Consider the following 57,671-nt stretch of genomic DNA (forward strand, 5'->3'; position numbering starts at 1 on the left):
TCTCATCTGTACGAAGGGGAACAAAATGCGTTCCTGCCTGAATTGTCACACCGGCATTTATCACCTTTCCATTTTCATCCACTTCATCACCCTTGATCTCAGCAGTGGAAACTGCATCCTCAGTTTTCCAGCTGAACTTATATTCATCAGAGATCTGAACCGGCATTCCGTCATCTCCGACCTCATACGAGGTATAGCAGGTGTAGGTTCCAAAGGCATCTCCGACTGAGCCAAAGTGCATGTTGTACGGATTGGAATACAATGGCTCAGTTTCTGTGCCCTTCTCATAATCAAAGTTCTCAAAATAGTGATAGTGCTGTTTTCCAACATACTTAACATCGCCGCCTGTGATGTCAAAAACAAGGAGCTCGCAGTAATCATTATCAGTAGGATTGATGTAATAAACGTACTCCTTACCATCCATCGTTGTTATCTTATAGGTTTCAAAATGATAATCACTTGGAACATTAAAGCCTGTATCTGCCTTTGCTGATTTTCCATTTAAAACCAGTCCAAAGGACTCAGCATAAATCCAGTCATCATACTCTTCCATGCCGGCTAATGGTGTGTACCTGAAGTGTAAATAATCTATATCAGAATCATTTCCTTCTTTTACAAACATAAGGTTTCCATTCTGACAGTCAGGTGCATTAGTGTCAGGTATGAATTTATCCTTTATAGTCCCGGGATACTCAGTGTAGCCAATAACTATATCCTGCATTCCATCCGCATAGGAAGCGAGCTCATATACATTAAAAATAATATGCAGACCATCATGGGCAAAGTACCATTTATATCCCAACTCAAAAATATTGTTTTCTGAATCATTTATGGGATTAAATTTATAATCCTTAAGATTCTCATCAAGGGACACAAACTGATTATCATACTCCTGAATCTCAAGGAGCTTCTTTTTAATAATCTCATCCAGTTCTTCCTTAGTCACATCAATGACATCTGATATATCAAGAAGTTCACCTGTCTGAGCATCATAGTTTGTACCGCCAGCGCCATACATTCCATGGGCTCCGCCCATATAATTGTCATCCCAGTCATATATACTTACAACCTTATTGTCTGCTCTTTTCACTGTGATATCACAGTGATCATAATATGGACCAAAAAAACTGTAGCCTTCTTTAGCAGAAGTTTCATATTGTTCTTTTGCATCCTTTATTGTTTCTTCAACACAATCTTCAGTAATTTTAAATGATTTTTCTGCAGCATCATTTATATTCTTATAAAGAGCGGGATATTTTGCTGCTGATTCTTCATCTACATAGATAAAGGCAAAATCTCCTTCATATAAAACACCGTTGGAGTAATCCTTTGAATCCTCATTTGATTCATCGAATTTTGCATCTCCGTCGTATTTCTGCGAAAAGGATTTTCTGGTAATTCTGAACGAAGGGGCTTCCCATTTGTAAGATACCCTGGATTCAACAGTTTCACCAGTCTCTTCCTCGGAATCTGTAGCTTCCCCGGTGCTTTCAGACGGCTCCTCTGTCGCATCTGCTACAGTATCCTCTTTTGCTTCCTTTACATTGTCAGCTTCTGAAGTTTTGTTCTTATCGATTATAGATAAAAAATCATCCCCTGTATCAGCCTGCGCATCGGTTGTTCCGTTTTCTTTACCTGTTTCTCCCAGCTTGTCTGCCAAACCGCAGCCTGAAATCATGGATGCTGTCATTGCAGTACAAAGCAAATATGTAACTATTCTTTTATTCATTTCCATTCCGCTCCCATATAGTACAACACTTTTTCCCTTTTTCTTTTGACTTATATAAAGCCTTATCCGCCATCTTCAAATTATCAGCCAGGGACAATCTCGAATCAATCTTGCATATACCACAGCTAAATGTAATTGGCATCTTTGTATCCTTATGCTTTAAGTTTTCCAAAGCCCCATTCAAAATGCTTAACGCAATTTCAGGTTCTTCATATATCTCGCCTACAAATTCGTCGCCGCCCCATCTGCACAATTCTCCATCATCACCTACGGAATCCTTGAGCTCATTGGCCATGGTCTTTAGCACAGTATTTCCATATAAATGTCCAAAGGTATCGTTGAAGCTTTTAAAATCATCAACATCAAGAATAAACAAAGAACCAGCCGTTTCTTTTACATGTTTTTTCAGCTTGGCATTATGTCTTTTATCAAACCTCTCCTTAAAGAGCTTGTTATTAAATAGTCCGGTAAATTCATCAGTATTTTCAGCAATCGAATTTAAGTCACGTATTTTTTTCAGGAAAGTGAAGCTGACCAGAATATAGAGAACAATGATAATAATCAAAAATGTCACTCTCATATAAGATCGTTTCAGCAATTCACTTATCTCATCCGAAATGTCTTTCTGCACAATGATATTCCATTTCAGATCCTCGTTCTTTTGGACAGAGGTTATCTTATTCCCATTAGTCCAAACATGACCATTACTACCAACATCCATCAAAACATCTTCTTTAGATATACCAAGCTCATTGGCAGCGTCTTCTGCAGTCTTGTATACCCCGGAGCTCCCGGTAAAGGAATTATGCGCATTGCCGGTATTAACAATACAAACATTTATATCAAAAGATTCTATTATTTCATTGACAGAAGACTCAAAATCATCGATTTTCTGCCCCACTCCAACTACACCTGCAATATCACCGGCTTCATTAAGTACCAGGCAATTCACAAATAGTGTTACGCTAAAATCATTTACCTCGTCATGGTCAATCTGTATATCATATTCCTGATTCAGATCAAGGAAATTGAAATACCATATATCAAAATCGTCATCCTTTGATATAACCTTATTAAGGCCGCCATCATAGTAATAATTATAGGTTTTGTTCGACACAAAGAACACAACATCATAGTTATATTTTTCTTTGTATTCATTCAGGTATCCATACAACTGCTTTGCATGTTCGGAATTTACATCTGAGGTCTCTTTATTACACCATTCCTTTAAAAATATATCATTTGCCATCATCTGAGATGCAACTCTTTGCTCAGAAGAAATGCTTGTGATACGGGATTTGATGTCTATAGATGTCAGACCAACATCGTTTTGCGCCTGATTTCTGGCCGTTTCTTTATAAAAAGAAAATTCATTAAACTGAATACCGGCAAACACAACCACAATCAGTATGATTATAACTATATTCGCTATTGCGGTATAATTCTTTTTCTTCATATTGACAGTCCTTTTTTAATTTTCATCGACTACCAGCTGTAATTATATCATTCAGATTTTCACTGCTCAATTATTCCGAGTAAATACGCTGCCACTCCCAGAAACCAGTGCACTATCCACACTCCAGGTAAAACTGGTGTGTCTCATCATTTCGATAAAAAGAAACACACCAAGCGCATCCTCAGCCTGAACCATATAAGCGATTGAGAATGGTCTTCCCAAAGATTCCCATAATGCATAAAACAAGAGCCATGCACATATTCCACTCATTAAGATAGCCAGTAGTGCAGAGGCATCATGGAATTTTTGTTCCATCTTTTTGGCTAATTCTTCAGGATCGGTGATGTCATCTTTTATCTTATGTTTTTCAGCTATATGAAAAGGATCAACATGCTTATGTTCCATATTTCCCAAAGCAAATCCTCCTATGTTCCCATACTTACATTTTAATTATCCTATATAGCGCTTAAATGCTGCTAAACTGTGTATTAAATTTGGGTTAAGTCCTATATTTTCATAAATAAAAAAGAGTTATGGCGAGACAATACCATACCTCTTTTTCATATAATACGAATAATAATTTTGAACGAGAATTATAACTTTCCACCGGAAGTAGCAATACCTTCAATGAACTGCTTCTGGAAGAATACATAGATAACTATCATAGGGAGACATGCGATAAGTGCTGCAGCCATAAGCTCGGGATAGTTTGAAGAGAACTGTCCCTGCATCTTGGAAAGTGCACTTGCAAGTGTAGTCTTGTTTGTATCAGGACAAACGATCATGGGCCACATGAGGTCTTTATATGCGAACACTGCTGTAAAGATACCAAGAGCGACCATTGATGATCTGGTAAGTGGAGCCATGATAAACAGGAAGGTCTGTCCAATGTTACATCCATCAAGTCTTGCTGCTTCTTCCAGTTCCTTGGGAAGTCCCATATAGGCCTGCCTTAAAAGGAAGGTTCCGAAGGCTGATACAAGTCCGGGGAACAGAAGTCCCAGCATTGAGTTAGTCCATCCAAGCTTACTTACCATTACATACTGAGGGATGATGAAAATCTGTGAAGGAATCATCATCTGGAAAAGAACAAGACCAAACATGAAGTCCTTTCCAAAGAAGTTCAGTCTTGCAAATGCGTAGCCGGCAAGTGTAGCTGTAAGCACCGCAAAGAGAACTCTCAGTACTATCATCATAATTGTGTTGTAGTAGAGCTTTACAAAATTAACGTTTTTCATAACCTCTTTGAAGTTATCCATCCTGAATTTGGAAGGAAAGATTACGAAGGGGTCCATCTGTGTAGACTCTCCTACTGTCTTAAATGCTGTGAGGGCCATCCACAAAAAAGGCACCAGCATTATGAAAGACATTATCGCAAGTATTATATATATCAAAATCTTATTTCTATTTCGTTCCATTTTTTTACACCTTTTTCCTTAGTTGTAGTGAACCCATTTCTTCTGTCCTATCATCTGCAAAACAGTAAGGAGCAATATTACCATCAGCAGAACAACCACAACAGTGGATCCATATCCTTTATTGCTCTGTGTAAATGAATACTTATAGAACAGGCATACCAAAGACTGTGTCTTTTTAAGTGCCGGATTGTTATTATCGATTACCATGTAAATAACATCGAATACCTGCATCGCAGCAATTACTCTTGTAACAAGTACAAAGAAAATTGTGGGTGAAATGAGCGGTACTGTGATGTTAAAGAACTGCTGTACTCCTGAAGCTCCGTCGATTGATGCAGCTTCATAAAAATCCTTTGGAACCTCCTGAAGTCCTGCCAGAAAAAGAACCATGTTATATCCAATAATGGACCATATACCAATAACAGCGATTGAATAAATTGCGATGTTAGGATTTGAAATCCAGTTTGTTTTTCCGGGTAAAATATGGTTCAAAAGACCGAACTCAGAATTGTAAAGCCATCTCCAAACCATAGCTATTGCTGCAGGAGCAGCTACCATAGGTAAGAAGAAAATTGTTCTGAATGTGCCCTTTCCTTTAATTTTTCCATTAAGGAAAACAGCGAGCACAAGTGAAATTGCTATCGAAATCGGAACCTCTACTATTGCATATTTTATTGTATTCCAGAGAGCCTGCCACACTTCTGTGTCGGCAAATACCTTAGCATAGTTGTTGAATCCGACAAATATGTTTCCTTTTCCAAAATCACCAGTCTTGAAAAAACTCTGATATATTGTAGAAAAGATCGGGAAAATATTTAAAATAATAAGACCTGCCATAGTCGGAAGTATGAAAGCCCATCCCCAAATAAACTCACTTTTTTCTCTTGATGTCATTTTGCTTCTTGCCATAATTTATATCTCTCCCTATAAAGAGTAGGAGAAATTGCTTCCTCCTACTCTTGTAAAACTGTTTAATTACTCTTCACTAAGAGTCTGGTTCATGCTGTCGCAAATTTCTTTGCAGACATCTTCAACACTCTTCTCACCTGTCCAAGCTTCCTTAAGCTTCTCAGTCTGCATGTCTTCCCAAACTGTTGTGTACTTTGAGTAAGGTCTGAATACGAGGTCTGCCTCAAGCATCTTCATGTGGCCGTTAAGATCGAACTTATCTGTGCAGTTAACCCAGAGATCTGAGCATCCTTCATAAGCTGACATTGTTACACCAAGCTCTGCCTGTTTCTCCTGCATTTCCTTGGAACCAAGCCACTCGATAAGGCTCCATGCTGCATCGGGGTTCTTTGTGTTAGCTGAAGCTGCCCATCCAAGACCGTTGTAGATAGAAACTCTCTTGCCTGTCTCTGCATCCTTAGGAAGAACTGCTACGTCACAGTTCTCAGCTGTGTATTCGTTGTCCTTGAATGCTGCTACCATCCATGAACCCTGTGTTACCATTGCAACCTTGCCTGACTCGAAAAGAACGTCTGCGCCAGACTCAGAAATTGTGTTAAGGTCAGGGCAGGAACCAGCCTGTACCATGTCTACGAAAAGCTGAATAGCCTTGATTGTGCCGGGCTTATCATAGCCTGAAGCCTTCTTGTCATCGCTTATGATCTCTCCGCCCATGGAGTATACTGCATTATAGAATGAATCCTGGTTGTTTGAAGGTGCAATTGCATATCCCCAGTGATCATCGTTTGTGAGCTTAGCTGCTGCTTCTGAGAAGTCATCCCATGTCCATGTGTCATCGGGATAAGCAACGCCCATCTCATCAAAGATTGTCTTGTTGTACCAAAGAGCGATTGTATCGATATCCTTTGGAACTGCGTACTGCTTTCCATTCAGCTGATAAAGATCTACGATACCCTGATAGTAGTTAGCCATATCAATCTTATCGCTTCCAGAAATCTTATCTGTAAGGTCCATAAGCATATCGTTTTCCATATACTTCTGAGCCTGATTGGAATGCATCCAGAATACGTCGGGCATCTCGCCGCCTGAAGCGCCTGCCTCAAGGAGTGTCCAGTAATCATCCCAGCCTACAACCTGAATTGTAGCCTTAACACCTGACTCTGCTGACCACTCGTCGATGATCTGCTGAAGTCCGGGTCTCTGGTTCTCATCCCAGATAGTAACTGTGAGCTCGCCTTCAACACTGCCCTTCATCTCTGTAGGAGCCTCTTCTGTAGACTCAGCTGTATCAGCAGCTGCCTCTGTTGTCTCTGTGCTCTCTGCTGTAGCCGGCTCTGCGCCTCCAGTTGAACCTGAGCCTCCGCAGGCTGCCAGTGACATTGCCATTACGCAGCTCATAAGTAATGCTGCAAGTTTTTTTGCTTTCATAATTATCCTCCCTTTATTATGTGCAATTTTTGGTGTTTCTCAAAAACTATAGTAATAATACTAGTATTATGATTTTATTTATATGGAATAATAATAACTTTTCATGTCATTTTGTGACATTCTTTTTCAAGATATACATACTTGATGTGAAATCGCCATCTGCGAAGAACCATTCCTTATCTCCATCAGGCACCTGTATTCCGCCCTCCATAAGGATATCTCCGTACAATTCCTTCTTCTCATCCACTGTATAAACAGCATTGGGATCAAGTCCCTTAAGTCGTATTCTTACTATTCCCTCATTAGGGCTCTTGAGGTTTTTATATACCGCAACAAGCGCTGTGGACTTATCCTTTGAAACAACCATCCATGCAGAAATATTCTTCTTAAAGGGTGATTCTAATCTGTAGAGATCACCATACTGCAGAAGCTCACGGTATTCCTTCATGAACTTTATCTGCTCTTTTACCTCCACAAAATCAGCCTCTGAAATCTCATTAAGATCAAGCTCATATCCGAAGGTACCAAAGCAAGCGATGTTCGCTCTGTCACCTATTGCAATTGCTCTTCCTGTCTGAAGGTTCGGAGATGCTGATACGTGTGCACCTACCATTGATAACGGATAACCGTAGCTGGTACCGTACTGAATCTTTATTCTCTCATGGGCATCTGTGTCATCAGAGCACCATGCCTGAGGCGCATAGTACAGGATTCCCGCATCAAATCTTGATCCGCCGCTTGCACAGGATTCAAAGAGAATGTCAGGGAATGCCTTTATCAGTCTCTCATAGAGGCTGTAAACACCCAGGATATATCTGTGATATACCATACCCTGAACGCCTGCAGCTGCTCCCTGGCTGTAGCACTCCGTGATTGAGCGGTTCATGTCCCACTTGATATAGCTTATATTTGCATCTGCAAACACTGCATAGAGCTGGTCAAAAATGTTATCAACAACCTCTTTCTTGGAGAAATCAAGAACCATCTGATGTCTTCCAAGGGATCTTACTCTGTCAGGAGCAGCCAGCACCCAGTCAGGATGTGCTCTGTAAAGATCTGAATCCTCATTTACCATCTCGGGCTCGATCCATATACCGAATTTAAGCCCAAGGTCATTTACCTTTTTAGCAAGCCCTTTGACACCTTCCGGCAGCTTTTTGGTGTTAACAAACCAGTCACCAAGACCTGCGTAGTCATCATTTCTTTTACCGAACCATCCGTCGTCGAGAACAAAGAGCTCAACTCCTGCTTCCTTGCCCTTCTTAGCGATTTTCAGGATCTTTTCTTCATCAAAATCCATCTCTGTTGCTTCCCAGTTATTGAGAAGAATAGGTCTGGGTGTATTCTTATATTTTCCTCTTACAATGTTGTTGTTCATGAAGCCGTGAATACTCTGACTGAGGGCATTTAATCCGCTATTTGAGTAGCTGATTATAACCTCGGGAGTCTCAAAGCTTTCGTCCTTCGCAAGAGGCCACTCGAACCATCTGGGATTGATTCCCATAAGGATTCTGAGCTTTCCGTAAGTATCTGCTTCACTCTGTGCAACAAAGTTACCACTGTATACAAAATTGAGACCAATTGCCTCTCCCATGAACTCGTCAGTGTTTTTTCTCTTAACAATGACGAAGGGATTGTAGTTTGCACTGGAGTGTCCGCGCATACTCTCTATCTGGGTTGTTCCGTTTGAAAGGCTTCTCTCTACAGGGTATCTCTCTCTTCCCCATGTACCTTCAAACTGCATCCAGTTATACTCTACATCCGGAAGATCAAGACAGAGGCTGAGAGCCTTTGTGAGCACAACTTCCTCATCTCCTGCGTTTTTGATAGATGCGTGACGGCAGATTACAGGGTACTTTTCCCATACTGTGTAAAAAAGTGTAACCTCAACCTTTGCAACCTCATCGACGCACAGGATTTCAAGGGTTGTAGCCTCATCATCCGTGTTGGTATAGGATGCCGGAAGTCCATTTAGCGGCTTTTTGCCATTGTAAATACTGTGACTCTTATAGATGAGATTAGTAACCCTTGAGCCGTTCTTCTGCTTTATCTCATAGGCAGGAGTTCTGAAATCACCATTGCCAAATGCAGGATATTCAAGCATTGAGAGCTCTTTGGTATAATTCTCATCCTCTTTTAAATTGCAGCAAAGAGGCCTTACTCCCTTTGTCTGAGTGTATGTTATCTTCTGATTTTCATTTATTTTTCTCCCAAAATACAACTGTCCAAGCTCACCGTCAGGGCAAACGCCCATACAGTAGCTCACCTGAGAATTGAACAAATGAAACTGCTTTTCTTTTTCATGAAATATAATTCCCATCTTGCCTCCCACTTTGCTTATTTTTTATAATGTTAAGTGAATACGTACATCATTATATTTGTGGTACGGCTTCATGTTTATGTCTAAATATCATTTATTTATGTCAGTATGTGACATTATGAGCAGCAAAAAATTTCACTTTTTTATATAAGGGGATTTCAAATCATGATAGTTACAGGCGTTGATAAGGTTAAATTCGTTGATTATACAAAGTCCAATGACTTCTATTTATTTGAGGTAGGAAAATATAAATGCGGACCCGGATACAGCTATGGTCCTATCGTAAGAACAAGAACCATTTTTCATTATGTTCTGTCAGGAAAAGGTCACCTCGTAATAGGCGACAAGAGATTCGACATACATGAGCATCAGGGCTTCCTTATCCCTGCAAGGGTCAAGGCTTACTATGAGGCAGACACCGAGGAGCCCTGGGAATACGCCTGGATTCACGTGGACGGTCCAAGAACCCTGGAGCTCTTTGCAAGTGCAGGTATCACCTTGGAAAATCCTATATACAACCCTGTATCAGATTCCTCCATGGTCTATGAATGTATTGCAGAAATCTTCCGCAATAGTGACAGGGAGTGTTTTTGCTATGCAAAGGTTTATGAATTTTTTGATTATCTGATCGCCACCTCGGAAAATCAGGTAAAGAATGACGTAGACCCACGCCTTGCTTACGTAAAAAGCGCTATCAGCTTTATTCGTCTCAAATATTCTGAGCCCATAGGCGTAGAAGAAATTGCGGCAGCCTGCGGACTTAACAGAAGCTACCTGACAAGACTCTTTAAGCATGCAACAGGCTACACTCCGCAGGCATATCTTGCCAGCTACCGCATAAAAAAGGCTTCTGAGCTGCTACTGGAAACATCAGAGACCATAAACTCAATAGCGTTTCTGGTCGGTTACTCTGATTCCTTCACCTTCTCAAAAGCCTTTAAAAGATATCGTAATGAATCACCAAGTGACTATAGAAAAAAACTTGGCAAGGGTTAGTACTAACTTATAAAAACAGCAAAACTTAGCGGTTATAATCTATTCTCTTATCTATTTCATTTACACAATCATAGATAAGCTCACCATTGCGTGATGCGAGGATAAGCTTATCATGGTCAAGCTCATTAACAAGATATAAGTAAACATCCATATCATGAAGCTTATACGCCTGATAATATTGGTCACATGCTTCACACATACTATCATCCATATGACTCCACAACTCTTTATAAGTAGGATCCGTCTCCACAATCTTAAGCATGTCATCCATGCCGTCATACCACATGGTAATTATGATACAATCATCTTTTTCCTCAAGCTCATAGCCACCTTCAACCGGAGATGATGAATCCAAAGCTGCTTTTGTGTGCTCTATAAGTTCTTCCCTTGTCATACTCGCCGGATCCACGCCGGAGAGTCCGGAAAGGTCTTCTGTTTCTTCAGTAACGGTTCCTGTCTTTGGTACTGAATCACTCCCATTAACAGATCCTGATGTTGCATAAGCTTTGGTTGCAGGTACAAGCATTACCGACATCATCAATGCAATAACTGAGGTAGCAATAAATTTCTTAATAATCATAAAAAAGTCCTCCTTTAATTATTACTTTCTTCTATTCCTCTCTTTTACAAGAATATTTATATTCTTTTTTTCAATGTCATTTAGAAGTCCATCCTGAATCTTATCGAATTCTGCGGGCTCATACATTCCCACATACCATGATGTACTATTAAAATAGTTCTGCAGCTCTTTGTCCTTAAAACGTCTGCCATGTCTTGCATAGATCTCATTTAAAGCAATCCTGAGTTCATAGTCTGACAATATCTGTGCATCAAACTCTGATATCAGGTTCGTTGACGAATACGGAAAAACAAATTCATAAGCGGCATTATATCCCTGGTTTTGCTGTATTGAATTATAGTAGCCACTGTTGTAACCATCGTTATAGCCATCACTATAGCCATTGTTGTAGTTGTTATTGTACTGATTATTGGCAGGACCATTCTGTGTATTATTAGGGTCGTAATAGTAAGAATTCGGAGTATATGTGCAGACATGTGTCTGACCGCCACTACTTATCCTTACGGTGTTCTTATCATCGGAAACCGCTATAAGCATTTGCGTCGTTACATCACCACTATTCTCAGGCCATGCCATATAGCATCCATGCCCTACGGGAGTAAGAGTGCAGGTCATATAGACTTCACCGGTCTGCATATACGCAATTTGTACTTTCTGTGTGCCGCCGGTATTGGTTAGCTTAAAAATCCAGATATTACCATTACCTTCATAAGCTCCTTCATAGGGATCAACATCCCAGGTTCTCTGAGTTCTCGTGCTGTCCCATGCTCCATTTTCTCCACAGTAAAAGCCGTCAGAGGAATAATTATTCTTTACAATACAGCCGTCGTATCCTACAAAAAACAGCATATCCTGATCCAAAACCCAACAGTTTCTGACAATCTGGTTTGTGCTGTCTCTATACATCCACACACCATCACTGTTTTTCTCCCAGGTGCCACCACTCATCGCATACCTTCGCGGACTGTCAGTGCCATTTTCGCCACGGCTGTTAATTTCCATCACAGTAGCCGCATCCTGTTTTCCGGTGTGAGCACTGGTAGGAAGAATGCCCGATATCAATACCATTCCCGTCATAAAAAATGAAGCAATAATCTTTCCGTAGTGTCTCATGGTGACCTCCCTTCCGATACAGATAGATTTTTTTCTTCAGAAACAGAAATCTATAGATTATTGCGTGCATTTCCACTTTTGCACGCAAGAAGTCATAATCCTAATCCTCATCCACATATGAATCAGTATATTTATTTCTTATCGCTTCTATTTCGTCATAATGTTCAACAAACACATCAACAATCTCAGGCGCAAACTGCCCACCTCTCTGATTTTCTATCTCAGCCTTTGCTTCCTCCGGTTGCCATGGTTCCTTATAGGAGCGGGCACTTGTAAGGGCATCATAGACATCAGCAACGGATACTATCCTTGCATATATAGAAATTTCTTCTCCTTTAAGCCCTCTTGGATACCCCATTCCATCCCATCTCTCCTGATTTAGCCTCTGAAATAGTTGCGAAATCCCTGATAATATCCGTCTGGTTATCCTGGAATTTACGCATATATGTAATTTTATCTTCCTGCTCCTGCGACAAGGTAATATTCAACTTTGAAAAGCCTGCAGCTGCAAGCACGGACATTATCACAAGAGCATCAATCCATATGATAGGAATCGTAATTCCATACGCTCCAAGCTCCGGTACAAACAGATAGGCTACATAACAGGCATCCATGGTTATGAAAAGCGAAAGGTTATAATAAAATACCGGTTTCCAACTGACTGCATCCTTGTGTCCAAAAATATAGTCCATCTCTTTATGATGAATAAGCCCCAGCACAACCTGCTCACCTATATAAACGATCAGGTATGACAAAGGAGAAAACGAAATAATCTGTGCAAATCTGTCCTGAAGTATAAACTCCATGTACACCGTTCCTATAATAAGACGATCTTCATGCAGGAGTTTAGCGCATATAAAGCTTGGAATTATGTATATAAAAAGATCAATAATTATCTTTACCAATGCATATACTGCATTGAAAGTGACCTGATCAGATATTATTGGTTTAAGTATTAAATATCTGATCGGCACAACCAAAAGAATCTCGGAAGCAATGGATATAACTGTGCAGGATAAAAAGAAAAAAGCCGCAAAGCACAACAGCTTGCTTATACCCTCACGCTTTTTTAGTGAAAAACGTGTGCATATGCAGGCAAAGAACAGTGCGACTATCAGTCTTGGCCAGTAATAAGTGATTATCTCATGCACGTCCTACCTCCGGTGGACTATAATCAAAAGTTTTTTATAAAAAAAGGCATAGAGCCCCCTTACCCCATGCCTTTTTCTAATATTCATTCTCTCATATAATTCTAAAAACTACGTAAATCGCGCTTTAAGAATTTCTTAAGATTGTGTTCGATACAAACTCATTAATTTAGTGTTATACTCTTCGCCGGGTGCTGCCTTAAAATGCGGTAGCGGTCAGTCCTTTGCCGGAGTTATCCGAGAACTTCCGATCCCGGAGGTGATCATTATGGAAAATATGTGGGAAAGGCTCGAAAGAGATAGGTGTTTGAATTAATACTTGAAATCACAGGTATTGTAGTCACAATTATCGGGATCATTGTGACCATCATCAGTATCTGTGTTACACTACTTAAAGATAAACATCAAAAATGACCGCACAGCTCGGGATAGTTGACGGTCATTTTTTTGATTAACAACTATAAACGGGACTGACCGCTATCGGCAGTACCTTTAATAAAATAATAACATATCTATAACATATTTCAACGCGTATAGTAAAAATCCCTCCATTATTCAACCCACTTTGCGCTCGCCAGAACGAAGTAGTACACCAGGCTCGAAAGAACCTCGCTAAGTAAAGATGAAGTTCTGCTCTCGCTGGCGCTCGCCAGAACGAAGTAGTACACTAAGCTCGAAAAAACCTCGCTAAGTGATTACTTCAGTCGCTGAAATCTCGGTCCATATTTATTTTGTAATCATATTGAGGATACAGTACTTTTAATTCGGAAATCACATCTTCATGTAGCTTTTGTTTATCCTTTACCTTGAAGGAAACTACCATATCAAACGCTACTATATTTTTGATCTCGTCAAGATAAAATCCGTGAATCTGCTTTATATTTTCATGCTTGTTTATTATGCTTCTTACTATCTCATTCCTAAGTTTTCCTGCAGCTGAGCTGTCTGAGTTCTGGGAATAGATACTTATTCCCTCGATTGCAACTCCATGCTTCTCATATACTTTTGAAGCTATCTCTCTCTGCAGCTGGTCGAGTCTGTAAATAGTGATGTTTTCAGGAACCTCTATATGCACTGACCCGATATATCTGTCCGGTCCGTAGTTGTGAAGAAGAAGGTCATAAGCTCCCTGAACCTCAGGAAATGATGCGATCGTCTTCTTTATCTCACTGGAAAGCTCAAGATCAACTCTCTCACCAAGAATAAGTGATAAGTTATCGCGGAGCATTTCTAGGCCGGCCTTAATGATCACAAGTGAAATAATTGCGCCAAGCCAGGCTTCAAGACTTACATGTGTAAATATAAAAATAATTGCAGCAACAAGGGTGGATGCTGAAATAACAGAATCCAGCTTTGCATCTTCACCGGAAGCCACCAGTGATTCTGAATTAACTTTCTCTCCTACCTTTTTTACATAGGTTCCAAGAACAATCTTCACTACAATTGCAACCGCAACGATAATAAGGGATGCCGTCTGGTAATTGGGAAGTTCAGGATTGATAATCTTTTTTATTGATTCAACAAGCGAAGTTATACCTGCGTAGAGAACGATCACAGAAATCAGTGCTGCACTAAGATACTCGATACGTCCATATCCCAGCGGATGCTTCTTATCCGGCTCTTTTCCCGCAAGCTTGGTTCCAATGATCGTGATTACGGAAGATAATGCGTCACTTAAGTTATTTACCGCATCAAGTACAATCGCAATTGAGCCTGATAATATGCCCACAGCTGCCTTGAAGCCAGCAAGAAGCATGTTAGTGATTATTCCAATAATACTTGTTTTTATAATGGTGGTATTTCTATCCATGATGTTAATCCCCTTTGATGTAAAATAGATTTATATAAGGATTATACACATTTGTATCTGTTGTGTGAAATTGTTTTTGTCGCTTATAATTGGAATATGAATACAAAAGAATTGCTAGAAAAAATCAGAAACAACACAAAAGAAGACATGATTCCACCAAAGAGCTCAGCTGTGATAATTCCACTGGTTGAGATATCCGGTGAGATTCATGTTTTATTTGAAGTGCGCTCCCCTGCCCTTAAATTCCAACCTGGAGAGGTATGCTTTCCAGGAGGCAGAATCGAAGCTGGCGAAGCGCCAATGGATGCTGCTCTTAGGGAGATTAGCGAGGAGCTTCTTATCGATTCCGGTAAAACAGAAATAATAAGCTCTCTAGCACCACTGTTTGGCCCTACGGGTTCACTGGTTTACCCCTATGTCGCTCTTTTGCATGATTACAAAATGACATATTCTACTGATGAGGTAGCAAAAGTATTTACCTATCCTATCTCATTTTTTAAGGAGCATCCTGCTAATCGATATCCTATGCAGAAACCAACAATTCCTCCGGACAATTTCCCATTTCAGAAAGTGACCGGAGGAACTGATACTTACAATTGGCATGTACAAAAATATGATATGTGGATATATGAAGATACCGATCCTGTTGTCTGGGGCTTTACAGGAAGGCTTCTCCACGCATTTTTAGAGCTTATCTGATAATATCCGACTCTGAACCAATATTATTTACGCAGTCATAGATAACTTCACCATTTTTGCAGTATATAAGAGCCGTACCGGGATTCTTGTCATCAACAACGCAGATGCTAAAATCCATACCAAATTTCTGATAATACGGTGCATATACCTCTGTAACCTGCCTCATTGTATCAACTACATAGTTCCAGCTGTCTATGTACTGACTATCTTCCTTGGCAATTTTTGCAAACTCTCCAACGTCTTCGAATGCAACCTCTGCAAGTGCATAATCATCTCCTGTTGTAAATTTCACCTCTGCATTCTCATCACTCTTCATCAGTCCTTCGGTGAATTTAATGAGTTCCTCCTTGGTAAAGGAATCCAACGCGTCCGCGCCCTCAGTGATAATCTCCTCTTCAGTTAATTCTCCGGCTATAGGCTCTGTTACACTCTGAGTGCTGCCTTCAATAGCATATACCTTAACAGCAGGTGCCATAACCAGTGACATCATAATAGCTAAAACTGAAGTCGCTACTAATTTCTTGCTAATTGTCATAAATGTTTACCTCCTTCTCCTAAAAAAGGCACAGAGATACATCCCCATGCCTTAAATTTTCAATATCATCTGCCTACCTTTTCTATATCTGATTCGCCGTCGTTTACTATGTCATATATCTTCTGTCCATTGCAGGAATAGATCAGGACCTTATCACGGTCTGAGTCATCAACTGCATAGAGATGAACATTCATATCAAATTTCTTATATAAGTCATAGTAAACTCCTGTGACGTCGCTTATGCCATCAACCACGTTATCCCATGACTCTTTATACGCGCTGTTGTTCTTTGCCAGCTCAGCAAATTGGGCAACATCATTAAAGCTGACCTCGATTGAAATATAGTCTTCTCCAACGTTAAATACGCAATCGGTACTGCCATCACCCTTCATCTGCTCTTCGGTAAACTTGATGAGCTCCTCGCGATTCATATTTTCGGCTATAGCTCTGGGGCTAAGCTCTACATCCTCTTCAGTAGTCTCTGCATCTATCTCAATAGCAGCTTTTTTAGTATCTCCACTTACGCTTCCTTCTATAGCGTATGCCTTAACAGAAGGAGCAAATACAAACGACATCATAATTCCAATTATTGAAGCAGCAACAAATCTCTTATTTATAGCCATAGAAAACCCTCCATAAATAACTCTTCTTCAACACCTTAATTATATGAATCGCTGTTGTTACATACTATAAACACCATATAAAATCCCACTGACAATGATTTTATATATCAAAAAAATGCACGAATCCTGAAATTAAAATTCAAAAATCCCAAGATCCGTGCACTATTGATCGCAATATGGTATTTAATCCTATTCTCTCTGGATTATGCCGCCGCCAAGGACAATATCACCGTCATATAAAACAGCTGACTGTCCCGCTGTAATAGCTCGCTGAGGCTCGTCAAAAAGTATACGCGCCACTCCCCCTTCCTCTGCAGGAAGTGTAACCGTAGCAGGCTGCTCTTTATGTTTATATCGTATCTTAGCGCTGCATCTGATATCACCCTCAGGCATCTTACCGGTTATCCAGTGGAAGTCCTTCACGATAACCTCTCTCTCAAAAAGGTCCTCATTATCTGACAGAACCACCTTGTTATTCTTTATATCAAGCTTGGTAACATAGAGCCTTCTGTCAGCCGGAACGCCCAGTCCGCGGCGCTGACCGATGGTGTAGTTGATTATTCCGTTGTGATGTCCAAGAACATTGCCATCCTTATCAACAATATCGCCGCCGGGATATTCCTTACCCCTGTAACGTTTTATCATGCCGGCATAATCACCATCCGGAACAAAGCAGATATCCTGAGAGTCGCTCTTATGAGAGGTCACAAATTCATTATTCTCTGCAATCTGTCTCGCTTCCGTCTTAGTAAATTCACCAAGCGGGAAAACGGTATGGGACAGTTGTTCCTCTGTAAGGTCATATAAAACGTAGCTCTGATCCTTGTTAAGGTCAGCGGCTTTTTTCAGATAAAAATGTCCGTCCTTCTCTTCAATTCTCGCATAATGACCTGTGACGATATATTCACAGTCAAGCTCCTTAGCCTTTTTATAGAGAATATCAAACTTAAGATACTTGTTGCATCTGATGCAGGGATTGGGTGTCTCTCCTCTCTCATAGCTGCATACAAAGGGCTCTATTACATTATCTATGAATTCCTTTTCATAATGAAAAATATGATAGGGTATCCCAATCTTCTCAGTGACTGCCCTGGCATCGTCAGTGTCCTTCTTGCTGCAGCAGGTTCCGAAAAGATCCTCACCTATCATATCGTTCTCATATAAGCGCATTGTACAGCCTATGCAGGAAAAGCCTCTCTCCTTCATAAGTTCTGCCGCAACGCTGCTGTCTACGCCACCACTCATGGCGATAAGTGCTGTCTTACTCATATTTCCTCATTTCCAAAATAGCCGTCTCAAAGTACCGACATATAACCAGAGGTCAGATGAATTTCTGTACTGCCTTCTGGAATTCCTCAACTGCAGTCATGTCACCGTCCTCAAGGGCATGCACAATGCAATGTGACATGTGCTCGTTGATTATCTCTTTGCCAAGGCTTTTAAGGGCTGAATTAACTGCAGAGAGCTGCATAAGTACATCTGCGCAATCCTCATCCTCTTCGATCATGGCCTTTACATGGTTAAGATGGCCGATCGCCTTGCTGAGTCTGTTTAATTGTTTTTTCTTCTCCTCCGGGGAGTGATAGTGGGCGTGTTCGTGTATCACGTGTCCCTCGTGGTTGTGTGTATGTTCGTGGCTACTCATATTTTTGATACCTCAACGGAAGCTCAAGTCCGTGTGCTTCTAATAATTCCTTATCCTTAAGTATAACATCTGCGCTGTCATCTGCGACAATCTTTCCGTCATGAAGAAGAATAATCCTGTCACAGGTATCCATTATAAAATCAAGATCATGAGATGCAACTATCTTAAGGCAGGTAAGCTCGTTCAAAATCCCTATAAGATTGCGCCTGTTTCTGGGATCAAGTGCTATTGACGGCTCATCCATCAGTATTATATCAGGCTCCATTGATAAAATGGTGGCTATTGCAGAAAGCTTCTTTTCACCACCAGAGAGCTTATAATTCTGCTTTTTTCGAAGGCTCTCAATGTGAACCTTTTTTAGAGCCTCTGTCACGCGGCTCTCCACCTCTTCCTTTGTAAGGCCATAATTCCTTGGACCAAAAGCCACGTCCTCTTCAACAGTAGCCATAAAAAGCTGACTGTCGGAGTCCTGAAAGACATATCCTATATGCTCTCGTATATGATTCAGGTTAGCCTTGTTTACAGCATGTCCTGCAACCTCGAGCTTGCCTTCATAATCAAGATATAACCCCACAAGAAGCTTTAACAGGGTTGATTTACCTATTCCGTTTGCTCCTATGAGTCCTATTTTCTCGCCGTCCTTAGCATGAAGATTAATATCAAAAAGGACCTGGTGGCTCTTTTCATAAGAAAAGTTCAAATGTTCAATTGTCAGTAGTTCGCCGTGAACACCGGTATGCATAAATCCACCTCTATCACAAAGCTATTAAGTGCCTGATAATCACAAATATCAATATCCAGGTAACAGTATATACTATATCAATTGGTTTCGCCTTTATTTTTTCCTGATCAAAATCGCCCTTGAAGCCGCGAAGCAGCATACTCTCATAGACGATTCCGGCACGGTCCATACTCCTTATGAGCCACATTCCAACAAGTGTCCCCCATGCACTGTAGTGGATACCGTTCTGACGGGGAGCGCGGAGCTTATAAGCGGTAATTATCCTGTCAGCTTCCTCACCCATGATGTAAAAATATCGTTCTATCAAAAGTATGACAATAACTATTATCTTGGGTACATGGATCATCCGAAGTGCCTGACAGAGCTTTTCAATTGAAGTCGTAGCGATCAGAATATACGCTGCCAGAACGGAATAAAAGCCCTTAAGCATAAGCGTCAGCATTGATATCACACCACCTGAAACACCAATCTCTCCTATATAGAGTACGATGTCCGTATCAAAAAACGGATTCAGAATTCCAACGAAGATCACCAGTGGAAGAATAAGCCTCATTCGGTATATACCCTGCCTTATGGACAGTTCTCCCACAATAAAACCGAAAATAGGATATGCTGACATCAAAATAAGTGGTGCCATTTCATACTTCCCAAATGATACCACTGTAAAAATATACAAAACGCTAACAAGCAGCTTCCCCAGAGGATGTAGGTCATTCATCCAGTGAGAACGCTGCCATAGCTCTTGTATCTTCTGAAATTCGTGTAGCTTTTTTTCGATTGAATCCATTAAACCTCATTCACGAAGATCCTCTCTCCCACATGAGGATAATAAAGTCTCTTCGATTATTATACAGTCTGCTGATCTGCACCCTTCTTCTTGAAGAATCTGAATGCATAGCAGGCGCCAACAAGAATAGCCACTACTACAAGGGCACCAACTATTCCCGAGAAGCTGGTTCCTGCAGCAGCCTCGCTGTTTTTAAATGCATAATCAGGAAGAAGTGATGTTGCGCTCTGAATGCTGTCAGCAATCGCATAAGCTCCGCCTTTTGCCTCAAGTTCAGTGGTTCCTGCAACCTTCTCCATGGACCACTCAAGACCATCCGGGAACGCTGAAGCAAAGAGAGAAACGATACCGCCACAGATAGCAGCTGCAACTCCAAGTACGATAACAGTTGTCTTAAGTGAGAGCTTACTCTCTTTTTTCTCCTCACCTACGCCCCATAAAAGCTCAGGTCTTGCTTCATTAACAAAGATAAGCACTGCTGCTGTTATAAGGCCTTCAACAAAGCCGATAGCAAGGTGAATCGGCTGCATGGTTGCTAAAAATACTCCGAAGGGAAGCTCTGTAATACCTGATGCAAGTGTCTCAAGAGTAACTGAAAAAGCTCCAAGCTGAAGTGTCAGAACGCATCCTAATATAGAAGCAAGAAGAATTTTGCCTCTTGTAGCTCCCTTTTTCATAATGGGCTTCCATATAAGCAGCGCCCCTATAAAGCACCCGTAAAAGGCCATATTCCAAACATTACACCCAAGCGCCAGCAGTCCGCCGTCAGCAAATAGCAGACACTGGACAAGCAGTACTCCTATCATGGTAAGGAATCCGGCATAGGGGCCAAGGAGAGATGAAAGCATCATGCCTCCGCAGAGATGTCCTGATGATCCGGTTCCGGGTATTGTAAAGTTAAGCATCTGAGTAGCAAAAACAAACGCACCCATAACTCCCATTACAGGAATTTTCTTAGGATCATTCTCCTCTCTGACCTGCTTAATTGAATAAGCAGCAGCTCCTGTAGATAATACATACATTGTCCCCGCAACAGCAGGTGATACCAAAGCATCCGCCATGTGCATAATACAAATCCTCCGTATATTTGAATTGTTTAAAATTAGCTTTATCTTAGAAACTGGTAGTATCCATGTCAGTTCCAGGGATAAGTATAATCATACATAATATTACTTACAAGCCCCCCAGGGGGTTATTAAATCTTGTATATTGTATGCAAAAAATTCAGTTACTCATACAATTCAATCATATTTAAATGGTATATTTGCATTATGTGATATGTTTATGATTTTATTATATTTTGTTCAAACTTTCCTTAGAATTATAATTGTTCTTTTAGGCTTCGGACATACTTTGGACAAATATAATCGCTATTATAGACTTATCAGAAGTGAGAACTTCTGACTCCCCCAACAAAACTTTTTTCATACCAGAGCCGTCAGATTCCCCATCTGACGGCTCCTCCTCCGTTTAGGGATAAATTAGTTACTCCGGAGCCTTTGCTCCGGAGTTTTTTATTTTCTCCTTCCGGATTTTCTTCTATTGTTTGACCTGTTAGCTTTAGGTGCATTCTTATTTGTATTCTTATTCGTATGCTTGGAATTATTATTTGAAGCTTTAACCGGCGGTTTATCAGATGGTTTTCTCGGTGGGATCAAAAACTGCGGTCCAAATCCGATAAGATCCTCTCTATGCTCCCGGAGTAGTGCTTCCTTTACAAGATCATAGTTCTCAGGTCTTCTAAACTGAATAAGTGCTCTCTGCATGGCCTTCTCATGAGGGTCTCTTGCCACATAAACAGGCTCCATGGTCAGCGGATCAATTCCCGTGTAGTACATACAGGTTGATACAGTTCCAGGTGTAGGATAAAAATCCTGAACCTGCTCAGGGCTAAGTCTGTGCTTACACAGATATTCCGCAAGGGCTATAGCATCCTTAAGGGTGCTTCCCGGGTGGGATGACATAAGATAAGGTACTGCATACTGCTGCAGTCCTATCTGCTTGTTTACCTTATCGAATTTCTCAATAAAGCGGTCGTATACCTTTACCTTGGGCTTACCCATTTTTTCCAATACGTTATCTGATATATGCTCAGGAGCAACTCGAAGCTGGCCGCTTATATGGTGCTTACATAGCTCTCGTAAAAATGTGTCATCCTTATCTGCCAGCAGATAGTCAAATCTGATTCCGGAACGCACAAATACCTTCTTCACTCCGGGTAGACCACGAAGCTTCTTAAGGATACTGAGGTAGTCACTGTGATCCACCTCCATGTTTTTGCACACTTCAGGGTGGAGGCACTTTTTATTCGGGCATGCTCCAACCTTCATCTGCTTTTTGCAGGCAGGCTTCCTGAATTGGGCTGTAGGACCTCCCACGTCATGGATATAGCCCTTGAAGTCCTTCTCTTCCAGGAAAACCTTAGCCTCACGGATTATGGAATCATGACTTCTGCTCTGGATGATACGTCCCTGGTGGAAGGTCAGGGCGCAGAAATTACACTCACCAAAGCAGCCTCTGTTGGAGGTGATGGAATACTTGATCTCGTTGAAAGCAGGAATACCTCCTGCCGCATCATAAGAAGGATGCCAGGCTCTAAGATACTCTCTCTCATAAACGTCATCAAACTCCTGCTGGGTAAGAGGCCTTGAGGGCGGATTCTGTACCACATAAAGACTTCCGTCGTAGGTCTCGTAAAGTCTTTTTCCATTAAAGGGATCCGTGTTTCTATACTGAATGCTGAAGCTCTCAGCGTATTTCTTCTTATCTGTTTTAATCTCTTCGAAGGAGGGAAGCTTTATGGCATCATAGATATTCTCTTCATTTCTGGTCTTAAAGACAGTTCCATTAATGAAGGTTATATCAGCCACATCAAGCCCGGAGGCAAGAGCATCTGCTATCTCAACGATACTCACCTCTCCCATTCCATAGGATATGATATCCGCTCCGGAATCAAGAAGGATCGACCTTCTAACCTTATTAGACCAATAATCGTAATGGCCAAGTCTCCTGAGGCTCGCCTCAATTCCGCCAACGATAATGGGCTCGTGCTTATAAACCTTCCTTATGAGATTACAATAAACGATCGTCGCATAGTCAGGGCGGCGTCCCATCTCTCCGCCGGGGCTGTAGGCATCAGTCTTTCTTTTTTTCAGGGCAACCGTATAGTGGTTAACCATGGAATCCATGTTACCTGCTGATACCAGAAAACCAAGTCTGGGAGTTCCGAGAACTGTTATGCTCTTTTCATCCCTAAAATCGGGCTGACAAATAAGGCCCACGCTATAACCGTGAGCCTCAAGTGTTCTTGTAATAATGGCCGCACCAAAGCTTGAGTGGTCTACATAAGCATCACCGCAAACATAGACGAAATCAAGCTGGTCGATACCACGTTCTTTTAAGTCTTCCTTACTGAAAGGAGGAAACCAGTTCATGCCTTCTCTGCCTCATCCATTTCCTTTAAAAGCTTGGTTGCATAAACGAGCTTTACGCAAACTGTGAATATTTCCATAGCTGTGCGAAGATCTGAAAGTGAAGGATATGTGGGAGCAATTCTGATATTGCTGTCCTTAGGATCCTTCTTGTAAGGGAAGGTCGCACCTGCACCTGTCATTGTTACACCGGCCTTCTTAGCTCTGTCAACAATAGCCTTGGCACAGCCCTCGGGTGCATCAAAGCTGATGAAGTAACCACCATTAGGTCTTGTCCACTCACCAATATTGTAAGGAGCAAGGTCTCTGTCGAGAATCTCTAAAACTGCTTCAAACTTAGGTCTGATAATAGCAGCATGCTTTTTCATATGCGCCTTCATTCCTTCGAAATCGCCAAAGTATCTTACATGACGAAGCTGGTTAACCTTATCGTGTCCGATGGTCTGGTTAGTGAGCTGCGCCTTGATCTCCTCGAGGTTGTTAAGAGATGTAGCGATAGCTGCTATACCACTTCCGGGGAATGTGATCTTGGAAGTAGATGAAAACTTGTAGACCATATCAGGACTTCCGGCCTTCTTACACTCCTCAAGAATCTCGATCAGGTAATCCTGATGATCATCGTAAAGGTGGTGAATTCCGTATGCGTTATCCCAGAAAATACGGAAGTCTCTTGCAGCAGGACGAAGTCTTGCAAATCTTCTTACTGTCTCATCTGAGTATGAATAACCCTGAGGGTTGGAATACTTAGGCACGCACCAGATACCCTTGATAGCCTCGTCGCTTGATACAAGCTTCTCAACTACGTCCATATCAGGACCTGTAGGTGTCATCTCAACCGGAATCATCTCAATTCCGAAGTACTCTGTAATAGCAAAGTGCCTGTCATATCCGGGAACAGGGCAAAGGAACTTAACCTTATCAAGCTTGCACCAGGGTGTGTTGCCCATGATACCGTGAGTGTATGCTCTTGATACTGTATCGTACATAACGTTAAGAGAAGAATTACCATAGATAATAATATTCTCAGGCTTATTCTCCATCATTGCACCGATAAGCACCTTAGCCTCATGGATACCATCAAGAACACCGTAGTTACGGCAGTCAGTTCCATCCTCGCAGGACAGATCAGCCTCAGAATTAAGTGTATCCATCATTCCCATGGAAATATCAAGCTGCTCGTGGCACGGCTTACCTCTTGCCATGTTAAGAGTCAGATCCATGTCCTGGAATCTCTTGTATTCAGCACGCAAATTAGCAAGTTCTTTTTCAAGTTCCTGCTTTGTCATCTCCTTATAATCTTTAATCATAATTTAAAAGCTCCTCACTTCGATTTAAACTGCTAAAAATTATACAACATTTCTGTATCAAAAAAAATAGCCAACGCATAATTATGCGTTGGCTAAATATACATTTCAGATAATTATTTGATAGGATCAATGAGATCCCTATACCACTTAAGTGCATCGGTATATGCCTTATACACTGCATCCATCTCCAGATTCTCAAGAATCATAAGTCTGGATACTTCCTGCCATGAAGCATTTTCATATTCAAACATAAGCTGCATAATAGGCCACAGATCACCGCTTCTGCGAAGAAGAACATCCTCGATCTTCTTTGATACATGAACCAGCTTAAGGGATTGCTCCATGGTCTGGTCGAGCATTACATCGAGAAGTGAGAACAGTCCGGCAAGGAACAGCTCAGCTGCAAAGCCCTTTACCTCGTAGCACTCTGCAAGATTCTCTGCGAATTTTGCACGTACCATTGATATACGCATGATCTCACTGGGCTTATCTGAGCAGAGCTCCTTTGTAACCGCAGTGTTGATCCACCTCTTCAGCTCCTTCTGACCGAGCATTGCAGCCGCATGTCTTACGGATGTGATCTCGGAGTTGATGGTAAGGTGATTAACCATCTCAAGAAGTGAAATTACAAGAGCGGGGTCTTTTCCGATAACGTCAGCAGCATCCTGCAGATCAAAATCAGGATTGTTAACCACGTTCAAAAGCTCTATGTAGGTCACCTTCAAAGGTGCTACTGACTTTTCTGATTCTTCAACGGGTAAACGGAAGAAATTACCCTCGTAGAGATCATAAGCACCGTCAGATGCAAGTCTCTCATAATCTTCCTTGGTGTCCACACCTACAGCACAGAGCTTAATATTGGGATATGCTCTGTTGAAATAAATTCTGGCGCTGCGGATATTGATTTTCCTGTGATCCAAGAGAATATAATCACACATATCGAGAATAGGCTTATAGGTCTCAAACTGATTACCTGCAAGCTTACGGATTGCAATCTTATATCCCTGACCACGAAGATCCCATAATCTGGACAGATATGGCTCCTCCGGAAGGACGGAAGTATCAAGCAGTAACACTATGATATCCTTGGGAGCTTTGCATTGTTCTTCTATATTGGCAAAAAGTGAAATGTTGGTTATCTCAACAAATACTTCTTTTCCACCTGAAAGTACAGATGTCCCGATACTTTCAACAATATCGAGTCCAACAATATTAACAACATTATCGAGGAAACCAGTGCCCATGAGATGGGGATGCATCAGATGATTATCTCTTTGCGCAAAAACAGAATATGCGCAAACCTTCATTTCATCATCAAACAATGGAATAAGCGAAGCAAGCATTACATTACTCCTTTCGAACAGTCTCGAATATCGTAAAAATATGTCTGTTAATTTATTATATCATCACAAAATAGTATAAACAATATAACGCTTGAAGAATTTGCTCAAAGAAAAAAAACAGCCAACTAGGGCTGTTTAAAAATAATCCCGAGGATGCCGGTTCCGGTTATTTGACTCCTAGCAAACGCCAGGTGGGTTACCGCAGCCCTTTTCGCTGTCTTCCTCTCCCATAGCTTGTCTGCACATGTGCAGGGCCGGAGGCGTGACATTTGAAAATGCGATCTAGGTGTCCCGTTTAAAGTAACTGTAGGTTCAAATTAAACCGGAGTTGTCGAACATCTCAGGCGAGCTCAAGGCTCGATATAAACCACTCTCTGGTGGTTCTTTAATTACATTATAATTCATAGTATTCTGAAATCAATAGATTTTCCCTAAAAAATTCTTAATATTATATGAAGAAAAGCGCATGAAATCCACGTTTCAGGCGCTTTTTTTGTGAAATTTTATTTCGCTTATCCGTTAGTCTGTCTGCCACCTTCTCCCCATGGAAAAAGCTATGCATTTCAGGCTTTATAAGGCTTTTGTCTCTTCCTTTAACCACTCCTGAATTTCAGGCTCCTCGATAAGAGGAAGGAGTGTTTTGCAGACCAATTTATTGTACTCATTAATTGCCTTCACTTCTCTGGGCTGTAAGTACTTTTTGTCGATTGCATCACGGTCAAGAGGTACATAGGTCAGATGTCTGAACTCAAGGAACTGACCATCACTGTTCTTCTCACCATTTACGACCTCAAGGATATTCTCGATTCTGATACCGTGCTTACCCTCGATATAAACACCGGGCTCATCAGACATTATCATGCCGACCTTAAGCGCAGCCTCATCCTCTGAGGATCTGGACTTCCATCTGATGCTGTGAGGTCCCTCATGAACGTTAAGCATATAGCCTATTCCATGACCTGTTCCGCACTTGTAATCAATACCGATGTTCCAAAGGGGCTGTCTTGCAAGGATATCAAGATTTCTACCATTGCAGCCCTCAAGGAAATGTGCATTTGCAAGCTGAAGCATTCCGACAGCTGTCAGAGTGTAGTGCTTCTTCTCATCATCAGTAAGGGGTCCTAAGGTTATTGTTCTTGTTACATCTGTGGTACCGCCCATATAGGTTGCACCGGAATCTACAAGAAGGAAGCCTTCTGCTGCAAGCTCTGCGTTTGAATCCTCAGTAGCTTCATAATGCATCATTGCTGCATTATCCTTGTAAGCACTGATCGTAGGGAATGAAAGCTCGATGAATCCCGGAAGGGCTGCTCTCATACCGTCAAGATGCATTGCTGCCGTATACTCGTTTAACTTAGCACCATTTTTAATCTCATTTTTAACCCAGTAGATGAACTTAGTAAGAACTGCGCTGTCCTTGATATAAACCTCGCGGATGTTCTTAATCTCAGTCTCATTCTTGCAGGCCTTCATCATCTCAGTAGGATCATAGATATTCTTGATGCCTGCGCCTGCGGACTCTGAGTTATCCTTAACTGTCCTGTATACGGAATAGCTTACGTTTCTCTCATCGTAGAGAGTTATGCCTTCGTACTCATATTCATCAAGCCATGAAATAATGCGGTTATAAGCAACAAGTTCAATGCCGTTATTTTCACAATAAGCGCGAACCTCGTCATTAAGCTCATCAAACTGAACGAACATGCTTACAGATTTTTTTGTGATAAAAAGGTAGCTTAGGATAACGGGATTGCACTCTACGTCGTTACCTCTTAAGTTAGTGAGCCAGCAGATATCATCCAGCTTACAAAGAAGGTAGGAATTAGCTTTTTCCTTCTCCATAACCTCTCTTACCTCTGCAAGCTTTTCTGCAAAGGACTTACCACAGAGCTCATCTGAAAGAACATAAATAGGATTGCAGGGAAGCGCAGGTCTGTCTGCCCATACCTCACCGGCAAGGTCCTTATCAAACTTTATCTTGATCTGTTTTTTCTTAAGCTTGTTCTCGTAGGAAAGGCCTTCCCTTGCAGGAACCACTTTTCCATCAAAACCGAGGACCTGGCCGTTTTCCATATTATCAAAAAGATATTCCGAGATAGTCGGCACGCCCTCTTCACCCATCTTGTAAAGAGTTACCCCTGTACCCTTCATCTCTCTCTCAGCCTGAATGAAATATCTTCCATCAGTCCACATTCCTGCCCAGTCCTTAGAAACAACAAGTGTTCCGTTGGAGCCTGTAAATCCGCAGAAATACTCTCTCGCTTTAAAAAAGTCCGCTGAATACTCAGAATTGTGATAATCCGATGTAGGCATAAGATAATAATCAATGCCGTATGTGGTCATCTTTTCTCTGAGGGCAGAGAGTCTGTCCTGTATAACTTTGTTCATTAAAAATATATCCTCCCTAAGATTATCGTTTTTCCATCGGAACATAGTCATAGATATCACTTACAGCCATGTATGCAGGACGAATAATCTTACTATTATTTGCAAGCTCCTCCATTCTGTGAGCACTCCAACCAACGATACGTGCAATAGCAAACATCGGTGTGAAAAGCTCCTCAGGAAGCTCAAGCATCTTATATACAAATCCGGAATAGAAATCGACGTTAATACTTACACCCTTGTACATCTTGCGCTCGCTACTTATAACCTCAGGAGCAAGACGCTCAACCATCTCATAAAGAGCAAGCTCTTTTTCCATTCCCTTTTCCTTGGCAAGCTTAACAGTATACTCCTTAAGAAGAACTGCTCTCGGGTCAGACTTTGAATAAATAGCATGACCTACACCATAGATAAGACCGGCTTTATCAAAGGCCTCCTTGTTAAGGAGCTTACCGAGATAGACCTTAACCTCTTCCTCATCTGCCCAGTCCTTAAGCTCTTTTTCCATCTGGTCAAACATGTGAATAACCTTGATGTTGGCACCACCGTGACGGGGTCCCTTAAGAGATCCGATAGCTGCTGCAATAACAGAGTAGGTATCTGTCATTGATGAGCTCACAACGTGAGTTGTGAAGGATGAGTTGTTACCACCACCATGCTCCATATGGAGAATAAGGCAGATATCAAGAAGCCTTGCCTCAAGCTCTGTGTACTTACTGTCCGGACGAAGAAGATACAGAATGTGCTCTGCTGTTGAGAGCTCTGCCTTCGGCGGATGTATGAAAAGACTATTGCCTTCATGATAGTGGTTATAAGCCTGATAACCGTAAATAGCCAGAAGCGGGAACAGACTTATCATCTGAAGACACTGCCTTAATACATTAGGCATGGATACGTCATCAGCGTGATTATCATAAGAATATAAGGTAAGCACACTTCTTGAAAGTGTATTCATCATGTCACGGCTGGGAGCCTTCATGATGATATCTCTGACAAAGCCTGTAGGCAGAGATCTGTAGAAGCCTAAAAGCTGTGTGAAGCCCTGAAGCTCATCCTTATCCGGAAGCTTACCGAAAAGAAGCAGATATGCTGCCTCTTCGAAACCGAATTTAGATTCACTGGCAGTTCCATGAACAATATCTCTAACATTTATGCCGCGGTAAAAAAGCTCACCGTCAGCAGGAATCCTTTCCCCATTAACTTCCTTAGTAGCATTGATTGTGGAGATGTTAGTAAGTCCTGTAAGAACGCCCTTACCATTTAAATCTCGAAGACCTCTTTTTACATCGTACTTAGCAAAAAGTTCGGGATCAATTCTATCTGCGCCCTCAACAACCTTCGCGAGATCTACTAATTCCGGTGTGTTATCTGAGTAAATGTTTCTCTCGTTATCTTTGTTTCCCATACTACCTCCTGTTTATAATTTACTGTAAAAAAGCACGAACAGCGTCAGCAAGTCCATCCTTTCCTACGATCTTGGTATGTCTTACAGCTGCATCACGTATAGATGTTACAGCCTCAGGTATCTCGACCCCTGATACCTCTGAGAGCTTGTCAGCAAGTTGGAAGTCATCAAGATTTGCATCATCCTTACCAAGTGCCTGCATAACGCTTCTTGTAAACTTGTAAGGACTTGCAGTTGATGCAATAACAGTAACTGTCTTATCACCAGTTTCCTCAACATACTTTTTGTATACACTTGAAGCTACTGCTGTGTGAGTATCGATAAGATATCCTGTCTTTTCGAAGAGCTCCTTGATAGCAGCTGCTGTCTCTTCCTCTGAAGCATATCCGCCAAAGAAGCATTCAAGTGACTGCTTCATTGAATCGGTAATAGCATATTTTCCTTCCTCTGTAAGCTGCTTCATATATGAAGCATTCTTAGCTGCCTCATCGCCTGCGATGTGATAGATAAGTCTCTCAAGGTTGGATGAGATAAGAATATCCATTGAAGGTGATGTTGTGAGGATGAAATCACGATTTCTGTCATACTCACCTGTCTTGAAGAAATCATATAAAACCTTGTTTGAGTTTGAAGCGCATACAAAGGTCTTGATAGGAAGTCCCATCTTACGTGCATAGTAAGAAGCAAGGATATTACCGAAGTTACCTGTGGGAACTACTACGTTTATCTCATCGCCCTCAGCGATTCTGCCCTCCTTAAGAAGGCGTGTGTATGCGTAAACATAATATACGATCTGAGGAACAAGTCTTCCGATATTGATTGAGTTAGCGGATGAGAACTGGAAGCCCTTGGCATCAAGCTCCTTGGCAAAATCGGGATCTGTGAAGATCTTCTTAACGCCTGTCTGAGCGTCATCAAAGTTACCCTCGATACCGATAACGCAGGTGTTATCTCCCTCCTGGGTTACCATCTGCTGCTTCTGGATAGGTGATACGCCATCCTTGGGGTAGAATACGATGATTCTTGTGCCCGGAACATCTGCAAAGCCTGCAAGTGCTGCCTTACCTGTGTCACCGCTGGTAGCTGTAAGAATAACAATCTCGTTCTTGATCTGATTCTTCTTGGCAGCTGTTGTCATAAGATAAGGAAGAATTGAAAGAGCCATATCCTTAAAAGCGATTGTCTTTCCGTGGTAAAGCTCTAAGTAGAAGGCACCGTCTGCCTCTGTCATGGGAGCCATCTCCTCAGTATCAAACTTGGAGTCATAGGCATGATCAATACAATAACGAAGCTCTTCCTCGGTAAAATCAGTAAACAAAAGCTTCATAACCTGATAAGCTGTCTCGCGATAATCCATCTCCTTAAGCTCTGCAAAAGTCTTGTCAAGCTTAGGGAAGCTGTCCGGAACAAAAAGTCCTCCGTCTGACGCAAGTCCCTGCAGTATTGCCTGTGATGCAGTTACCTTTTGCTTATCTCCTCTGGTACTCGAATACATAACGTTCATGTTGCTAGGCTCCTCCATTTTCTTGTTCTGTCTTTGTTTTAGATATGATAAAATAAAAGTAATAAAAGATGACTCTACACTTATGAGTCTTAGAAATTTTTCTTATGAAAATAACTTTAATACTTTGAATAAAAAGTATACCACAAAAATGAATATAAATACAATTTTACATATGATGCTTTAGTGACTGCTGGCTTTAAGCTTATGGGGGTAAACTTAAAATGACTGGTAAAGTTACGGGGGTGTATGAAACTTGTTTGAAGGACGGAACAAAGTCCTTTAGGGCGTCAATAACATTCAGGGGTAAGCACATAGCACTTGGTTCCTTTTCCGATGCGAAGGCAGCGGGAAGGGCTTATTCTCAAGCGCAAAAAATTCTGACTGATAATTCCTATGAATTATCCTCATACAGGAAGGGGCAGTCTCTGCCATTCGAAAAGTGTGTGGTTTTAGTTAATTTCAGAGACAAGGGCCTGTACATACCAACTCCGATTTACCTGGAAAAAAAGTATTTCTTCTATTATCTGTCACCACATCACACGCTGATTTTCGATATCGATGATCTGTTTTATTATTCATCTCATAAAATAATGAAGCGTGGCTCACATCTTTTTGTGGCTGACTATGGTTCACAGATAAGTATCCTCAGCAGATACGGAATAAGAAGCTATGCTGTTGAAGGCAGAGACTACCGCTTTGCCAACGGCAATTCCAATGACCTTCGCTATGAAAATATCGAGGTACTAAACCGCTACCACGGTGTACGTCAGTACGCTGAGCGAGGCTTCCAGAAGTACAAAGCCGTCATTCATGTAAATGGCGATTTTGTTGTGGGAAAATACAATACTGAAAACGAAGCTGCCATTGCCTATAACAAGGCTGCTGATGTTCTTAAGAAAAACGGCATAGACAGAAACTATATGCTTAATTATATAGAAGATCTGACTGCTTCGGAGTATGCGGAAATTTATACAAAGATCCGTATATCGCCAAAAATAATAAAACTTACGGGAGATAACATAAAGAAGGATGCGTAACTATTGCCCTCATCCGGCGCTTCGCGCCACCTTCCCCCACTGTGGGAAGGCACAATATAATAATCCCGGCATAAATCGCCGGATGAAGATGGCGCTTATTTTTCTCCTTTTTTCTATACTTTGCGGCTGCTCTGCCCCCGCAAATGATACTTCATACGAAAAGGTGGGGTTCTTTTTTGATACCGTCGTAACCTTTACCATCTATGAAAAGGATTTTATTTCAGAGGATTCCTCATTTTTCACAAGAAGTAAGGATGCGCAGAAAAAATGCGAAGAATTTATAGATGAATGCTCGGCTGCATGCACCAGATACGACTTCCTCTTCTCTACCACCAAGGAGGGCGGCGATATTTGGAGCATCAACCATGCAGAGGGTGATCCTGTCGAGGTTGATAAGGAAACCTATGACCTAATAGAAAAAGCTCTGTACTATGCAGAGCTCTCTGATGGTGCCTTTGACCCAACTATCGGCACAGTAACTGACCTTTGGAATTTTCATGCTGACACGGACATGGCTGTTCCGGATGACAGCTCAATGTCTGAAGCACTCTCTCATGTCGACTACAAAAATGTAGTGCTCTCAAGTGAAGATGGCAGGTACAAAGTGCAGCTTCTTGATAAGGATGCCCGTCTTGACCTTGGCGGAATAGCAAAGGGCTACATTGCTGACAGATTAAAGGAGCTTTATATAGAGCGCGGTGCTACCAGCGGAATAATAAACCTTGGAGGAAATGTACTTTTAATAGGTTCAAAGCCCTCCGGCACAGGGGCTTCTATCTCCTATACAACCGGAGTTCAAAAGCCCTTTGGAGAAGCAAACGAAACAATGGTAACCCTCTCTCTTGAGGATAAATCCGTTGTCACCTCCGGTATCTATGACAGATTCTTCGAGAAGGACGGCAATATCTATCATCACCTTCTTGATTCCAGAACAGGAATGCCCGTGGAGAACAACCTTTACAGCGCCACAATAGTTTCTGATTCCTCTGCTGACGGAGATGCTCTTTCCACCATCTGCTACTGTCTTGGCCAAGAAAAAGGGATGGAGCTCATAGAGTCCATCCCTGATACATATCTTCTGTTTATAACAGATCAATATGAAGTTGTTTCCTCAGACAATTTTCCGGGACTAAAGCCTTAAAGCATGATGTTCATGTTGTTCTTTTGGGCTTCATCCTCCTGCTGCTTCTTCTGCATCTGCAGACGATAAGCGTCCAGTGTCTGATTCTTCTTAAGCTCCGTAATCTCCTGTGCAACATCAGTCTCTGCAATACTGCTCTGTGCGCTTAAGAGATTCTCTCTTGCTATAGAATTATAGCTTACATTATGCTCAAGACCATTGGTTACTGCACCAACTCCGCCTCTGGCATCACTAACGCTCTTAAGTGCATTATCAATTGAATCTACGTCGTTGACATCCAGATTATCAAGCCCCAACGACTTCATCTGTGAGGAGCTAAGCTCCTGTCCAATGCCCTTCATAAGCTGTGAATTAGCATTGGCAATATCTCCTCTTTCACCATCAGACAATGTACCGTTCTTGGCATAAAGTGCATTCTCACGCATGCTCTGCAGATAATCAGTAACTCCATCAAGGACACCATCCTTAATGTTCATCTGCCCAATATTGTCTCTGCCATTTCTTACCTGAACATTGTCTGTTCTCTGCTCCTTTTCAAGCTTCTGACTGATTGCAAGTTCAGCTGCACCGTCGGCTGCTCTCGGGAGCTTGTTTCCACTGGCGATCTTGCCATAGGAATAATCATTGCGGTAACTGTTACTTCCTATGCCTCCTATCATATGTGCGCTCCTTTCTTCCTCCATGAATAAGGATAAATCCATTTTCGCGCCGCAGCTCCTCTCCGGTCCCCACCATTAATAAGCTGCTGGGCATGCCACCTGCAGATTGATGTCATGCCTAGGATCCTTCCTAAAACATCTGCCACTCAGGACAGAATAACTTATAGTTAATTAATACAATAACATTTTCGCAATTATTTGTAAATACAATTTATTATATGATTTTTCATAAAATTACAGTCATCCAGTTGGAAGTATTAGACAACTCTTTTTATTTCTCCACCTCAGCGAGAACTGTCTGGAAAATATTCTCATCTGTCATACCTTCATCAGTCCTGAGGGCACAGGCTATCCTTGCTCTTACAGTCACACTATAGCCTTCCACCTCGGTTATCTCTTCTACCGCTTCCATAATGGACTTTGCAAGATAGCTTAATGCATCATTGGTCTTTACAAATGTAAGGATTACAAAATAGCTCTCCTTTAGTCTTCCAACAGCACAGGTCTGGCTTGTAACTGAAGTGATCTTTTTACTCATGGCTACAAGGAACTTATCGCAGATCTTCTTCCCATAGGTTTCAAGAATTCTTGCATATTTTTCATTACGGATAATTATCACTCCGTAGTTTCTGCCCTTATCAATAAATTCTCCTGCATAGTCAAGGAGACAGATCATCACAGCCCTTGCATTCATCATCTTTGTGACTTCATCTATGTTATTTGGAATAGCGATATTTTCAAGCCTGTAGAGCTCCTCGTCCTTATCCTCGAAAAATCCTACAAGTCCTACAATCTCACCATTCCTGTAAATTGGCATCTTCTGGCATCTTATATCGTGTATTACACCGTTTACAATACACTGTCCGGATGCATCTATAATACGTTCACCGTTCTCAAGGACGCGGTACTCATCATTTTTGTAAGGATCCTCATTCACATGCCATCCCATGTCCTCGTCTGTTTTCCCCAGTATCTCATCCAGAGATTTAAAGCCATAAAAATCGAGGAATGACTGGCTGGCACCCAGGAATCTTCTACTCTTGTCCTTCCAGAAGAACTTTATTGAGGAATCCCATATCATGTTCTCCCATAGCTCTGTGTAGGTGATAGCGCCGCTATCAAGCAGATATTTATCAACAAGAGAACGTGCAGATGCAGTGAGTCCGTCAAGCACTCTTGCAATCTCATCCGGCACAGATTTCCAGCATAAAAGATATTCGTTTCCACCGGTTCCCGGAACCATCATAACTATAATATTCTTGCGCTTATAGGAGCCATTGGGCTGCTTTATTCTGAACATCTTTTCTATGTAGCCCTTATTACTTTTTTCAATCCTCTCCTCAAGGCTGTCGAGTTCCATAAACTTCTGGAAATCCATTCCCTCAGGAGGATATATACTCTCTCTGGCAATTATTTTTACAGCATTCCTAAGGTCCGAATAAACATAAGACTCATTGGTAATATATTTAAATCTGCCAAGAAGCGGAAGAATTACGTTATCTCCCAGATTAATAAGATCAACCACATCAAAGAGAAGGTTAAGCACCCTTAGCTTGCCATCAAGCATATCCCTCTGATTGCTGTTCTGATCCATTGATATGTTAATGATGGAGCCCTTGATAATATAGTGTCCATCATGTTCTGCAAGACATTTAGCTCTGAATCTTAAGTAATTACCGTTATCTGTATAATAGAAGGTCTCAATATTAGAGCTTGCCTCTATAATATTTGCGAATTCCCTGTACTTTTCAATAAGCGGAGATCCCGTGTGATAAATTCGCCTGTCAATCTCTGCATAGTCAATATCATATATATGAAGAATCTGCTCCATATAGGCCCTATTCATGAAAAGTGTATGGAATTCCTTTCCATCATCTTCAATGATCTCAAGCGGAACATCCACATCCTTTACGTGGAAGCCTGCAACATCATAAAAATGACGCCACTGCCTCTCCTCAGTTTTTATGCCCTTCTCAGCCATGTGTTCAAGCATATCGTCAATACGTTCAGGTCTTCCAAAATAGAAGCCCTGTATTCTTTCGCAGCCTATGCTCTTTAAAAACTCAAGCTGTTCCTCGGTCTCCACGCCTTCAGCCAGTGTCTTTATTCCGATTTCCTTGGCCATATTTATGGTAGAGCGCATGATGGCCTTGGACTTATCTGTAAAGGATGTCAGGAAGTTCATATCGAGCTTTAGCATATCGAAATCATAATCCTTCAAAAGATTAAGGGATGAATAGCCACTTCCAAAGTCGTCCATCCATATCTCATAGCCTCTGCTTCTGAACTTATCAATGACATCATTTAAGAAGCCTTCGTCCGAAACAAAGATGCTCTCTGTAATCTCTATATGTATATAATCTCTGGGAATATCATATTTGGCGACCTCTGCTTCGACCAGGCCGAACATGTCGCATTTGAGGAAATCAAGGCGTGAAAAATTAATCGAAACAGGTATTACAGGCTTACCTTTTTTCAATAAATCATCAAGAGTTCTGCATACTGCCTTAACAATGTAGCAGTCAAGCTTATATATGAGGTCATTATCCTCAAGAGGCTTTACAAACTTATAGGGCGCAAGCATCCCCCAGTGGGGGTCATTCCACCGAGCCAGTGCCTCCATGCCGCATAGTTCATTTGTTATGGCACGAATAACAGGCTGGAAAAATACTTCTATCCAACCTTGTTCAACAGCTTCGTCTATTTTGTTAATAACATAAATATTTAAGTCATCCATAACAATTTTATTGTAACTGAATTATCGGTAAAAAGTATTGATTTTACGGAATATTACCAAAGTTTAGACTTTTTTAATATAATAAAGAAACCTCTCATATCGAGGTGTTTTTTCACCTCAATATGAGAGATATTCTTATTGCTTATCAGCCGTTATTAACACATTTTACCCAGCCGCTTTTGCTTTCACGATATAGGGCGGCATCATCACCTACAAAGCATTTTTTCTTAAGCTCGTCAGGAAGCTCATCCTTGTTAAGAATAACAAGATAATCAGAGTAGGTTCCTGCGGATGTATTGAATGTAATCTGAACAGTTGTGGCATCATCATCTTCATCATAGACATCGGAATTCATTCCTGTAACATTGTAGTTATCAGTAGGAATGATATTTTTTAGTACAGTATCAATTTCTGAACTGTCACTGCTTTCCCAATTTGAATATATCTCCTGCTTATTTACATCATCCCATCTTTCAATTTCTACCTTGATACTATTCACATCCTTATCGCCATTCCACCAGGAAGTCGGTATTTCATGAGCCTTAAGGAACTCATTAGTCCTTGTGAAGGAATCAAAAATATAGAAATTGTACTTCTGAGAATAATAAGCCTGTTTTCCTGCATCCATGACACCATACAGAGTAATGTTGGGAATCTGGGTAGCAAGATCATCAAAGGACTGACCGGAAAGCTCCTCTGAATAGATTTTCAGGAACTCATCCATCTCATCATCAGTAAGCTTCTTTCTTACTTCCCCTGTCAGAGTCTGACCCTCAAGGCTGTTTATCTCGCCTCTTGCAATACCATATACGGGGAATTTGCCCTTTCTGAATTCATCAGTATTATAAATATCCTTAAACGCTGAAAGTACTTCTTCGTTATTTATATCCAGTTCATATATTCTTCTGACTGTTTTTCCATTCTTTAAATTCCACTGTACCTGGAACTGGCGGTAACAGGTATTCTCGTCATCTTCACGATATGTATGACCATAAATTCCCTGGCCACCTGAAAAAGCATCCTTATGGAACTCCTTGGCATTTATCGCACCAAGTCTTGTAAGCTTTTCAGCCTTATCAATATCTGTAAGCTTCATATTGTAAAGAGCGTATTCCATTCCATTGGCAGTAGAACCATAGTAAAAATCTGCACTGACCACATCCCTGGTCTTACTATACGGAGCCATGATTCCTGAATAGGTAACGTCATCGCCGATTGCAACACTTGCTACCCTTGCAGGCATAGGCTGCCAGCTCTCATATCCAAAAATATCAAAGAAGAATACTGCAAAAACAATAAGTGAAATAACAGCGCTTACTATCAAAGATGCATAATGACTCAGGCACGCCTTGAAATCAAATTCATAAATGGTCTCGATCACAGCGTGAACCACTAAAACTCCGCAGATAATTCCAAATATAAACATCGGAACACTGTGAATGTCCCCGATATAATACATAACAAGTCCGGCACCCAGGCCTGCAACACATGCAATAGCAACCTTAATTACGGGTCTTGTTATACTAAATGCCATAGCCTTACCTGCTGCCTCTGCAGGTCTTCTTTTCACAAGAATCCTTGAAACGACAAATGAAAGTATTGCTATTACGAGCATCTTTAAAATTGCAGGCGCCGCATAAAAAGTATAGAAGGCTATCTCACTGTTTACATCTCCGTGTAATCTGGCTATTGCCTCACCTGCAAGCCCCATAGGTGAGCCTGTATAGCCTATATTATAATCCGAAACCTCATTCCAATAGCTTGTAAAAAACGTAGCCATAAGGAATGAAAAAATTGAATAGGCGAAAGACCCAAGGAGGTAAAACACTCCACAGCCGAGTACTGCTACTACTATGTGCCCTGTAAGAACCACTGCCAGTGTGCAGATTTCATACAGCATAATGAATGACAAAAGAATAACCAGCGCGTTTAAAGGATATAAGAGGATCGTATCAAAGGTAGCATATCCCCTTGCAAGTCCCATAATCACTGTAATTATGTTAAATACCAGATACGGTATGGCAAATACAAGTATTCCGCAGAGGTTATTTATATCAAAAAGCTTTTCCCTCTTAATAGGTAGCGAGTAGTACAGGTCAGTCTGCTTTGAATCCAGAAGATAATAATATCCCTGAAGAGCGAGGATGACCGGAAGTATAAAGGTTATGCCAATAACCATGACATTTCCCATACCACCTACATTGTTGTAAAAATGTATCCTTATATCGTCCAGAGTAGTGCGGTCAGTTGCAAGTCTTTCACTATAGCGGCCAAACATCAAAATTGCGTATACGATCTGAGCAAAGAAATTGGCAGTGATCGACATCGCTATAGTCCAGAGGCGTCTTTTAGAATTTTCCTTCAGTAAATTAACAAATAATCTTTTTAATGTCATATCCCTGTACCCCCGTTTCACTTATAAATATCTCCTCCAGAGACAGCGGCAGGATTTCCATGAAAATAGGATTCTCTGCCCTAAGTGCATCACTAATATCCTCCTCCTGACCACGGATGGTCATTGTAATAAGCTTTCCTCTGCTCTCGGATGTGAGAACCGTGAGCTGCTCCTCAATTCTCTTTCTGCTCTCCTCATCCCTGAATACGCACTGCAGCTTATGTATATCAGTCTTTGCGTCATCGAGGTTCTTGGACAGGAGGATACCTCCCTTGTGAAGGAGCCCGACCGTATCGCATATATCCTCAAGCTCTCTGAGGTTATGGGATGCTATGACGGGAGTGAATTTTCTTGAAGCCATATCTCCTATGAAAAGACTCTTAACTGCCTGTCTCATAACAGGATCAAGGCCATCGAAGGTCTCATCGCAGTACAGATATCTGGTATTGGCCGATATGCCCAGAATAATAGACAGCTGCTTTTTCATTCCCTTTGAAAAGGTCTTGATCTTTCTCTTTCTATCAAGGCCAAAATTATTCATGAGATAGTTGAAGCGCTCCATGTTGAAGCTGTCATAGACGCGATTATAGAAGGTCGCCATCTCCTGGGGTGTGGTGTTTGAAAAGAACGCAGTATCATCTGAGATGTAGAATATCTCCCTTTTCACTGCAGGGTTCTCATACACAGGTCTCCCATCAATGGTAACTGTTCCTCTATCAGGCTGCAGGATGCCTGCTGCCATTCGCAAGAATGTGCTCTTACCGGCGCCGTTCGTTCCAACGAGGCCAAAGACCTGTCCGTCCTCTATCGTAAGGTCAACACCGGCAATCGCCTGTATATCATCAAATCTTTTAGAAAGATTGGTTGCCTTAATCATACTCTTCCTCCTAAACTTTTCTTCCTACTGTGGCTTATTGGTATTTCTCGTGAACGTATTTCCCGATATCCTTCTCGGTAATCCCCACTTTGATTGCTTTATCAACAACCTTCCCGAGCTCATCCAGAATTTCCTGCTTCCTTGCAGGAAGTACTTCATCAGCTGCTGCCGCAAATCTTCCACGGCCTGCTACCGAATAGCAAAAGCCCTTCTGCTCCAGCGCATCATACGCCTTCTGAATGGTGTTGGGATTAATTGATAGATCCATAGCAAGAGATCTAACCGAAGGAAGCGCCTCATCCGCGCCTATTACGCCGCACAGTATTAGTTCTTCCAGTTTCCCTGATATTTGTTCATATAGGGGCCGCTTGTCTCTGAAGTCAATTTCGATCAGCATAATATCCCTCCTGTTTGTAGTGTACTATCATATCTAGTACACCTAGAATATTATTATAGGTGCTGACTTATGTCAACACCTATATATCAAGAAACGCGCTTTATTATTGCGATTATAGGCTCATCACAGATAGGTCTCGGGAAGTGTAACATCCTCTCTGTAAAGTACCAGCTTATCAAATACAGCTCCTGCATCGCCCGCATAGATGGTCACTGTATTAATACCCATGTGAAGGTACGCTTTCACTGAAGAGACGTGCTCATGGGCAAGAACAGATTCGCACCACTCCCTGCAGGGAAAATCCGTAAAGTAGCCTTCACCAACGCCGTGCTCTGTGCTTATCCTTCCATCATTTACGGCATATCCAAACTTAAGTCTTCCGCCCTTTACTATGGGATTAGTCATAGTAAGATGGAAATCCAGATTGTAGGTACCATCACTTTCCGCAAAGATATTGTATTTAACGAAGGGTACTTCTCCTTTAAGAATCTCATCCTCACTAAAATCAGCTACTGAAGGGAATACCTTTATGGCCGGCTTTCCACTTTTTCCAAGGAAGTCTACAGCCTTAAATTCTGCGCCGCCTGCTGCTTTCTTCTCACTAAAATTCTCAGCCTTCACTGATATGATTCCGCAGTTTTCCATTGCAATGTTATCGCTTGTATATCCATCAGGAACTACTACATTATCAGCTTCAAAGATAAGGTCGCAGTATGTAGTAGCGCCGTTATCAAACTTAACGTTAACCCTTACCTTGGCTGTAGTTTTTCCTGATATGAGAGCTCTGTCTATAGTAAAGCGCACTGTCTTTCTTCCGGGCTTATCGCTGTCATAGATAACCGCAGCATTTCTTCCATCGCTTACTTCAACTCTGCCCTCCTTCTCAGCACAGATAAGCCAGTCATTTTCATTTTCTATCTCGTATGAGTAGCTGACATCTCCTCTGCTATCAAGATCAAGAAGAACCTCTTTTGTCTCAGGTCTCGTAAAGCCAAAGCTCCTGGGAGCAGGATATCCCTGCCAGTGGTCTCCAAGATAAACGTACTTCTCACCTCTAAATGATACAGCAACCTTGGGCTCATGAAGAGGAGTCACAACGGATACAGACGGATATGTCCAGTTATAGGCATCCCAGGTTCTAAAGCCTGTATGAGCTGAGCTCATCATGTGATTCCATTTGCCGTTATTAAATGTGTGGAATTCCTCCACGTATCTCTTATCTTCGTTTATCCTCTTCCTTACTGACTCAGCGTAGTAATTTGCATACACGCAGCCCCTCTTTGCCAGTTCCTTATTCATGCCTGCTTCAACGCACATAAGAACGTTATTAAGACTGGCTGCTGCCGGATAATAGATAATGCTGTGGAAAGCCATAAGTGCCTCGTCCTTAAGCTCCGCATTAAGCTTGTCAGCAGTATCAAGTATATCCTTTGCATCAGCATGTACCCTGTCGCCCTCAAGACCGTTCACAGGATTATAGACATCCTCATTCATGGTCTCGGGAGTTCTCTGGGCGTTGAATCTCGTATAGCCCTCAATAACCTTGGTGATATCGTTTTTCTGCTCTGCACTTGCTCCTGCAAACTGCACATCGATCCAGCCGCGGACATACTCCTCTATTTTGTTGATGTTTTTCTCCCCATACTTTTCATAGTCATAGGCAAGGTCCATGAAAAATGAAAGTGGATACTCGTTCATCTTAAGATCGCCCACATTCACAATCCACATCTGCCTTACTCCTGACTCATAAGCAAGACTCATCTGCTCCCAGGTTTTGGTAAGTCTGTTGCAGTTAACCCACTCATAGCTGACAGGAGCGCCGTGATAGTCAAAGTGGTAATACATTCCAAAGCCGCCCGGATGATTTCTGGTATCATCTGTAGGAAGAGCCCTTACATGTCCGTGGTTATCATCACTAAGTAAAAAGATGACATCCTTCAGCTCATCCCAGTCCTTAAGACCCTCAGCTGTCTCATCTCCAAAGTAATAGTCCTCGACCTCCTTGTAGATCGCCAGCATTCTCGGAACCTTCTGAATATCCTCATTTACATTCTTTTTGATAAGCTCGTCCTGAACAGTTATGGCCTTCTTAATGACATCTATATTATCCTTAAGAGTTGCATCCTCGGGCATGAGCTTTGAATCAGCTTCACCTCTCATACCTATAGTGATCACATTTTCAAAATCCTTATTGCGCTTTACGCCATCCTCCCAGAACCTTGTAATTCCTTCTGTATTGGATAAAAAGCTCCAGGCGTTATCATCACTGTATTTCTTATACTGTCTCTGCCATTCAACACCTGCTCTGCAAAGAGGCTCATGGTGAGATGTTCCCATTATTACGCCCATCTTATCAGCAAGCTCTGCATTTAAAAGTCCCGGTCCATCCTCTGAAAATGAGGAGTTCCACATGGCAGGCCACATGTAATTACCCTTAAGCCTGAGAAGAAGCTCAAATATCTTCTCATAGGCTTTAGCATTAACATCCCCGAACTTCTCTGTAGCCCAGCCGCCAAATGCCGGCCACTCATCATTTATGAAAAATCCGCGGTACTTAACTGAAGGCTCCTTTGAAACTATCTCCTTATCAAAATCAAGGGCTATCTCGTTCTTCTTAACAGGAGCTACATCTCCAAAATAGATAAGAGGTGATACTCCGCACATCTTAGATAAGTGGAACATACCGTAGATAGTTCCCCTCTTATCACTTCCTGCGATCACGAGAAGCTCCTTCACATTTTGGCTATCCTCAAAGGGCGCTTCTATTACAGTAATCTTATACACCTCTCGCTTATCTCTGATATCAGAAAGGCCAAGCTTTCCCTCTTTTTCAAGTCTGTCAAGGAGAGGGCTTTTCCCTATGGTAGCCATAAGCACAAGGCTATTGTCTGATATGGCACCTTTATTTAAGCTGCTCTCCAGAGTGCCTACACTACTTACTATTTCCGGGCAAACATCTGTAACTGCCTCAACATCAGAAGCCACAGTCTCCCCTATCATCTTTATTCCTTCAAAGCTCTCATTCTCAATTATGAATGCAGCTGCTTTATCGTCTTTATACAAACTGAAACTGCTCATAAAAATACCTCCGTACTTTCCTAGTATCACACATAGAAAGTACGAAGGCTTATTCATTCTTGCTATTCTTATATATTATTTTGCGCTTCTAATATGCCGTATAAAACAATATGTTATATCGCTTTTGCTTCCATCTCCTCAAACTGCCTTGAGAACAGCTGGTGATAATAGCCGCCCACATTTTTCATAAGCTCCTTGTGGGTTCCGCGCTCGATTATCTTGCCGTCCTTTACAACAAGGATTACATCAGCATCAACTACAGTTGATAATCTGTGCGCTATCATAAATGAGGTTCTTCCCTTTATCACTACGGAAATAGCATCCTGGATCGCTTTTTCAGTAACGGTATCAATGGATGAGGTCGCCTCATCAAGAACCAGGATTCTGGGATCAGCAAGGATCGCTCTTGCAAAGGACAGAAGCTGTTTTTCTCCTGTTGAGAGCATATCTCCGCCTTCACCTACGTCACTGTCAAGGCCATTATCCATTCTCTCCACAATCTTATCTGCTGAAACCAGTTTTAATGCATCCCATATCTTATCATCAGTGGCATCGGGATTACCGTACTTTAGGTTCTCCCTTACGCTTCCTGAAAACAGGTGAGGTGTCTGCAGCACATAGCCGATATTGCTGTGGAGCCAGAGCTGTGATCTCTCCTTGGCGTTTCTGCCGTCTATCAGAACCTCTCCGCTTGTGGGCTCAAAGAATCTGCACACAAGATTAACAAGTGTGGACTTACCTGCTCCTGTCTCACCAACTATCGCAACGTTTGTGCCCTGAGGGACCTTTAAGTTAAAGTGCTCAAGCACGTACTCTTTTCCATCAGGATAATGGAAGGATACATCCTTAAACTCCACATCCCCGATAAGCTCCTCCCAGTTCTCCTTCTTGGGATTAAAGGTATCGCCGTATTTTTCAATAACCTCAGGTGAATCTGCAACATCAGATTCTGTTCCCAAAAGTCTTGTAAGTCTCTCTACGTTAACCTGAACCGCAATTAGGTCTGATATTGTTACAATAATATTCTGTATAGGCTCAAGAATTCCAAGGGCATAGGACAGGAAAATTGAAAGGGTTCCTATCTCCATAACTCCCTCCATGGTTATCTTTCCGCCTCTCCAGAGCACAAGTGCCAGGGCGCAGGATGAGAGCATTGTAACGGAGGCAGAGAACATCGCTGAAAAATGTGTTGCGTGTACCGCATTTTTCCTGTAGTTCTCCGTATCCTTCCTGAAGTCGTTCTGTATCCTGTCCTCAATAACGAGAGTCTTTATGGCTTTAGCGCCGGTTATACCCTCGTTGAAGTTACCGGTAATTGTTGAGTTCAGCTCCCTGATGTGTCTGTTTAATATGATCAGATGTCTCTGAAAATAAATAACAAGCACGATCGCGATTGGTATCAGCATCAGTATATACATAGCAAGCCTTACGTTTACTGCCAGCATGACTATCAGCACGAACAGGATATAGCTTCCGTTCCAGACTATATCCATAAGTCTCCATGCGCACATCACACCGATCTTTCCGGTATCACTCATAACCCTGGCGTGGATATAGCCCACGTTGTTCTGATTGAAATATGAAAAGGACAGCTCCTGCAGATGATTAAATGCAGCGTTTCTAAGGTCCCTGTCAATTGACATCTCAATCTCTCCGCAGGTGTTTGCACTTATAAAGTCCATGACGAGCTTTACTATAAGCACAGTGGCATAGATAAGAGCAAAGTATCCAATCCCCTTGGTCGTACCCTTTGCAATAAAGTTATTAAGTGCATATCTGTTAAAAAGCGGAATGAAGGAATCCACCATACTTACCATACTTCCAAGAAAAATCATCATAGCCATCTTTGGCAGATAGGGTTTTAAAAATGGCATAAGTCTTGGGATTCCAAACCAGGGGAGCTTGACGTATTTTTTATCTTTTGATGTCTTACTATTAGGCAATGTCTTCTCCTCCTCCCTGAATCTGAATATCATATATTCTGCGATACAGACCGCTCTTCTCCAGGAGTTCTTCGTGAGTTCCCTCCTCAGCCACCTTTCCGTGACTAAGAACTATTATGTGGTCTGCATGCATAAGTGTAGTAATTCTATGTGAAATGATAATTGTTGTAGCGCGGCCAACATGCATATCAAGAGCAGCTCTTATCTTAGCATCGGTCTCGGTATCCACCGCTGAAAGTGAATCATCAAAGACCATGATAGGAGGCTCTGACACAAGCATCTGGGCGATAGCTGTTCTCTGCTTCTGACCTCCAGACAAGGTAACTCCGCGCTCTCCGACAAAGGTATCATAGCCGTCATCAAAGCTTTTTATTGTCTCATCAAGAGATGCCATTCTGGCAGCCTTTCTGATATCCTCCATGCCGGCGGATTTATTGGTTATACCGATATTTTCATACAGAGTTCTTGAGAAAAGGAAGGGCTCCTGCAGCACAAGACCGATGTTTTCTCTTAGATAGTCCATCTTCATGTCTCTGATATCAACGCCGCCTATAGTGATGCTTCCGCCATCCTCGGGAAGGTTATAAAGTCTGTCCAGAAGGTACATAAGTGTCGATTTTCCTGAGCCTGTTCCTCCAAGAACGCCCACTGTCTCTCCCGCTTTTACAGTAAAGCTGACATCTCTTAATATCTCAGCCTGACCGTTATTATATGAAAAGCTCACATCCTTAAACTCAATGTCCTTATCAAGAGGCGGCTCTATCGCCCCCTCCTTGTCTTTTTCAACCTCTGAATTCATGATGTATCTTAATCTGTCGATCGATACCCCTGCCTTACTCATTTCAGAGATAACTCTTCCAAGTACACGTACCGGCCACGAGATCATGGCATTGTAGGATACGAAGGCGATAAGCTCACCAACTGTGATGCTTCCGTTTACGCAGAATATGGATCCCATTACCAGCACAGTCATTCCCTGCATTCCGGATATCATGTCATTGGATGTCCAGAAGGCCGCAAGGAGCCTCATAAGATTAATCCACATCTTGGTGTAATCTTTGTTTTTAGCTTCAAAGCGCTCGCGCTCAAACTTCTCTCTTCCAAAGGCACGAACCACTCTCACACCTGTCAGGTTCTCCTGGGCAATCGCTGAGAGCTTACCCTCCTCAACGTCCGCATGCTCGAAGGCACTGCCGATCTTGTTATGAAAAAACAGTGAATACAGCACGATTATCGGGATAAACGCCGCTGATAAAAGTGAGAGCTTTAAATCGATCTGGAACATAAAATATATTCCAAGGCCGATCATTATCACTATCCTGAAGAGCGCAGTCAGCTGCTCTGAAAGAAAAACCTTTATGGTCTCTACATCAGAAGTACAGCGCTGGATAATATCACCCGTGTGGTTTTCTCCATGCCAGGAAAAGGGCAGATGGCAGATGTGCTCAAAGAGAATATCCCTCATTCTGCATATAAGCTTTTCAGCAGCCATGGAATTAAACAGCTTGTTGAGATAACGAAAAGCAGCACAAACAAGCGCTATCAGCACAACGATCAGCGCTATTACAAAAATGTGCCCCTTAAGATAGTCCTTTCCGCCTGTCAGATTTATAAGCATCTGCATGTAAAAGGGCATTACCGACTCGGAATCTCCGATCAGGTAGTCCACCGTATACTGGATGATCTTTGGATTGACCATGTCCAGAAAAGCGACAGCCATGGAAAATAATATGCCGGCGAAAAATAAGGCTTTACTCCCTCTAAGGAAGAACAGGACCAGTGATAGTTTAGTAGGAAATTGTTCTTTAGTAGTTTTCATAGTCCTCCAGTCTTTGTATGTAACATGTTTGGTTAGTAGTTATATTTGTCTGACGAAGGTCTTCTTATGGCAACGGTGACAAGAGGAACAGTTTTTTCTCCGGCGCCAAATGCAGCATCACTCAGCGTCCTGTAAGCTCCCTGTCTTACGAAGTCTCCTTCTTTTGACTTGCAATAATTATTATGAATATAGAATCCGTCGGATTCCTTTGATATGCAGACCGTATGAAGCTGGTCTCTTATATTTTCATGGTTCCAGTAAAAGGTCACGATGAAAGTATGAAACTCATCTCCCAGACTGTCGATGACCGCTTTTTTCCTGGTGGTTACTTTTTTTACCTCATATCCTCTCTTCTTAAAAAATGAAGCAGGTGCTGAGGGTGTAATTCCAAATCCTCCCTTAAGTGCAGCCCCCTTTTGTTCGAAATAACTAATGAGAGGGGGAATCTTCACATCCTTTTCACCAAGGCACTTAAGAGCATTATAGGTAGCGATTATCTCGCACCCCGAATAGCTCATGTTGGACTTTTTGTGACTGCCGAAGGCAACACCTTCCCAGGTCTTCTGATTCTCGATCAGCTCTCCGCAGCAAAAAAGCCTATTCCCATTCTCAGAAAGAAACCTCTCGTTTTCTTCTAAATGCCGCGCTCTAACGTCCTTCTTTACAGAGCCGCTCAAGAATGCAATAATTGAAAAAAAGAACAAAACTATACAATTTGGAATATATTTCGGTATTATTTTTTCATACAACTTTGGTTTTTTTGGCATTTATTTTCACCACGCTTTAACTTTTGCTGTAAACGCTATTTACACAAATAGTTTACTGTGTTTAAATTTATAAGGTTGTGCATAATTAAAATACACTTAAACCGTGTTTTATGAGAGAGGTTACAATGAATATCACAGAGCTTGTATCAGGCACAGAACTTACTGTAAGCATACTAATTGATAATATGCCGGTCAACATAAAGACAAAAGCCATCTCTGTTATGGAGGATGCTCTTTTGGTTGAGCCGCTTAAATACCATGGCAAGCCCATACCTGCAGCCACACAGGCAACAGCAGTAGCGGTGCTTCCCCCGAGGAATCTCACTGTCAGTTTTCATCTTCATTCTGTCATACCTTTTGAAAACTGGAGCGATACCTATTATCTTCTTAAGGGATCAGAGATCATATCCGAGATTGATAATCAGAGAAAGGCTGAGCGCTACGTTTTAAATGCTCTTGGCAAAGCCGTTATCAATCACGTAAACACTACCAGTGCAATTATATATGACATTTCAATTCGCGGTATGTCACTTCTTCTTGGAAAAAATGCAACTGCCAAGGAAGGCGACATGATAAGACTTACCTTCAAGCCTGCGGGATATACCAAGGCCTTCGAGATCACCCTCATTGTGGTAAGAAATTTCAAAATAGGTACTTATGATGCCGTCGGATGTAAGATGCGCGGAATAGACAGCCAGCTCATGACCTACATCATGACTATCAAAAAACAGAAGGACGAAATAAAGCGTGTTCAGTCCCAGTCAAAGGTACTGGTTCACGATATGTCAGCAGACGAATAATCCTTATTCGTAAGCCGCGCTATAGAAAGCACGGAACAATTGAAAAAGGTCTTGTGCAACAATAAAAAGGAGTTGTTAAAAACAACTCCTTTAATTATCTCATCAGCCTGCTACAGGTACCATCTCATCCATTACATCTGAACTATCGTTATTTTCATTTGTAATCAGCTCATCCGTCTTCCTCGGAGCGCGAACACCGAAGCTTCCCTCGTATCGCTGTTCCTTAAGTATTTTACGGATAGCAGCCAAATCCTTACTCATATCCTCTCGTCTCTTACAAACCACCGTAGGTACGCTTCCGTTCCCCATCTCTACGATATATCCGGCTTCGCCGAGGATCTTCTGGATTTTAAGCTTATCTGTGGTACGAATCTCTGCAGGTGTCTTATCTTCTCTCCCCACTACAAACCTCCTATAAATCAAACAATTAGCAGAATTTGTGTTTCAAGTTTCTTCTACCACAAAATATAGCACATCCAAAATCACATTGCAAGGATTGGCATTACTTTAACAAAGTGAATTCCGCCTGTTTACTGGGCTTTTTAAACAGGCAGCTACGGCAATCCGTCAATTTTTATTCCATCTTCATACTTGTCCAATTAGTTTATAAACATAATATCTTTACTTTATAAACCAGCCATATTTTGTCCATATATTTATCCTAACATATACTCATCAGAGATGAACAACATCTTCTGAACCCCAAAAAACTTTTTTCATACAACATGGCCATGCGACTCCCCATCGCATGGCCACCTCCCATTAATGAGATAATTTTACCCGGACTTCATAGTTAGAAGCCCGGGTTTATTTCTGCCTATTTGTTGTTTGTGTATACCTTTACAAAGAAGTCCTTATCCGTCTGTTTTATCATGGCAGTTCCGCTCACATCCTGCAGATAGCTGTGTCCGCTGGCAGTGTTTAGTGTATGAATCGCTCCCAGATTGTGCTGCCATTCATCCCTATGAGCTGCCGTAGTCGAATCCATAGCCTTTTCATAGATTAGCTTTGATTTCTCTCCCGGTCTTATTACGATCAGGTAGTCCTTTCCGGCTTTAATATCATTTGGTTGTTTCAAAGAAAACGTATGATATCCTCCGGTGACAGCTTTGCAACTCATTGTTATTATTGGCTTTTTTAGTTCATCAAGGTCGATATATTCCAGGGCTTTGCCTTTTCCTCTACCATTACTCTCATCAAGCTGGTTTATTGTGTCAGCCAGTTCCTTTGCATCGATATCAGGAGGTATTCTTACCGGAAGCTCATAGATGTAAAGCTTATCCTCCGTGCCTGTGCTCATGGAAAAATACCCCACAGCTTCAAGCTTTTCATCATTAACAGCTGTTATGGTAACTCCATATCCCGCGTCATTTTTATCATACATGTAGACCATATTTTTCTGATCCACCATAGGATCCATAACGTGTGTGATAAATCCGGCGTACTGATAATTGTTATCATACCAGTTGTCATCCTCAGGCATGGCAGCGTCATAAGCTACCACGTTATTATTGGTAAGAATACTGTCATAATAGGATAGATAAAAGTACCCTGAGGCTCCTGATTTTGCTCCCCAGCTGTTTCTGCAAATAAAGGCTCCATCGCCCTCAGGCTTTGTCACGAAATTCTTTGCCGGGTATTCATCATTCCATCCGACTATCAGGATCTCATGATCTGCATAGTTGCCCTCTCCGTACTTTTTGTAATCGTACAGAGCGACCTTTTTCCCTGTCCAGAAGGATTTCGAAGTATTAACGCTTGCTGTCACACTTCCGTGCTCAACTATCATGTGCTTTATGATATCCCTGTTCTTTTCCGTGGCTGGAATTTCGTACACATTCTGTACGTGGCATATGGCATCATCATAGGCACCGGTTGGGACATCTGCATTTTGCGTATAAATATCATTCTGTCCCTTTATCACATGAAAGGAATTGGTGTCCTTGTCAGTCACAGGTCCCTTCCAGGCTGTAAAAAGTGAAAGGCAGTAATCCGTAACACCTCCCACCGATAAATAGCTAGTGTCATACTCTCCAAGAAATTTATCATCGTTTTCAAAAACGAACTCTCTGTAATCCTTATCGATGTCGCCGTTTATAGAACCGGCAGCCTTATGCATATTGTAATAAGCAACATGCTTCTCAGAGAGGTTTAAATCCTCAACCCTGAGTCCTTCATGATGGCGAAGGAGATCACTCTCCACCGCTCCTATTGCTGCAAAGTCCCAGCAAAGAGCTGTATCTCCCTGATTCCTCACAGTCGTTATATAATCCTTGTCCTTAACCTGATCAGAGGTGTAGAAGGAAGGCAAATCTTCACTTTCCTTTTGTTCATCCCCATCTGAATAAGAGCCCGAAACAGAGCCGTAATCCACCTCGGATCCATCAGCCTTCTTTAACAGGTTAGTATCTTCCTCGTCATCAATAACAATTGCTTCACAAACCTCAAGCTCTGATAATTCCAGCGGAAGGATTTCCTTTGGTCGTTTAAAATCAAATGCTGAATTTGTAACCATAATAGACGTCGCCGCCACAATATAAGCAGCGGAGACCACTCGATTTTTTATAATCATCCGTCCTCTATGCTTTAAATCGTAAAGTTTCTATAGTTCCCTATTTTTTTTGCTATAACATTTGATACCGGTTTTGCAACCGCCGAGTACACGAAATAACATATGGTACATATAAGATAAATACATATAACAGTTGCTACCAGATGCACCAGCATAAGTCCCGGATTACCTGCCGCAAACTGCTCTATTTTGAAGAGCCCAAGAAACCTGATATGCAGAATATATACAGTAAAGGAGGCCCCTGCCAACGTATTTATCATCTTACTGTTTTTAATCTTGATATCCTTAAATAGTATAAACACAATGACAGCCATAGCAATAACAAGTGGATTGCTATAATTCCAGGCAACTGTATCATAGATATTTTTGCCGGCTCTCATTCCGTCAGCATAGGCCCATGCCATAATGAGACAGAGACAGATAAAGTAGGCAGTAATGAGCTTACTTCTCTCCCTGGTCTTACTCACATTATCCCGAATGGCTGCACCAAGCAGGTACAAAACCACGAAGTTTACAATGGTATAGCCTGCCTGTGAGCCCTCGATACCTATAGTGCTGCTTCCGTTTAACTGTCTGCCTGACCAATATCTGATGATATCTATAAATGTGGGATATATTGAAAAGAGAAAAATCGAGAAGGTAAGGAGTATCCTTTTCCCGCTGAGGTTAAGCCTGTCCCACATGACATTTATAAATGGTGATATCAGATACAGTGCAAAGAATATATACACATACCAGTTTGTTGAAAAAAGGCCCTCAAAAAGGTGATCAATTGTGATATCCGGCAACGTAAGCTTTACAAGCACAAAGAATAAGATAGCAAACAAGGCCACCTGCGCCACCAGTCCAAGGGGCTTTAAGAAATCCCTGGTATTGGTTTTACACAGAAAATATCCTGTTGTTATAACAAAAACATTAACAGCGCAGATACTAATAGTTTCAAAGAGAACCAGAATAAGCTGATTAAGGCTTCCGTCAGAAACCGTGGCAAACCCGCCATTACCCAGGCCATTGTAGTGAAGAACGATGACCATGCAGGTAGCCAGGATCCTCAATAATTCTATATTCGATTGCCTTTCTGCTCTCTCTTTCATATATCCTCCGAAAATTATCAGTATCCTCCAATTGTATCACAATATTCCCTTACAGGTGTCTTACCACCTCAAATCTCTCAAGGCTTATCTCCTCACCTGCAGGTATTCCTGCCTTCTGACAGGCGATATTGATCTGCTGGTTAACACTGTCAACGCCATCAAGATTGGGAAGAAGTAGTCCTCTCTTCCGCCCGCTTGTGACAATGACTCCGTATTTTTTTACATCAAGAAGATCCGTTGAGGATATTGGCTCAGGCTCTGCGAGAACATCAACACTTATCTCAAGCCAGGGAAGTTCATCCGTGGTTATGGTGGGGAATCTCGGATCATTTGTCCCTGCGCTTATGGCATTCTGAAGTATTTCCTCAGCAACGCAGCTCTGGGTAGGCGCAATGGTTCCGATACATCCTCTTAAAGCGCCGTTTTTATGTATGGATACAAATGCTCCTGCAGCTTTGCTTGTCATCTCCTCCGGGAGCTTTTCGAATTCGGTTCCTTTAAGATCAGCTAAGTGAACGCTCTTTCCACCGCTCACATAGTTTTCAAGTGAAAATCTGGCGAGCTTTACATAGATATCCTCATCTCTCTGCTTTCCTCTAAGCTCAGATAGCTTCTCCTGCCTCCATGTATCAAGGAAATGTCTGCTCTCATCAGGTCCTCCGACCTCGTAGGTGCAGATTCCATAGCCCACGCCAAAGGTGGCAGCATGGACGAGCTTTTTTGCCTTTACGGATAGTCCGTCAAGGACGCCCGCCATCATGACAAAGGATCTGTGTCCGCATTCAGCAGCCTTTTCACAGAAGCTATCCTCAAATTCAAACAGCTTCTTAAAATCTCCGCTTCCGCAGACTTCCATTATCCTCTCATCATATTCAGGTCCCTCGGGTGCAAAGCCATAAGGTCCATCCTCCTTCATCTTGTGGGAGAGGTCACCGCTGGCAATAAAGACAACGCGTCTCCCTGTATTATTTACAGCAGCCTGAATGATCTGTCCCATCTGATAATGGAGTGCTAAAGGAAGGCCTGAGAGGCCGATTCTTATAAGCTTAAAGTCTGTATATTTTTTGCATATATAGTACAGGGGAATCAGAGTTCCGTGATCCAGAGAAAGATCCCTCTCCCCCAGGGTTCCTGCCGGGAATTCATGACGGGCAAGTCCTTTTTCCCCTTTTCTTTTCTTTCCGGATGAGCTGGCCGCATCAGGACCACCATTTTCAGCTATGTGGCATATCTCCTCAACAAGCTCCTCATCATATTCCGCATCAAAACTTACTTCCTCTGCCTGGAATTTTCCCATGTCACCTGACGCGCTGTTTCCGGGTGATATATGAAAATAGTCCGCATACATTATGCTGTGCGGACTTGAGATAATGACTGTCTCAGGTTCTAATTCCGCGATCCTGTCAGCAACCTTTTCATACGCAGCAGTAACTTCAGCAATCTTCTTCTCCTCTCCGCGTCCTACCTCAGGTAGCATTATCGGCGGATGTGGTACCATGAAAGCTCCAACTATCGGCATATATTTTCCCCCTTATATTTATCCATTTTTCGTAAGCTTTATATCAGTATCATACTACTTTGTGCTATAATCAGATAGTACAATTATTTATAGAGAGGAGAATATAAAAAATGTTTTGTCCAAATTGTGGGGCTGAAAATTCAGACTCAACTAAATTCTGTACCAATTGTGGTGCACCCTTAGGGACTCAGAGCCAGGACAATGGCTTCTCACAGCCTAATTCCAATCCTACAGGCTTTGATCCTGCAAATTCTTTTGATCCTTCAGGAAATCCTGCGGGCTTCAATCCTCAGAATGGTTCAAATGGCTATGATTTCCAGCAAGGCCAGCCGGCTCCTTACTTCGGCGGCGCAGGAATTACAGGAAGAAATATCGCTGTTGCGATCATCTTATCTCTTGTAACCTGTGGTATCTATTCTATTTACTGGTTCATAGTACTTACAGACGAGACCAATCAGCTTAGCGGTCGTCCTAACGACACTTCAGGTATTGTTTCATTCCTTCTTACACTTATTACCTGCGGTATCTACGGCTGGTACTGGGCTTACAAGCTTGGCGAGAAGACAGATGCTATCAAGAACGATCCCAGCGGAAGTTCTTCAATCATATTCATCATTCTTCAGATCTTTGGCCTTGGTATTGTAAACTATGCTATCGCACAGGATGCAATCAACAAAGCAGTAAACTATCAGTAATTACATGATTTAAGGGGGACGACATGATTCACGTAATTCAGGGCGACATAACTAAGGTATCCGGCTTTGACGCTATAGTTAATCCTGCAAACAACTCTCTTCTGGGCGGAGGAGGTCTTAACGGCTTGATTCATCGAGCTGCCGGTCCTCAGCTCAAGACCGAGTGCCGCAGACTTAACGGTTGTGAAACAGGTGATTCCAAGCTGACTCTTGGTTATGATCTTCCCTGTAAATACGTGATTCATTCTGTCGGACCTGTCTGGATGGGCGGTACCGCCGGCGAGGAGAAGCTTCTTGGCTCATGCTACGCCAGCGCCATGCAAACCGCTCTCGATAATAACATCAGAAAAATCGCTTTTTCTTCCATTTCCACAGGTGAATACGGATATCCTTTAGACAAGGCTGCCAAGCTCGCAATAGCTACAGTCTCTGCTTTTGTTGCAGAATATCCGGACTCCTTTGATGACATCAGCTTTGTACTCTCAGATGATCTGAGCTTTAATGCTTATTCTGAAGAGGTCAAAAATGTAGTTGTTAAAAAGCCTGAAGAAAAGAAAAAGCCTGCTAAAAAGACAAAGTCAAAAGCAAAGACTTCAAAGGCAGCTGAGGAAGATACAAAGGATGCTTCTTCTGAGGAAGCTGTTAACGAAGACGTGATCGCATCTACTGATGCTGCTTCTACAGAACCCAAAGAGGAAGAAGCAGAAATAGAAATGCCCACAGATATACCGGTGCCTCCTATTTTCCAGAGTGCGCCTTACAACAGGTATCATATCGACTGGCTTATAGATGAAGTAGCTAACGGAACTTTGCACACCTACACCTGCTTCTGGCTCGCTGAAAAGAACAGCGATTTCTGTCAGCTGTCACCCTGGTACCAGGGCGAGCCGATTTATATAAACGGCCGTAAGTACCTCACTGCCATTCAGTACATATCCTCTGAAAAGGCACTTCTTTTTAACGATTTCAATTCTTACAAAAAGATCATGAACGAGTCTGATCCTGCTGTCTGCCAGAGACTTGGTGACAGCATCAAAAATTATGATGATTCCGTATGGAAAAACAGTTACAGGGAAATTCTTTTCAATGCGAATGTCGGAAAGTTTTTGTCAGATAAAAAATTCGCAGATGCTCTTCTGTCCACAGATGACACGGTTTTGATACACGCTAATCCTAACGATGATATCTATGGAGCAGGCATTACAAAGGAAGAACTGCTAACAGAAAGCGGCGCCTTAAAGACACCGCCTCAAAACTGGCATATGGAAGATTCTGATTTCCAGGCTAAGAACGAGCTTGGCTTTGTTCTTATGGCTGTTCGGGATCAATTTTCTTAAGGCCGTCATTTAAGGCCTTTTTCACCTTTTCATCCATGTCATTATTTACCTGTTCGGTAAGCATATCCATTATGCGACTGCTCCCCTTCGAAAATGACAGCGCGGAATGGGATGTTTTCATGCGGTCTTTTTTATCATCATCCCTGTGATTCATCTCATAGCTCTGGCGCATGGTCTGATCTAAGGTTCTCATGGCCTGCAGTGAATCATAAACCTCTGAAAACTCAGAGCCCATCTTCTCTTTTACCTTGCTATCCTGCTGCAAAAGCTCACCCTTTCCAAGCTTATCAAGGTATAGGTCTGTCATTTTGTTTATAGAGGATGATAAATCGTAACTCATAGGCACTCCTTTTTCCCATATTCCTATTACTTATATCGGCTTAAAATGTCTTATCTTTTAGTAAGAAACCATATATAATGATTCTTATCACTATATAAAAAGGACTAATTCATGAGTATTTCAGAAACCTACGAGACAATTGAAAATAACGATACTCCCAAGGCAATCCTTGTGGGGTTAAATCATACAGGTCGCGATGAGAGGGCATTTTCCCACTCCCTTGATGAGCTTAATGCTCTGACCAAGGCCTGCGACCTAGAGCCTGCCATGACAATAACCCAGACTCTTCCTCATCCCGACCACGCCACATTCATTGGCAGCGGTAAGGTTGATGAGCTAAAAAACCTGATCAGTATGCTTGATGCTGACATAGTAATTTTCGGTGATACCCTCTCTCCCATTCAGATAAGGAACCTTGAGAGGATTCTGGACACTGAGGTCATCGACAGAACCGGGCTCATATTGCAGATATTTGCGAAAAGAGCAAGAACAAGAGAATCCCGCATGCAGGTAGAGTACGCCCAGCTTCAGTTCATGCTTCCCAGACTTGCAGGCATGCGCACTGAGCTTAGCCGTCAGGGCGGAGGCAGCGGAAGACTCTCCAATAAGGGTGCCGGTGAGAAAAAGCTGGAGCTGGACAGACGTCGCATTGAGCAGCGCTGTGCAGAGCTCAGAAGAGAGCTTGAAAACGTGGAGCGTGAGCGCGACACCCAACGTGCAAAGCGTATGAACTCAGATATCCCAAGAGTGTCCCTTGTTGGATATACCAATGCAGGTAAATCCACTCTCCTCAATTCTTTTATTGACGCCAGTCATATCGAAGAAAAGGACAACAAGAAGGTTATGCAAAAGGACATGCTCTTTGCAACCCTTGATACCACAGTGCGAAGAATTGAACTTCCGGGTCACAGACCCTTCCTTTTATCAGATACGGTAGGCTTTATCGATGAGCTTCCGACTACTCTTGTTAAGGCATTCCGCTCCACTCTTTCGGAGGCAGTTTATGCTGATCTTCTTTTGGAGGTGATCGATTTTTCAGATTCGGATTACATGACACATATCGAGATCACAGAAAAGACACTTCAGGATATCGGAGCATCAAAAATACCGATCATTTATGTATTTAACAAGGCTGACCTGGTGGTTGGGAA

47 protein-coding genes and 1 other RNA gene (2 of these 48 running past the window's edge) are annotated in these 57,671 nt (G+C 42.0%); 8 read left to right on the top strand and 40 right to left on the bottom strand.

Annotation, left to right across the window (positions count from 1 at the left end):
* The 7 genes from G601_RS0117260 to G601_RS0117290 all read right to left on the bottom strand — a co-directional run.
* A protein-coding gene (locus tag G601_RS0117260) for a DUF3298 and DUF4163 domain-containing protein (protein ID WP_026666067.1) crosses the window boundary here: on the bottom strand, positions 1 to 1,729 show its 5' portion. 131 nt of this gene lie to the left of the window's left edge; only the first 1,729 of its 1,860 coding nucleotides appear in the window; the start codon lies at positions 1,727 to 1,729; its stop codon lies beyond the left edge, outside the window.
* On the bottom strand, positions 1,722 to 3,185 hold the full coding sequence (locus tag G601_RS0117265) for a sensor domain-containing diguanylate cyclase (protein WP_026666068.1): 1,464 nt from the start codon (positions 3,183 to 3,185) through the stop codon (positions 1,722 to 1,724). Before G601_RS0117265 ends, G601_RS0117260 begins: the two co-directional genes overlap by 8 nt.
* A gap of 66 nt (positions 3,186 to 3,251) precedes the next feature.
* The gene (locus G601_RS0117270; RefSeq protein WP_026666069.1) at positions 3,252 to 3,599 is read right to left on the bottom strand and encodes a hypothetical protein; all 348 of its coding nucleotides are present in this window, start codon (positions 3,597 to 3,599) and stop codon (positions 3,252 to 3,254) included.
* Between the two features lie 179 nt (positions 3,600 to 3,778).
* Positions 3,779 to 4,603, bottom strand: a complete 825-nt coding sequence (locus tag G601_RS0117275) for a carbohydrate ABC transporter permease (RefSeq protein ID WP_026666070.1) — start codon at positions 4,601 to 4,603, stop codon at positions 3,779 to 3,781.
* A gap of 18 nt (positions 4,604 to 4,621) precedes the next feature.
* Positions 4,622 to 5,512, bottom strand: coding sequence for a carbohydrate ABC transporter permease (locus tag G601_RS0117280; RefSeq protein WP_026490971.1), 891 nt, complete (start codon positions 5,510 to 5,512; stop codon positions 4,622 to 4,624).
* Between the two features lie 66 nt (positions 5,513 to 5,578).
* The gene (locus G601_RS0117285) at positions 5,579 to 6,940 is read right to left on the bottom strand and encodes an ABC transporter substrate-binding protein (RefSeq protein WP_026666071.1); all 1,362 of its coding nucleotides are present in this window, start codon (positions 6,938 to 6,940) and stop codon (positions 5,579 to 5,581) included.
* 106 nt (positions 6,941 to 7,046) lie between these two features.
* Positions 7,047 to 9,260: an alpha-galactosidase gene (locus tag G601_RS0117290; protein WP_026666072.1), complete on the bottom strand. Its 2,214-nt coding sequence runs from the start codon at positions 9,258 to 9,260 to the stop codon at positions 7,047 to 7,049.
* A 165-nt stretch (positions 9,261 to 9,425) separates the two neighbouring features.
* Between G601_RS0117290 and G601_RS0117295 the strand changes: the two genes are divergently transcribed.
* Entirely contained in the window at positions 9,426 to 10,256 is an 831-nt protein-coding gene (locus tag G601_RS0117295) for an AraC family transcriptional regulator (protein WP_026666073.1), read from the top strand.
* Between the two features lie 25 nt (positions 10,257 to 10,281).
* Here the strand turns inward: G601_RS0117295 and G601_RS0117300 are convergent, their stop codons facing one another.
* The 5 genes from G601_RS0117300 to G601_RS0117320 all read right to left on the bottom strand — a co-directional run bounded on the left by G601_RS0117300 (position 10,282) and on the right by G601_RS0117320 (position 14,907).
* Complete coding sequence (locus tag G601_RS0117300; protein WP_026490975.1) at positions 10,282 to 10,836, bottom strand: hypothetical protein; 555 nt, start codon at positions 10,834 to 10,836, stop codon at positions 10,282 to 10,284.
* Between the two features lie 21 nt (positions 10,837 to 10,857).
* On the bottom strand, positions 10,858 to 11,949 hold the full coding sequence (locus G601_RS0117305) for a YARHG domain-containing protein (protein WP_026666074.1): 1,092 nt from the start codon (positions 11,947 to 11,949) through the stop codon (positions 10,858 to 10,860).
* A gap of 100 nt (positions 11,950 to 12,049) precedes the next feature.
* Positions 12,050 to 12,307, bottom strand: a complete 258-nt coding sequence (locus G601_RS23925) for an HD-GYP domain-containing protein (RefSeq protein WP_026666075.1) — start codon at positions 12,305 to 12,307, stop codon at positions 12,050 to 12,052.
* The gene (locus G601_RS0117315) at positions 12,285 to 13,100 is read right to left on the bottom strand and encodes a hypothetical protein (RefSeq protein ID WP_026666076.1); all 816 of its coding nucleotides are present in this window, start codon (positions 13,098 to 13,100) and stop codon (positions 12,285 to 12,287) included. The genes G601_RS23925 and G601_RS0117315 overlap by 23 nt, the downstream gene beginning before the upstream one ends.
* 697 nt (positions 13,101 to 13,797) lie before the next feature.
* Positions 13,798 to 14,907, bottom strand: a complete 1,110-nt coding sequence (locus tag G601_RS0117320) for a cation diffusion facilitator family transporter (RefSeq protein ID WP_026666077.1) — start codon at positions 14,905 to 14,907, stop codon at positions 13,798 to 13,800.
* Between the two features lie 96 nt (positions 14,908 to 15,003).
* Here G601_RS0117320 and G601_RS0117325 point away from each other — a divergent pair, with 96 nt between their 5' ends.
* Complete coding sequence (locus tag G601_RS0117325; RefSeq protein ID WP_051205989.1) at positions 15,004 to 15,606, top strand: NUDIX hydrolase; 603 nt, start codon at positions 15,004 to 15,006, stop codon at positions 15,604 to 15,606.
* Here G601_RS0117325 and G601_RS0117330 read toward each other — a convergent pair.
* From G601_RS0117330 to thrC, 14 genes are all read right to left on the bottom strand, one after another.
* Entirely contained in the window at positions 15,599 to 16,141 is a 543-nt protein-coding gene (locus G601_RS0117330) for a hypothetical protein (RefSeq protein ID WP_026666078.1), read from the bottom strand. The two genes, G601_RS0117325 and G601_RS0117330, sit on opposite strands and share 8 nt — an antisense overlap.
* A 65-nt stretch (positions 16,142 to 16,206) precedes the next feature.
* Positions 16,207 to 16,764: a hypothetical protein gene (locus G601_RS0117335; protein WP_026666079.1), complete on the bottom strand. Its 558-nt coding sequence runs from the start codon at positions 16,762 to 16,764 to the stop codon at positions 16,207 to 16,209.
* A gap of 189 nt (positions 16,765 to 16,953) precedes the next feature.
* Positions 16,954 to 18,033 carry a tRNA 2-thiouridine(34) synthase MnmA gene (gene mnmA / locus G601_RS0117340; protein WP_026666080.1) on the bottom strand — a complete coding sequence of 360 codons (1,080 nt, stop codon included), beginning with the start codon at positions 18,031 to 18,033 and terminating at the stop codon, positions 16,954 to 16,956.
* A 52-nt stretch (positions 18,034 to 18,085) separates the two neighbouring features.
* Positions 18,086 to 18,370: a metal-sensitive transcriptional regulator gene (locus G601_RS0117345; RefSeq protein ID WP_242834441.1), complete on the bottom strand. Its 285-nt coding sequence runs from the start codon at positions 18,368 to 18,370 to the stop codon at positions 18,086 to 18,088.
* A gap of 31 nt (positions 18,371 to 18,401) precedes the next feature.
* Positions 18,402 to 19,151: an energy-coupling factor ABC transporter ATP-binding protein gene (locus G601_RS0117350; protein WP_026490983.1), complete on the bottom strand. Its 750-nt coding sequence runs from the start codon at positions 19,149 to 19,151 to the stop codon at positions 18,402 to 18,404.
* Between the two features lie 13 nt (positions 19,152 to 19,164).
* Positions 19,165 to 19,938: a cobalt ECF transporter T component CbiQ gene (gene cbiQ / locus G601_RS0117355; protein ID WP_026490984.1), complete on the bottom strand. Its 774-nt coding sequence runs from the start codon at positions 19,936 to 19,938 to the stop codon at positions 19,165 to 19,167.
* A 59-nt stretch (positions 19,939 to 19,997) separates the two neighbouring features.
* Positions 19,998 to 21,005: an energy-coupling factor ABC transporter permease gene (locus G601_RS0117360; protein WP_026666082.1), complete on the bottom strand. Its 1,008-nt coding sequence runs from the start codon at positions 21,003 to 21,005 to the stop codon at positions 19,998 to 20,000.
* A 447-nt stretch (positions 21,006 to 21,452) separates the two neighbouring features.
* Positions 21,453 to 23,372, bottom strand: coding sequence for a YgiQ family radical SAM protein (locus G601_RS0117370; protein ID WP_026666083.1), 1,920 nt, complete (start codon positions 23,370 to 23,372; stop codon positions 21,453 to 21,455).
* On the bottom strand, positions 23,369 to 24,673 hold the full coding sequence (locus tag G601_RS0117375) for an aminotransferase (RefSeq protein WP_026666084.1): 1,305 nt from the start codon (positions 24,671 to 24,673) through the stop codon (positions 23,369 to 23,371). The genes G601_RS0117370 and G601_RS0117375 overlap by 4 nt, the downstream gene beginning before the upstream one ends.
* A gap of 116 nt (positions 24,674 to 24,789) precedes the next feature.
* Positions 24,790 to 26,019 carry an EAL and HDOD domain-containing protein gene (locus G601_RS0117380; RefSeq protein ID WP_026666085.1) on the bottom strand — a complete coding sequence of 410 codons (1,230 nt, stop codon included), beginning with the start codon at positions 26,017 to 26,019 and terminating at the stop codon, positions 24,790 to 24,792.
* 140 nt (positions 26,020 to 26,159) lie between these two features.
* Positions 26,160 to 26,369: non-coding RNA, 6S RNA (ssrS, locus tag G601_RS25850), on the bottom strand.
* A gap of 220 nt (positions 26,370 to 26,589) precedes the next feature.
* Positions 26,590 to 28,407 carry an aminopeptidase P family protein gene (locus G601_RS0117385; protein WP_026666086.1) on the bottom strand — a complete coding sequence of 606 codons (1,818 nt, stop codon included), beginning with the start codon at positions 28,405 to 28,407 and terminating at the stop codon, positions 26,590 to 26,592.
* 22 nt (positions 28,408 to 28,429) lie between these two features.
* Positions 28,430 to 29,809, bottom strand: a complete 1,380-nt coding sequence (locus tag G601_RS0117390) for a citrate/2-methylcitrate synthase (protein ID WP_026666087.1) — start codon at positions 29,807 to 29,809, stop codon at positions 28,430 to 28,432.
* A 19-nt stretch (positions 29,810 to 29,828) separates the two neighbouring features.
* Positions 29,829 to 31,313, bottom strand: coding sequence for a threonine synthase (gene thrC / locus G601_RS0117395; protein ID WP_026490991.1), 1,485 nt, complete (start codon positions 31,311 to 31,313; stop codon positions 29,829 to 29,831).
* Positions 31,314 to 31,534: 221 nt separating this feature from the next.
* On the opposite strand from thrC, the gene G601_RS0117400 reads away from it, so the two are divergent.
* The gene (locus G601_RS0117400) at positions 31,535 to 32,350 is read left to right on the top strand and encodes an AP2 domain-containing protein (protein WP_035785320.1); all 816 of its coding nucleotides are present in this window, start codon (positions 31,535 to 31,537) and stop codon (positions 32,348 to 32,350) included.
* Between the two features lie 163 nt (positions 32,351 to 32,513).
* A complete protein-coding gene (locus tag G601_RS23930) occupies positions 32,514 to 33,491 on the top strand; it encodes an FAD:protein FMN transferase (RefSeq protein WP_242834442.1) in 978 nt (325 codons plus the stop codon).
* Here G601_RS23930 and G601_RS0117410 read toward each other — a convergent pair.
* The 9 genes from G601_RS0117410 to G601_RS0117450 all read right to left on the bottom strand — a co-directional run bounded on the left by G601_RS0117410 (position 33,488) and on the right by G601_RS0117450 (position 48,100).
* On the bottom strand, positions 33,488 to 34,150 hold the full coding sequence (locus G601_RS0117410) for a flagellin (RefSeq protein WP_196808910.1): 663 nt from the start codon (positions 34,148 to 34,150) through the stop codon (positions 33,488 to 33,490). The genes G601_RS23930 and G601_RS0117410 overlap by 4 nt on opposite strands.
* Before the next feature lie 271 nt (positions 34,151 to 34,421).
* Entirely contained in the window at positions 34,422 to 36,887 is a 2,466-nt protein-coding gene (locus tag G601_RS0117415; protein ID WP_081673583.1) for an EAL domain-containing protein, read from the bottom strand.
* Positions 36,888 to 37,032: 145 nt separating this feature from the next.
* Positions 37,033 to 39,282, bottom strand: a complete 2,250-nt coding sequence (locus G601_RS0117420) for a DUF6449 domain-containing protein (RefSeq protein ID WP_026666089.1) — start codon at positions 39,280 to 39,282, stop codon at positions 37,033 to 37,035.
* A complete protein-coding gene (locus G601_RS0117425) occupies positions 39,257 to 40,159 on the bottom strand; it encodes an ABC transporter ATP-binding protein (RefSeq protein WP_026490996.1) in 903 nt (300 codons plus the stop codon). The genes G601_RS0117420 and G601_RS0117425 overlap by 26 nt, the downstream gene beginning before the upstream one ends.
* Positions 40,160 to 40,193: 34 nt before the next feature.
* Positions 40,194 to 40,556, bottom strand: coding sequence for a GntR family transcriptional regulator (locus tag G601_RS0117430; protein WP_242830015.1), 363 nt, complete (start codon positions 40,554 to 40,556; stop codon positions 40,194 to 40,196).
* 123 nt (positions 40,557 to 40,679) lie between these two features.
* The gene (locus G601_RS0117435) at positions 40,680 to 43,634 is read right to left on the bottom strand and encodes a glycosyl hydrolase 115 family protein (RefSeq protein WP_035790865.1); all 2,955 of its coding nucleotides are present in this window, start codon (positions 43,632 to 43,634) and stop codon (positions 40,680 to 40,682) included.
* Positions 43,635 to 43,747: 113 nt separating this feature from the next.
* Positions 43,748 to 45,577 carry an ABC transporter ATP-binding protein gene (locus G601_RS23935; RefSeq protein ID WP_035785334.1) on the bottom strand — a complete coding sequence of 610 codons (1,830 nt, stop codon included), beginning with the start codon at positions 45,575 to 45,577 and terminating at the stop codon, positions 43,748 to 43,750.
* Complete coding sequence (locus G601_RS0117445) at positions 45,570 to 47,396, bottom strand: ABC transporter ATP-binding protein (RefSeq protein ID WP_026666091.1); 1,827 nt, start codon at positions 47,394 to 47,396, stop codon at positions 45,570 to 45,572. The genes G601_RS23935 and G601_RS0117445 overlap by 8 nt, the downstream gene beginning before the upstream one ends.
* Positions 47,397 to 47,428: 32 nt before the next feature.
* On the bottom strand, positions 47,429 to 48,100 hold the full coding sequence (locus tag G601_RS0117450) for a hypothetical protein (RefSeq protein ID WP_196812491.1): 672 nt from the start codon (positions 48,098 to 48,100) through the stop codon (positions 47,429 to 47,431).
* Between the two features lie 173 nt (positions 48,101 to 48,273).
* On the opposite strand from G601_RS0117450, the gene G601_RS0117455 reads away from it, so the two are divergent.
* A complete protein-coding gene (locus G601_RS0117455; protein WP_081673586.1) occupies positions 48,274 to 48,963 on the top strand; it encodes a PilZ domain-containing protein in 690 nt (229 codons plus the stop codon).
* Between the two features lie 102 nt (positions 48,964 to 49,065).
* Here G601_RS0117455 and G601_RS0117460 read toward each other — a convergent pair whose 3' ends face one another.
* From G601_RS0117460 to amrA, 4 genes are all read right to left on the bottom strand, one after another.
* Positions 49,066 to 49,365, bottom strand: coding sequence for a hypothetical protein (locus tag G601_RS0117460; protein WP_026491002.1), 300 nt, complete (start codon positions 49,363 to 49,365; stop codon positions 49,066 to 49,068).
* Between the two features lie 415 nt (positions 49,366 to 49,780).
* Positions 49,781 to 51,478 carry a C1 family peptidase gene (locus G601_RS0117465; protein WP_026666092.1) on the bottom strand — a complete coding sequence of 566 codons (1,698 nt, stop codon included), beginning with the start codon at positions 51,476 to 51,478 and terminating at the stop codon, positions 49,781 to 49,783.
* Between the two features lie 71 nt (positions 51,479 to 51,549).
* Positions 51,550 to 52,629, bottom strand: a complete 1,080-nt coding sequence (locus tag G601_RS0117470) for an acyltransferase (RefSeq protein ID WP_026491004.1) — start codon at positions 52,627 to 52,629, stop codon at positions 51,550 to 51,552.
* 49 nt (positions 52,630 to 52,678) lie between these two features.
* Complete coding sequence (gene amrA, locus G601_RS0117475; RefSeq protein WP_026666093.1) at positions 52,679 to 54,148, bottom strand: AmmeMemoRadiSam system protein A; 1,470 nt, start codon at positions 54,146 to 54,148, stop codon at positions 52,679 to 52,681.
* Positions 54,149 to 54,258: 110 nt separating this feature from the next.
* On the opposite strand from amrA, the gene G601_RS25855 reads away from it, so the two are divergent.
* Together G601_RS25855 and G601_RS27260 are read left to right on the top strand one after the other, a co-directional pair.
* The gene (locus tag G601_RS25855) at positions 54,259 to 54,843 is read left to right on the top strand and encodes a DUF4234 domain-containing protein (protein ID WP_026666094.1); all 585 of its coding nucleotides are present in this window, start codon (positions 54,259 to 54,261) and stop codon (positions 54,841 to 54,843) included.
* 23 nt (positions 54,844 to 54,866) lie between these two features.
* Positions 54,867 to 56,180, top strand: a complete 1,314-nt coding sequence (locus G601_RS27260) for a macro domain-containing protein (RefSeq protein WP_081673588.1) — start codon at positions 54,867 to 54,869, stop codon at positions 56,178 to 56,180.
* Here G601_RS27260 and G601_RS0117490 read toward each other — a convergent pair.
* On the bottom strand, positions 56,152 to 56,520 hold the full coding sequence (locus tag G601_RS0117490) for a hypothetical protein (protein ID WP_026491007.1): 369 nt from the start codon (positions 56,518 to 56,520) through the stop codon (positions 56,152 to 56,154). The two genes, G601_RS27260 and G601_RS0117490, sit on opposite strands and share 29 nt — an antisense overlap.
* A gap of 111 nt (positions 56,521 to 56,631) precedes the next feature.
* Here G601_RS0117490 and hflX point away from each other — a divergent pair, with 111 nt between their 5' ends.
* A protein-coding gene (gene hflX / locus G601_RS0117495; protein WP_051205990.1) for a GTPase HflX crosses the window boundary here: on the top strand, positions 56,632 to 57,671 show its 5' portion. It continues 286 nt past the right edge of the window; the window shows 1,040 of its 1,326 coding nt (coding positions 1-1,040); it begins with the start codon at positions 56,632 to 56,634; its stop codon lies beyond the right edge, outside the window.

The organism is Butyrivibrio sp. FC2001, from assembly GCF_000424125.1.
In the GTDB taxonomy this organism is placed as follows: domain Bacteria; phylum Bacillota; class Clostridia; order Lachnospirales; family Lachnospiraceae; genus Butyrivibrio.

What these genes read in the sequence shown, in the direction of transcription:
- G601_RS0117265 (WP_026666068.1), bottom strand. Translation starts at nt 3,185, where the DNA reads ATGAAGAAAAAGAATTATACCGCAATAGCGAATATAGTTATAATCATA.
- G601_RS0117275 (WP_026666070.1), bottom strand. Translation starts at nt 4,603, where the DNA reads ATGGAACGAAATAGAAATAAGATTTTGATATATATAATACTTGCGATA.
- G601_RS0117280 (WP_026490971.1), bottom strand. Translation starts at nt 5,512, where the DNA reads ATGGCAAGAAGCAAAATGACATCAAGAGAAAAAAGTGAGTTTATTTGG.
- G601_RS0117285 (WP_026666071.1), bottom strand. Translation starts at nt 6,940, where the DNA reads ATGAAAGCAAAAAAACTTGCAGCATTACTTATGAGCTGCGTAATGGCA.
- G601_RS0117290 (WP_026666072.1), bottom strand. Translation starts at nt 9,260, where the DNA reads ATGGGAATTATATTTCATGAAAAAGAAAAGCAGTTTCATTTGTTCAAT.
- G601_RS0117295 (WP_026666073.1), top strand. Translation starts at nt 9,426, where the DNA reads ATGATAGTTACAGGCGTTGATAAGGTTAAATTCGTTGATTATACAAAG.
- G601_RS0117300 (WP_026490975.1), bottom strand. Translation starts at nt 10,836, where the DNA reads ATGATTATTAAGAAATTTATTGCTACCTCAGTTATTGCATTGATGATG.
- G601_RS0117305 (WP_026666074.1), bottom strand. Translation starts at nt 11,949, where the DNA reads ATGAGACACTACGGAAAGATTATTGCTTCATTTTTTATGACGGGAATG.
- G601_RS23925 (WP_026666075.1), bottom strand. Translation starts at nt 12,307, where the DNA reads ATGGGGTATCCAAGAGGGCTTAAAGGAGAAGAAATTTCTATATATGCA.
- G601_RS0117320 (WP_026666077.1), bottom strand. Translation starts at nt 14,907, where the DNA reads ATGGATAGAAATACCACCATTATAAAAACAAGTATTATTGGAATAATC.
- G601_RS0117325 (WP_051205989.1), top strand. Translation starts at nt 15,004, where the DNA reads ATGAATACAAAAGAATTGCTAGAAAAAATCAGAAACAACACAAAAGAA.
- G601_RS0117330 (WP_026666078.1), bottom strand. Translation starts at nt 16,141, where the DNA reads ATGACAATTAGCAAGAAATTAGTAGCGACTTCAGTTTTAGCTATTATG.
- G601_RS0117335 (WP_026666079.1), bottom strand. Translation starts at nt 16,764, where the DNA reads ATGGCTATAAATAAGAGATTTGTTGCTGCTTCAATAATTGGAATTATG.
- mnmA (WP_026666080.1), bottom strand. Translation starts at nt 18,033, where the DNA reads ATGAGTAAGACAGCACTTATCGCCATGAGTGGTGGCGTAGACAGCAGC.
- G601_RS0117350 (WP_026490983.1), bottom strand. Translation starts at nt 19,151, where the DNA reads ATGCATACCGGTGTTCACGGCGAACTACTGACAATTGAACATTTGAAC.
- cbiQ (WP_026490984.1), bottom strand. Translation starts at nt 19,938, where the DNA reads ATGGATTCAATCGAAAAAAAGCTACACGAATTTCAGAAGATACAAGAG.
- G601_RS0117360 (WP_026666082.1), bottom strand. Translation starts at nt 21,005, where the DNA reads ATGCACATGGCGGATGCTTTGGTATCACCTGCTGTTGCGGGGACAATG.
- G601_RS0117370 (WP_026666083.1), bottom strand. Translation starts at nt 23,372, where the DNA reads ATGAACTGGTTTCCTCCTTTCAGTAAGGAAGACTTAAAAGAACGTGGT.
- G601_RS0117380 (WP_026666085.1), bottom strand. Translation starts at nt 26,019, where the DNA reads ATGCTTGCTTCGCTTATTCCATTGTTTGATGATGAAATGAAGGTTTGC.
- G601_RS0117385 (WP_026666086.1), bottom strand. Translation starts at nt 28,407, where the DNA reads ATGAACAAAGTTATACAGGACAGACTCTCTGCCCTCAGAGAAAAGATG.
- G601_RS0117390 (WP_026666087.1), bottom strand. Translation starts at nt 29,809, where the DNA reads ATGGGAAACAAAGATAACGAGAGAAACATTTACTCAGATAACACACCG.
- thrC (WP_026490991.1), bottom strand. Translation starts at nt 31,313, where the DNA reads ATGAACGTTATGTATTCGAGTACCAGAGGAGATAAGCAAAAGGTAACT.
- G601_RS0117400 (WP_035785320.1), top strand. Translation starts at nt 31,535, where the DNA reads ATGACTGGTAAAGTTACGGGGGTGTATGAAACTTGTTTGAAGGACGGA.
- G601_RS0117410 (WP_196808910.1), bottom strand. Translation starts at nt 34,150, where the DNA reads ATGATAGGAGGCATAGGAAGTAACAGTTACCGCAATGATTATTCCTAT.
- G601_RS0117415 (WP_081673583.1), bottom strand. Translation starts at nt 36,887, where the DNA reads ATGGATGACTTAAATATTTATGTTATTAACAAAATAGACGAAGCTGTT.
- G601_RS0117420 (WP_026666089.1), bottom strand. Translation starts at nt 39,282, where the DNA reads ATGACATTAAAAAGATTATTTGTTAATTTACTGAAGGAAAATTCTAAA.
- G601_RS0117425 (WP_026490996.1), bottom strand. Translation starts at nt 40,159, where the DNA reads ATGATTAAGGCAACCAATCTTTCTAAAAGATTTGATGATATACAGGCG.
- G601_RS0117430 (WP_242830015.1), bottom strand. Translation starts at nt 40,556, where the DNA reads ATGCTGATCGAAATTGACTTCAGAGACAAGCGGCCCCTATATGAACAA.
- G601_RS0117435 (WP_035790865.1), bottom strand. Translation starts at nt 43,634, where the DNA reads ATGAGCAGTTTCAGTTTGTATAAAGACGATAAAGCAGCTGCATTCATA.
- G601_RS0117445 (WP_026666091.1), bottom strand. Translation starts at nt 47,396, where the DNA reads ATGAAAACTACTAAAGAACAATTTCCTACTAAACTATCACTGGTCCTG.
- G601_RS0117455 (WP_081673586.1), top strand. Translation starts at nt 48,274, where the DNA reads ATGAGAGAGGTTACAATGAATATCACAGAGCTTGTATCAGGCACAGAA.
- G601_RS0117465 (WP_026666092.1), bottom strand. Translation starts at nt 51,478, where the DNA reads ATGGTTACAAATTCAGCATTTGATTTTAAACGACCAAAGGAAATCCTT.
- G601_RS0117470 (WP_026491004.1), bottom strand. Translation starts at nt 52,629, where the DNA reads ATGAAAGAGAGAGCAGAAAGGCAATCGAATATAGAATTATTGAGGATC.
- amrA (WP_026666093.1), bottom strand. Translation starts at nt 54,148, where the DNA reads ATGCCGATAGTTGGAGCTTTCATGGTACCACATCCGCCGATAATGCTA.
- G601_RS25855 (WP_026666094.1), top strand. Translation starts at nt 54,259, where the DNA reads ATGTTTTGTCCAAATTGTGGGGCTGAAAATTCAGACTCAACTAAATTC.
- G601_RS27260 (WP_081673588.1), top strand. Translation starts at nt 54,867, where the DNA reads ATGATTCACGTAATTCAGGGCGACATAACTAAGGTATCCGGCTTTGAC.
- G601_RS0117490 (WP_026491007.1), bottom strand. Translation starts at nt 56,520, where the DNA reads ATGAGTTACGATTTATCATCCTCTATAAACAAAATGACAGACCTATAC.